This is a genomic window from Bacillus cereus group sp. N14, assembly GCF_016483555.1.
GTDB classification, from domain to species: Bacteria; Bacillota; Bacilli; order Bacillales; family Bacillaceae_G; genus Bacillus_A; species Bacillus_A wiedmannii.
This window is the reverse complement of the sequence record NZ_JAEHBQ010000018.1, coordinates 1-57671: the sequence shown is the minus strand read 5'-3', so window position 1 is coordinate 57671 and position 57671 is coordinate 1. Positions and strand designations below refer to the sequence as shown.

The following is a 57671-nucleotide window of genomic DNA, read 5'->3' as shown; positions in this document are numbered from 1 at the left end:
ACAGTCACGGAGAATCGGAGTATACGGCTATGAATCATAAAAAAGGAAACTTTTTTATATTTCATGGCCTTTTTATATTCTCTCTGACTTACAACATTTCGAATTCATTAGGGGAGGATTTTCATTTTATGTTTTTCACACAATTATTTAAGCCTGCGCCCCACGCGGAACGCTTACCAGCTGATCGCGTTGATAGCGAATACCGTAAATTACGTTTACAAGTATTCTTAGGTATCTTCATCGGCTACGCAGGTTACTACTTTGTTCGAAAAAACTTTTCACTAGCGATGCCATACTTAATCGAACAAGGCTTTAGTAAAGGGGAACTTGGGGTTATCCTTTCAGCAGTATCTATCGCTTACGGATTAAGTAAATTTCTTATGGGTATCGTATCCGACCGTTGTAATCCTCGCTACTTTTTAGCAGCTGGGCTATTTTTATCAGGTATCATTAATATTATTTTCGGCTCATTTTCTTTCATTACAACGAGCATTATACTTATGTTTGTCCTTCAGTTTTTAAATGGATGGGTACAAGGTATGGGATGGCCTCCTTGTGGTCGTACGATGGTTCACTGGTTCTCTATTAGTGAACGTGGTACAAAAATGTCTATTTGGAACGTTGCTCATAATGTCGGTGGCGCGCTTATGCCTTCTCTTGTGACATTAGGCTTATACTTCTTCGCAAATGACTGGAAGAGTATTTTTTACTTCCCAGGTATTCTTTCAATTTTAGTTGGTATTTATGTATTAATTACGATGAGAGATACACCTCAATCTTGTGGATTACCTTCTATCGAAGAACATACTGGAGAATATCCATCAGATGAAAAAGTAAAAGATCGAGAACGCGAACTTTCAGTAAAAGAAATTTTATTTAAATACGTACTAAACAATAAATTTTTATGGTACATCGCTATCGCGAACGTTTTCGTTTATTTCGTACGTTACGGCGTTGTAGACTGGGCTCCTACTTATTTAGTAGAGGAAAAAAGTTTCACTCATAGTAGCTCTCGTACAGCTTACGCTCTATATGAATGGGCTGGTATTCCAGGTACACTTCTTTGCGGATGGATGAGTGATAAACTATTTAAAGGGCGCCGCGCACCTGCTGGTATTTTATTTATGGTTGGTGTATTTATCGCCGTTCTTGTTTACTGGCTAAATCCTCCTGGTAATCCAATGGTTGATAGTATCGCACTTGTCGCGATTGGATTTTTAATTTACGGACCTGTTATGTTAATCGGCCTACACGCACTAGACTTAGCACCAAAAAAAGCTGCTGGAACTGCAGCTGGTTTAACTGGGTTCTTCGGTTACCTAGGTGGAGCTACTTTTGCTAGCGCAGCTATGGGCTTTATCGTTGATGCATTCGGATGGGATGGCGGATTCATCTTATTACTTGTATCTTGTGTACTTGCAATGTTCTTCCTTGCTCTTACTTTAAAAACAGGATCTGCAAAACAAAAACAAGCTTAAGTACTAATATTATTCTTATCAAAAAAAGAGAGACTGTTCTTTCCAGAACACCTCTCTTTTTTCTACATATAATACTTTTTTCTTACAAAAGATTTATTTCCCTCTCACATATATGTTAGCGTTTTCAACTAACTTCAATCCCTTATATAACAGCATTCAATCTCTGTATAAAAAGATTTTTGAATATTTTCTCAACTTATGCTTGTCAAACATTGTCAATTTATATTAAAATAACAACAACATACAAAATATTTAGTCTTTTCAGAAAAGATGGAGGGATAGCCATGAAGAATCCACTTCTTCGCATTGAAAACTTACAGACTTCCTTTCGCATACAAGATCACTATCATGCCGCAGTTGATGATGTTTCGTTAACTGTCCATGAAAATGAAATTGTCGCGATAGTTGGTGAATCAGGTTGCGGAAAAAGTGCACTTGCCCTTTCTATTATGCGACTGCATAATGAAGCAAATACAAAATTACAAGGGCAGCTTAACTATAGAGATAAGGATCTACTAACTATGTCAGCCGCAGAAATGAATAAAGTACGCGGATCAAACATCGGTATGATTTTCCAAGAACCTCTTACAGCACTCGATCCTCTTATGACAGTTGGAAAGCAAATCGAAGAAAACTTAGACTACCACACAAGCCTTTCAAAAGTTGAAAAAAAAGAACGCACCTTAGAACTACTTCATCAAGTTGGTATTCCAAAACCAGAACTTACATATAAACAATACCCACACGAATTATCTGGCGGAATGAGACAAAGAATTGTTATCGCAATTGCAATTGCTTGTAACCCAGCACTCATTATTGCGGATGAGCCAACAACGGCTCTTGACGTAACCATCCAAGCACAAATTTTAGACTTACTAAAATCTATTCAAGAACAAACGAAAATGGGCATCATTTTAATTACTCATGATTTAAGTGTTGTCGCAGAAACAGCCGATCGTATCGTCGTTATGTACGCCGGACAAGTTGTAGAGACAGGAAAAGTTGAAGAGATTTTTAACAACCCTCTTCACCCATATACTCGTTCTCTATTAAACTCCATTCCATCTGCGTATGGTGAAAAAGAAAAATTGCATGTAATTCAAGGGGTCGTTCCTTCGTTAGCGAAGCTTCCTCGCACAGGTTGTCGCTTCCAAGCTCGAATTCCATGGATTAGACCTGATCAACACGAGGAAAATCCAATTTTACATGAAGTAAAACCAGACCATTGGGTACGTTGTACTTGCTACAAGCATTTCAACTTCCAAGATAAGAAAGGAGATGACGTAGCTCATGGCACTGCTTAAAGTAGAAGATTTAAAAGTACATTTTCCAATTAAAGGTGGTTTCTTCGGCCGCACATTAGATTACGTGCGTGCTGTCGATGGTGTAAGTTTTGAATTACAGCCGGGTGAAACATACGGGATCGTTGGTGAATCAGGAAGTGGCAAATCAACAACGGGTAAAGCAATTATGCATTTAACGAAAGCAACAGAGGGTAGCATTCATTTTAATAATAGAGATTTAACAAAATTAAGTCGCTCTGAGCTACGTGAACAACGAAAAGATATTCAAATGATTTTCCAAGATCCTTATTCATCATTAAATCCGAAGAAACGTGTTCTCGACATTATTGCTGAGCCTCTTCGAAATTTTGAGAAGCTCTCACCTGATGAAGAACGTAGAGCGGTTCAAGAATATCTTGATAAAGTTGGTCTAAATCCAGAGTCAATTTATAAATATCCACATGAATTTTCTGGCGGGCAAAGGCAGCGGATTGGTATTGCACGCGCTCTTACATTAAAACCGAAGCTTATTATTGCTGATGAGCCAGTATCTGCGCTTGACGTCTCTGTACAAGCACAAGTATTAAACTTCTTACAAGATTTACAAGCTGAGCTCGGACTAACATACTTATTCATTAGTCATGATTTAGGTGTAATTCGTCATATGTGTGATCGTATCGGTGTTATGTATCGCGGACGCATTGTCGAAGAAGCAACTAGTGCAGAAATTTATAGTAATCCGCAACATATTTATACAAAGCGCCTAATATCAGCAATTCCTGATATTCGTCCTGAAAACAGAGAGAGACAGCGTAAGCTCCGTCAACAAGTAAGCTCTGAATACGAGAAATCATACGAAAATTATTTCAATGAAAACGGTCGTGCTTATGACTTAAAAGCAATCTCGCCAACGCACCGGGTGGCATTACCATAAGGGAGTGATAAAACATGTGGAAGTTTATATTACGGAGATTTTTAGTGATGATCCCGCAATTATTCGTGTTAAGTGTACTTGTCTTTCTATTAGCTAAGGCAATGCCAGGCGATGCCTTAACCGGCAGAGCAGTAAATAATCCGAAAGCAGATCCAAAAGTCATTGAAGAGCAACGCGAAAAATTAGGTTTAAATGATCCCGTTACAACACAATATGTTCGCTGGGTTAAAAATGCTGTGCAAGGTGACTTCGGTATTTCCTATGCACATAAAATGAAAGTAACTGATTTAATCGGTGAACGCCTTGGAAATACAATTTGGTTAGCAATTCTTGTCCTTGTTCTTACTTACGTGATTGCAATTCCACTCGGTGTCATAAGTGGACGTTGGACTGATACATGGGCAGATCGGCTCATTACACTCTATAACTATTTAGGACTTGCTACACCACTATTTATATTTGCATTAATCATGCTCTTCCTATTTGGATTTAAGCTTGCAATATTCCCAACTGGTGGTAGCGTAGATCCTCAAGTTGCAACAGGTACATTCGCTTACTATTTAAGTAAATTGAATCACATGATATTACCAGCCTTATCTGGTGCATTAATTGCAACAGTGGGTACAATCCAATATTTACGAAGTGAAATTATCGATACGAAACATAAAGATTTTGTACGCACAGTAAAAGCAAAAGGTGTTCCAGAATCAAAGGTTTATTCTAGACATATTTTACGTAATTCATTCTTACCAATCGCAGCGTTCTTAGGATATGAAATTACAAGCGTAGTCGCAGGATCAATTTTTCTAGAAAGCATCTTTAGTTATCCTGGTATTGGTCAATTATTTATGCAATCTATTTCTCAACGTGATTTTAGTGTCGTAACTGCACTTGTTTTATTTACTGGATTCGCAACGCTACTCGGGACTCTTCTTTCCGATATTATTCTAAGCATCGTTGATCCACGTATTCGTATTGATTAATGGAGGTGAAGAAACATTATGTTAGCAAATCCCGAAAAACAAACTGAAGTCGTTCATTACGAAAAAAGTCCTTCTGGCTTTTCTGTCATGTGGCGTGAATTTCGTAAAGATAAATTAGCAATGTTTTCACTTTTCTTATTAGCGATCATACTGATAGCCGTTTATACAACATCTTTCATTATGAAGCAGGAGGATATTGTAAAAGTTGATTTATTTTCTATCTACTCTCCACCATCTGGTGAACATTGGTTAGGAACAGATTACGGTGGTAGAGATATTTTTGGGCAACTGATTATTGGAACAAGGAATTCATTTACGATTGGACTTGTAATCACTATTCTCTCCTGTTTAATTGGTCTTTCTATCGGGCTAATCGCTGGTTACTTTGGTGGAACTGTTGATAACATCATTATGCGTATTATTGATTTCAAACTTATTTTACCTTTCCTAATGCTTGTTATCGTACTTATCACAATTGTTCCGGTCTTTAATGTTACTGTATTTATTTTGATCATGAGTATCTTCTTATGGACAGGAAAGGCCAGATTGATTCGTTCCAAAGTATTGACCGAAAAGGAATTGGACTATGTATCTGCATCAAAAACATTAGGTACACCAAACTGGAAGATTATGATGTTTCAAGTGCTACCTAACTTAAGCTCTATTATTATCGTAAGCGTTACATTAAACCTTGCTGGAAACATTGGCATAGAATCTGGGCTAACTTTCTTAGGTTTTGGTCTACCTGAGAGTACACCGAGCCTTGGAACACTTGTTAGTTATGCAACAAATCCTGATGTTTTACAAGAAAAATGGTGGATCTGGTTACCTGCATCACTCATGATTTTAGTGTTGATGCTGTGTATAAATTTTATCGGTCAAGCGCTACGTCGCTCAGCTGATGCGAGACAAAGAAAAGGTTAAGGGGTGGAGACAATGACAAACAAACCAAAATTTTTCAAAGTATTAAGTACACTTGCAGTTTCAACATTACTACTTTCAGCGTGTGGGGGCAGTGGAGGTAGTGAAAAAACGAGCAGCACAAAAAAGGTAGACACTAGCAAATTTAATGAAACTGTTAAAAATGATAAAAAAGAAATTAAAGATGGCTCATTAACATATGGGCTTGTTTCTAACACACCATTTGAAGGACTTTTAAATTTCGCTGTATATGAAGGTGATCCTGACAACCAAGTCATTACTTTCTTTGATGAATCCTTATTAGACAACGACAAAAACTGGGAATACAATAACGAAGGTGCTGCTACGTATGAAATATCAGCAGATAAAAAAACAATTACATTAAAAATTAAAGATAACGTAAAGTGGCATGATGGAAACCCTGTAACAGCTGAAGATTTAGAGTACTCTTACCTTGTAATCGGTAGTAAGCTATATGCTGGATCTCGCTATGACACTCAAATGCAAATGATTGAAGGAATGACTGATTATCACGATGGAAAAACTGATAAAATTTCCGGTGTAAAAGTAATTGATCAAAAAACAATTTCATTTACATTTAAAGAGCCAAATCCTTCTGTGAAAACTGGACTTTGGACATACCCTCTTCATAAAAAATACTTAGCAGATGTACCAATTGATAAATTAGCAGAATCTGATAAAATCCGTAAAAACCCAATTGGTTTCGGACCATTTAAAGTTAAGAAAATTGTTCCTGGAGAATCTGTTGAATTTGAACGTTTCGATGATTATTGGGGTGGAAAACCAAAACTTAAAAATGTAGTCTTAAAAGTTGTAAATCCATCTATCGTTAATGCTTCATTGAAAAATGGTGACATTGACATTGCAGAAGTAAGTGCAGATCAATATCCGAACGTAAGTAAATTAAAGAATGCACAACTAGTTGGAAGAACAGATTTATACTACAGCTACATCGGCTTTAAATTTGGACACATGGATAAAGAAAAACGTGAAATGGTAATGGATAAAGATACATTCAAAGATGTTCGTTTACGTCAAGCGATGGCTTATGCAATTGATCGAAAAGAAATCGGTGAAAAACTATATCACGGTTTACGTTATCCAGCTAACTCACCAATCTCACCAGCTTCACCTAAGTTCCACAATAATAAAGTAGGTGCTTATGATAAAGATGTTGAGAAAGCGAAAAAATTGTTAGACGAAGCTGGATATAAAGATAAAAACGGTGATGGTTTCCGTGAAGACCCTAATGGTAAAGAAGTTAAACTTAACTTCTTATCAATGAGTGGTAGTGATGTAAGTGAACCACTTGCAAAATTCTTTATTCAATCTTGGAAAGAAATTGGCATTAAAGTTGAACTTCTTGACGGTCGCTTACATGAATTTAACTCCTTCTATGATAAGCTGAAAAAAGATGATCCTGCAGTTGATCTATATGCTGGTGCTTTCGGTACTGGTTCTGATCCAGATCCATCTGGCCTTTGGGGACCTGATGCAAGCTTTAACTACCAAAGATGGTCAAATCCTAAAAATACTGAGTTATTAAAAGAAGGTCTTTCTCCAAAAGCTGCTGACGATAAATATCGTACAGAAGTATATGATAAATGGCAAAAACTAATCCATGATGAAGTACCAATGATTCCACTTCATTATAAGTTCGATCTAAAGGGTATCAATAACCGCGTAAAAGATTATAAATATACACCAGAAGATCAATACAAGTGGGGTAAAGTTAGCGTAACAAGCGATAAAGCAGAAACAGAGAAATAAGAAAATAGCTCCTAGCACTGAGGTACATGCTAGGAGCTATTTTTTATTTATAACCCTTCTCTTGCTATTAATAACAATCAATTCCTTCCCTACTCTAAGATTAAAAGATTTGATGAATCATCTTTATTACAACAGCTAACGTAACAGATGCCGCAAATCCTCCTAAACAAATTAAACTTACCCCTTGACTATACGATAAATTTTGCAATGATTTCATTACTTCCATCCTCCCAATCTCCCCTTTGATACTCTTATTTTACCAATGGGAAAAATTTCTTAACATCGATTTTTCTGACAACAAACTTACAAATTTGTAAGTTAACAAATTCTCTTTAAACTTATATATCTAGTATGTCCACGCCCTCTCACTTTATACGCAAAAAAAGACCTCGCATTATATCAAGGTCTTGCTTACACTACAAAATATCTCACTCAATTTATTTAATAATCATCACCGGACATTTCACACGCTTTGCTATTTTATGACTGACACTACCAAGCACCATCTCTTGCAGTGTATTTAGTCCTCTACTCCCAGCAATAACGAGATCTATATCTCCTGTATTTACATATTGCACAATCGTATCTCCTGGATCGCCATGTAATATCGTAATTTTATAAGAAATGTTCTCTTTCTTTAATAAAACTTCAATCTCTTTTAATTTATCTTTTCGACTAGCCGATATTGTTTCTAGATCTGTTTGACCTTGTATAATATCTGATTTTGCCGTTCTATTATCTACTACGTACACAACTTCAACATTTGTTTCTTTGCTACATTTCGCAATATATGTTGCATGTTCCGCTGCTCGAAGTGCATGTTCAGAACCGTCACATGCTAATATAATTTGTTTGTACATATGCTGAATCCCCTTTTCGTTATCCTACCCGTATTATATAATAAAGCCCCCTAAAAAGGAGGCTTCTAACTAGCAATTCTTTTATTATAAGTAGCTAAATTTGAAATAATCTTCGAGCTTCGTTCATTTAATCCCGTTATACTTACTTTCACACCACTTTGTTCATACTTCATGATAACTTTATCAATTGCTGCTACCGCTGAATCATCCCATACGTGTGCGTGAGTAAAATTCAACTCAATTTCTTTTACATCTTCCTCAAATGTAAAATTATTTATAAAGTCTGCTGTAGATGCAAAGAAAAGTTGACCATGAATTTCGTATATTTTCTTATTTTCAATATATAAATGTTTCACGTGAATCTTTGCCATATTGAATGCAAATAAAACCGCACTAATTACTGTTCCGATAATTACACCTAATGCTAAATTATGTGTAATTAAGACAATCACAACTGTTACGATCATAACAAATGCGTTTCCTTTTGGTACTTTATGAATCGTTGTTACAGAGTTCCAATCAAATGTTCCAATTGAAACCATAATCATAACTGCAACTAAAGCTGCCATCGGAATATGAACGACATAATCACCTAAAACGAATAGTAATACGATTAAAAACCCGCCTGCTACAAATGTCGATAAACGACCGCGTCCACCTGATTTAATATTAATAACAGATTGTCCAATCATTGCACAGCCTGCCATTCCTCCGAAGAAACCAGCGACAATATTTGCAAGACCTTGTCCACGTGCTTCTTTATGTTTATTACTTTCTGTATGCGTCATATCATCCAAAACTGAAGCTGTTAATAATGACTCTAGTAAACCGATAATTGCAAGCATAACTGCGTACGGTAAAATGATCCCTAATGTCTCAAGTGTAAAAGGCACGTCAGGCATGCTAAAGAACGGTAATTCTTTCGGTAAACTTCCCATATCCCCGACTGTTTTTAACTGTAATCCGCTCATAAGTGCAATACTTGTCACAATAATAATAGAAATAAGTGTAGACGGTACAGCCGTCGTAATACGTGGAAATACATATATAATTGCAAGTCCTAATGCGACAAGTGCATACATTTGCCAAGTTGCATTTTTAAAATGTGGCAATTGCGCTGTAAAAACTAAAATTCCAAGTGAATTTAAAAACCCACTCATAACAGATTTAGGTACAAACTTCATAAATGAGCTCAGTTTGAACACGCCAAAAATAATTTGGACAATACCGGTTAATATTGTTGTAGCAAATAAATACTGCAAACCGTGATCTTTCACGAGCGTCACCATTAATAATGCCATTGCACCTGTTGCAGCTGAAATCATCCCAGTTCTTCCGCCAACAAATGAAATGGTAACTGCAATACAAAAGGCTGCGTATAGTCCAACGGCCGGATCCACGCCTGCAATAACAGAGAAAGCGATCGCTTCAGGAATTAACGCTAAAGCAACGACAATTCCTGATAGCACATCCCCTTTCACGTTGGAGAACCAGTCATTTTTTATCGTTTGAAACAAAATACCACTCCTCTACTCTTTTATCCCGCATTAACGGGCAGTAAGACCCCCACCTCAAAATTCAGCGGAAGCAAAGAAGTTGGGTGGGGATCAACTGCCCATAAAAGCCCGATTGGTTCAACTAATAATCAGTGGGGGATGAACACCCCCCCACTGATTAAAGTTTCACTTTATCATTTGATTTTCTCCATAAGAAAATCTAAGCCGACTGCACGAAGGATATTATATAACGAGTAGAGATATTTTTGCTATGTAAAAGTTTCCTAAAGAAAAGACGCTACCTTCATAGCGTCTTCTCTCATTTTATTAATGTCCACCGTGACCTTGACCGCTTTCTTGCACAATCTCTAACCTCTCATCCAGTATACCTTGTGTTTCAAATGAAATATCACTCGTACTTCCTAATAAGAAGCCGTGGTTATACGGCCCAAGCGTTGGGTCATCTTTAAACTTCGGCTGAATACTAGCAAGGAATTCATACACTGGTTGTGAAGCTTTCCCTTCTTCTAACAATACAACAGGTGCGTGTTTACCCATATGTGAAAATGGTGCCCCTGCAACTGCTAAGTCTGGTGTTTTGCTTGAAACAAATGATAAACCGTGACCTGGTTTTGTAAACCCCCAGCCAAATTTCGTTTTTTCATCTTTAAACTTCGCAAATGCAACCGAATTTTCTGTTGGAGTCTCTCCACTAATACGCGTTACTTTTCCGTATTTACTTAACTCTTTTTCTACTGCTTTTGAAACAATTTTTTCTGGTCCTAATACATATATATTCGCTTTATCTTTTCTCATCTTTAATGCCTCTATTGTCGCTTCTGGCACTTTATTTTTTTCAGTATATAAAAGCGGTTCTGGCATGTGAGAAATCCAATTTACAGCTGGTGTTGTATATAAACGTCCTTCTTCTTCAGACGAACCGATAATAACACTATTCGGGTAGCTTCCTGTTATATCGGCATATTCTTTATCCACTTCTTTAGCAAATGTAGCTGGATCCGTTTCTTTTATTTGCTTTACTTTATATTCTTTTAATTGCTCAAGGGTAGATTCACCTATATCCCCCATCACCATAATTTGTGTTCCATCTTTCGTTCCGAGCGGATTTAATCGTTTTATTTCTTTTAACGTCACTTCGGGTACCTTTTCTTTTTCTATAAATAAAATCGGCCCGTTATTCGGATGGTGAATAAGATCCGCACTCGCAATACCTAATTGCCACTCGTTTACTGGTACTAAAATAATAGCGCCTGGCTGATTCTCTTTATGCGTTGCTGGCCATATCGTTTGCGAAGTTAATACTGCCATTTGCAGAGGATCGTTTGTGTTTAATCTCGTTACATTTTTTAAGCTTGTCGTTAATAAATCATTCGATGCACCTTCGTTCATTTCTTTAGGCGCAGTTACCTCCTGATTCATTTTCATTTCCTTTTGCTCTGTTTTCTTCTCTTTTGTAGATTCATGATTTTTATGATCTGTATTCGTTTGTCCACACGCCGCAAGACCAACCGCCGCAATTATTGTTATCCCAAAAATTCGGGTCATCTGTTTCACTATACCGCCTCCATTTGAATCGTTTTCGAGCCAATATGATTACCTAAAATGGAATTTCAACTTTACAATAACAAGCAATTCTGAAGAAATTATGCAGATGCATGATAATCTGCACCATTTCTTCATGATTTTGACTTACAATTTAAGTAATAACTACAAATGCGGAGGTACTCTATGGTCGATATACTACTCGTAGATGATGAGCCGAGAATGCTTGAATTATTAACGCTTTATCTTACTCCAATCGGATACAATTGCGTATGTGCAGTATCTGGGGAAGAAGCTATTTCACATATAGAAAATCGAAACTTCAAATTTGTTTTACTCGATATTATGATGCCAAAGATGGATGGGTGGGAAACGTGCAAAAGAATTCGATCCTTTAGTAACGTTCCTATCATTATGGTAACGGCCCGTGATCAAACGGTAGATGTCATCCAAGGGTTAAAACTTGGAGCGGATGATTATGTAACGAAACCTTTCCATGAAGAAGAGCTTTTCGCAAGAATTGAAGCTGTTTTAAGGCGAACGAATCAACACGCGCAAATCCAATATCACGGCATTTTATGGGATGAGGCAAAGCATTTCGTTTCTGTCTATAATGAAGAACTTCTTCTCACTCCAATCGAATTTTCCTTACTCGGGTTATTTTTACGTCATGTGAACTACGTGTTAAGCCGCGATCAGCTCATTGAACGAATTTGGGGATTAAATACAAATACAGAAGATAGAACAGTCGATTCACATATTCGTAATTTGCGTGATAAATTACGAAAATTAAATTTCCCTATTGATCACCATTTGAAAACTGTTTACGGAGTCGGCTATCGATGGGTTGATACTGTAGATTAAGGAGCAAAACGATGAAGCGAATATCTATTCAACTCGGATTTTATTTTTTAATTGTTACACTTTTAATCGAAAGTGTTCTATTTGTCTTGCTTTATTATAGCCTTGTCAACAATAGAGTAAACGAAGAAATGACAGCTTTATTAAAGCGCGGAAATAGTCACCGAGATGTCCTTGAAAAGTATTTTGATAAGCAAACAATCTCCCATGTTGCACTAATGGAATCCGAAGCCGAAACCACTGTCGTTATTACAAATGCAAATAAAGAAGTACTGGCTAAATCCAACGAAATAAATACTACTATAAAAAAGCATATTGAAAAAATGCAAACACGGACAGATCATGACGGAGCAATTATAGAAAATCATTGGAAAACATCTAATTATATATGTACAGTTAGCCCCATTATAGTAGCAGGAAAAACAGAAGGCTACGTATATATGTTTCTCGGAACAGAATCGATTGAGGAAATGGTTAACGGGCTAACAAGACAATTCATTATTGCCGGAGTCATTACGTTTCTATTAACAGCCATCACCATCTTTCTATTATCACGGTTGTTAACAAAACCATTGTTACACATGAAACATGCCACTGAAAAAATGAGTAAAGGCGATTTATCTGTTTCATTAACGACTACTCGAAATGATGAAATTGGTGAACTAACCTCATCCATTCAAACGCTCGCTAATGATTTACATTATATGAAAACAGAGCGAAGTGAATTTCTAGCAAGTGTTGCTCATGAATTACGAACACCGTTAACATACGTAAGAGGTTACGCTGACATTGCTTTAAAAGAAACCACATCTCCTGAGCAACGTTTGCGATATTTATCTATTATAAAAGATGAGTCTGATTATATTACGAACTTAGTTCAAGATTTATTTTCACTTGCACAAATGGAACAACATAACTTTTCTATTCAAGTAAAGGAAGTACACTTACACACCTTCCTTACTCGCATAGCCGAAAAAGTAAATACCATATATAAAGAAAGATACATTAAAGTCTCTTTCTCTTGTCCTCCTTCACTGCTAGTAAACTTAGATGAACAGCGATTTGAACAAGTTATAATAAACATTTTAAATAACGCTTATAGACATTCAAAAGAACATTCTCATATAAACATTTCTGTTACAGAAGAACATAAAAGTATCTCCATTACAATTGAAGATGAAGGCGAAGGTATTCCGCCTGAAGACCTCCCTCACATTTTCGACCGTTTTTATCGAGTTGATAAAGCAAGATCACGAGCTACAGGCGGAACTGGTTTAGGGCTATCTATCGTGAAAGAAATTGTAGAACTACACGGCGGGAATATTACTGTAACGAGCGAAGTCGATCATGGGTCTTGCTTTATCATTTCATTGCCATCTATATAGAAATACAACTATCATCAATTAACAAGTTCAGTTTTGATTTACAAAATCACATCATAATTAGCATATGAAAACGCCCAGAGTTCAAAAACTCTAGGCGTCTTTTATTTTCTTATTGAACTAAATTCTCCTTTAGCTTAAATCAAATTAAAGACAAAACTTAAATAAATTTCTAAACATATTCATTTCACACTCTTTATTCTAAAAAGAATCTTTAATTCTACTTAAAGTAACACACTTTATATTTGTAATGGTTTATAAGCCAATGCTTTATCTATAATTTCTCTGGCAGTTAATTCTTCATCACTCCAGAAAATATAATCACTTATTTTAGGGTCAATAACAGACGATTTAACCATGTCCAACCAAATTGCCAGCTCCCATTCTTCTCCTTCTGTATCCATAAGTTTTTGAACCAAGGTAACTAACTCTTCTCTATTTAACTCTCCTAACTTTATATTTTTATGATTAATAGCTCTTTTTACAATGTATTCTGCACCGTAGTCAGCAAAAAATAATTCTTTTGCACGTGGATAAGGAACACTCTTTTCAAATACAGTCAGTTTATGTTCAAAATCTTCTCCAAAATCTTGTAGCTCTTGAATTTCTAAAACTAATTTTAATAGTTTCTTTTCATCCAATTCCTCACTCCCTTTATTCAAGACAACCACCTCAGTAATCTAAGTACATTTCTTCATAATTTCCATATTCATTTCAACATAAAATTACAATTTCCCTTTTGAATTATCGAAATTAATATGTTATCCCTTATGTTAATTGATATGTTAAAGACAGATAAATATTGATATAACTAGGAATAAGAATAGACCAAATCAGATGTGATTTGGTCTATTCATTGGTAGGTTATTCACTTTACCTCATAATATAAATTTACAAATTGCCCAAAACGTTTCGTATCCGTTAAAGTTAAATTAATTTCCGGGTTCTTGTCTTGAAACAACGGAACTCCAGAACCTAATATATGCGGTGTAATCGTAACGATATATTCATCAATTAGATTATTCTTAAAGAATTCTCTCAGTAGCTCTCCTCCACCGACCATCCATATTTTAGATCCTTCTTGTGCTTTTAACCTTTTTGTAAACTCCACTACATCTTCATTTACAAACTCCACGTTTCCGTCTGAACCTTTTTCTGAACGAGAAAAAACATAACATGCTTTATCTAAGTACGGGAATGTTTCCGTATGCTCTACTACATAATCGTATGTTTTCTTTCCCATAATTATTGTATCAATCGTTTCGTACATTTCTGTATAACCGTTATCTCCCTCTCCTTCCGTTTCCATTAACCACTCTAAATCATCATTTTCTTTCGCAATATATCCATCTAAGCTCGCCGCAATAAATAAAACTATTTCACGTGACATATTTTTTCCTCCTTATATCTCATCTTGATAACATATGATGTAAACAATATACTAACAATAAAACATGACACTTTATGTCATGTTAAAAAGAAAAAGGTGATACATTTGTCAAAAGCTAAACGCTTATTAGATATTCTTATATTTGCTTCTGCCAAAAGGACATTTACAGCTCAAGAAATAGCTGATGAATTTAATATCTCCTTTCGTACTGTCCATAGATACATTTTAGATTTAAGTGATATGGGATTACCCATTTACGCAGAACAAGGTCGTAACGGAGGCTATAAAGTATTAACGAATAGAATCATTCCACCTATCTTATTTACGGAAGAAGAAGCAGTCTCCATCTTTTTTGCTTTTCAATCTTTAAGTTACTATCGAGACTTACCTTTTAACACAGAGATCAATTCCGTTACACATAAACTGTATAGCTCCCTACAACATGATGCGAAAGCGAAAGTTGATAAAATACATTCTTATATCGCCTTTTGGAATCCGAAGAGAACAATTGATACACCACTTTTAAACGAAGTGTTAACCGCGGCTATTGAAAATAAAAATTTACACTTTCAATACGAATCTAAATCGGGGATAAAAACAAAACATGTTCATCCTATCGGTGTATATGCTCATGACGGGTTATGGTACTTACCATCCTACGACTTTAGTAGAAAAAAAATATTACTGTATCGCGTCGATCGTATTCTCTCCATATTATCGATGGAAGAAAATGAAAGTACGTTCATGAATTTAGAAGAATGGTTTGACTCTAGCTCTAACGTAGTGCACATTCCTACCCAGTTACATGTCTCATTAACAGCAGAAGGCGTGCGCCAATGTAAAAGCGTTCCTTACCTTGAAGAATTCGTGGTAGTAAACGCAGACGGAACAGGATATATACATTCACCAATTGATAAAGGAGAAATCAATTTTATTACACCTTTATTTTATAGACTTGGAAAAGATGCACAAGTGTTAGAACCGAAAGAATTAATAGATGGTTTACGTATACGTGCGAAAGAAGTTTTACATATGTATGGAGACGAAAAAAGCTGCTAAACATAAGCAGCTTTTTGGTTCAGTTTTTCCTATTGTTTTTACTATTGACGAATATCAAACCACCAACGATGTTTCGCATTCATATTTTCAGTGTCACCAGTCCCTCTGTATTTGAAAGCATCCAAAAAGATTGAATCTAGTTTATCCTCATCTACAAAATAACCTAAATTAACCTTCACCGTTTGTCCTGGTCGGATACTGCCAATATTGTAAAAGCTTTTCCCGTCTCCGTGAGGTTCTAAATAATCAACTTCGCCCGTCATAATATTTTTCTCAGCAATTCCATCTTCTTTAGCGTAGTTCCATGCATTACCTTCAGATTTAAGCAGTTTTATAGATGGATGCATATAAATTTCTTCTGTCGCCTGCTTATCTATATTTTTCACTGTTGTTGTTAGATAAACAAATTTAGGATGAACTAATTTTGACTCTACTAATTGATCAATTGAATCTTTACCATTTCCAATTTTATATTTATCCCTTCTATATGGTATCAATTGACCAGCTTGATCCAAAGCCTGATTCCTGCTTAGTATTCCTAAGCCCATTTCATTAAAGTTCTCTTGTTTAAAATCTTTAATCGAATCAAAAACTTCAACTTTTTCTATCACATATTCAATTTGGCTGTTATCCATAGATATCGTTACTGAAACCTTTTGCCCTATATGAAATAGTCGTTTGCTATCTTTTTTCAAAGGAATTACCTTAGTTGTTTTACCTTCTTGGCTAAAATACTTTTTATCATAATCGCTTATATATGATGACTTTTCTTTTGACGTGGGCTCAAGTGAAATGCTCCCTAGCACATCTATCATTTGTTCTTCGTTTATATCGTTTCCAATATAACTTTGTAACATAATTCCCTCTTCCTCAAAATAGAGAAAAATCACTCTATTAAACATTAAATCTTTATTACCAGTTTCTCTATGGACAATTACTGCCTTCTTACCATTTATCTCTTTTTCTTCATAACTTTTCGAGTACAGAGTTGGAAAATCTGAATTCCCTCCTACTCTCCAAAGAGCAAATGAAAATCCCCCCATTGCGTCGTTATCTTTAAATGAATATTTCATAGCACTGTCATCAATTGCTTCCATATTTTCTGGCAATTTACCAATCTTCAACTTATACCACTTGTCACTCTTTTTCGAGTCATTGTTTGTTACTGAAACATTTACTTCGTAATTTTGTTTTTGGACAATCATATTATAGACTTTCACTGCCCCAAAAACGGTTGTCGGCATGCCAATCAATAAGCAAGCAGCAGCGATTAACATACGATGTTTTTTACGCTTTTTCTGCGGTTGTCCATCTTTCAGCTTCATTTCCTCCATCAACAATTTCTTTTTGTGCATATATGTATGTGAAAATTCATGCTGTTCTTCGAGTTTATCAAAATCATCTAAAGCAATTTTTTCTGCAAGTTCATATATTTCTTTGGAGTTCTTTGAATTCGTCATGTTGTATACCTCCTATCATATTTTGAACTCGTTTTCGAGCGCGTTCAAACTGCTTACGGACATTGGCCTCCGTTATCCCCATGACACTTGAAATTTCTTGATACGTTAAGTTATAGAAGACTTTGTACTTAAACACCTGTCTGTTCGATTCATTTAACTCTTTTAGCAATGTATCAATTTGAACCTCAGACATTTTACGTTTTTCCCAATCTTCAATATTTTCATCTACTGCTTCTGTTGATTCTCTTTCATATTCTTCTAAGAATGTTTCATGTCGTTTATTTTTCCGATAACTATCAATCGCCTTGTTTTTCGCGACCCTCAAAATGTAGCGTTTAAGCTCTTCAGTGCTCAAGCTATGGAGCTTTTCCAAGTTCTTATAAAGAGTAATAAACGTCTCTTGAACCGCATCTTCAGCCTGCTGAATATTATTTAAAATAGAATAAGCCACATAATAAATTTTTTGTTCGTACAACTCATATAGCTCTTCCATCTTTTCATAATCGTTGTTTGTAACTTTCATATAATTCCTCCTCTCACTCTATATAACGAATGAGCGCTATACTTTGTGACACTGCAAAATCTTTTTATAGATAAAATTTAATAATAGAATAAATAAAAGCCCAATTTCTCTATTGTAACTGAGAAATTGAGCTTTTTGTTTATTGTAATTTTCCTGACTGCCCCGTTAAAAACAACTCTCTTACGCCTTTTCAGTAAGCAGCATTTGCTCTATCGCTTCTTTTAACAAATTCTTTGTCTCTTCCAAGTTATAATTCTTCTTTTCTCCTAGCTGTACCGTATAAAACTCGGCAAACGAGCGCTCTTTATATCTTGGTATGACATGCATATGGTAATGTGTTAACTCGTTAAAGATTCCACCATTTTGGCAAATTGTAATTCCGTCAGGTTTATATAATGCCTTAATCGATTTTGTAATCAGCTTAGAAGCATCCATAATGGATTTTGCTACAACATCATCTAATTCGTCTACTTCTACAACATGTTGCTTTGGCACAATTAAAGTATGTCCTGGATAGAAAGGTTCATGATCTAAAAAACATGTTACATAGTCATCTTCATATATTTTATATATAATTTCTTCTTCGTTGGCTAATTTACACCCTAAACATTCCATCATATTTCCCCCTTTATTAAAAACATAAAAACGTGAGAGCCGTATTCTCACGTTTTTATGTTTCATTTTATTAGTTCAATTGTTTCCGTAACCTTTATACTATCTTTTACAGATTGAACAATCGTACAATTTTTCACTGCAAGTTGCAGCGCCTTGTCCAACTGCTCTTCTGTAATGTTTTGTGCTTTGATTTTATAGTGCAAATGAACACTTTCAACTGGTTTTGATACAGCTTCACTTCTACCAATTTCAGTCTCAATTGTAAACGTATCGTATGTAATACGTTTCTTTTCTAAAATTGTTCGGAAGACAATTGCACTACATCCTGCGATAGAAGAAATGAGTAATTGTAACGGTGAATACCCGTTTTCTTTTCCAATCGCTAATTGACCATACGATAAATCTGCTTCTATATCATCGTGTTTGATTGTTAGTTTCATTTGTTTTTTCCATCTCCACTTTCATCGGTTTCTTCCGTTTCTTACTCATATAATAATATATATAGCAGAAAATGATAAATGGAATACCACAGTATAACGCCATTCTTTGTTCAGGAATAAACGCTAAACTAATAACAACGATGCTATTTGTAATTAAAGCTAAAATTGGAACAATCGGGTATAGTGGTGTTCTATACTTTAAGTCCTCTAACTTTCCTCCGCCTTTTATATACTGACTTCTAAAGCGAAGTTGCGATAAAGCAATAATGATCCAACTTGAAACAGCCGATAAACCAGCTATCGATAATAAGTACATGTATACTGTATCTTCTGCAAGGAAACTTGTGAATAGAGATAATCCAGCTACCGCAATCGTTACGACTAACGCTGTAATTGGAATACCACGCTTATTTACTTTCTGGAAAGATGTTGGTGCCATTCCTTCATTTGCAAGTGACCATAATATACGAGTTGCCGCATATAAGCCTGAATTCGCTACAGATAGTAACGCTGTAATAATAACGAAGTTCATAATATCAGCTGCGTATGGAATACCGATTTTATCAAATACAACTACAAATGGACTTTCAATTACCCCTGCTTCTTTCCAAGAAATTAATCCTACTAAAATCGTCATTGTTAAAATGAAGAATAACATAATGCGCCATACTGTATTACGGATCGCACGTGGAATTGTTTTTTCTGGATTTTCACTTTCTCCCGCTGCAATCCCGATTAACTCTGTTCCTTGGAACGAGAAGTTAACTGTAATCATTGTAAGTAATACGGCAGCTAGTCCATTCGGGAATAACCCGCCATCGCTTACAAAGTTAGAGAAAAGAGGTGCTGCTTCTTTTCCATCGTATGGTAAAAACCCTAATAATGCACTACCACCAAGAACAACAAACGCAAGAATTGTAACTACTTTAATACTAGAGAACCAAAACTCTAATTCAGCATAACTCTTCGCTGAGATAGCGTTTGAAGCATATAAAATAACGCCGAATACGAGACACCATACCCAAACATCAACATTTGGAAACCATCTTTTCATCATTAAACCGATTGACGTTAACTCTAAACCTACTGTCACTGCCCAGCCAAGCCAATATAGCCAGCCGATCATAAAGCCCGTTCCTGGTCCAATAAACTTCGTCGCATACTTTTGGAAAGATCCTGAAACTGGCATTGCTACCGTTAACTCTCCAAGACAAAGCATTGTTAAATACATAATAAATCCGCCCACTAAATATGAAAGGATGGCTCCCCCTGGTCCAGCCTGATTAATGGTGTAACCTGAACCTAAGAAAAAACCAGTCCCGATTACACCACCTAGTGCGATCATAAATAAATGTCTACTCTTCATCGTACGATGTAATTTCTCATTCGTTGATTGCTGCATCTAAATCCTCCCCCTACCGATACCCCTATATCTTGTTAAAATTTTCTGATAATAAAAATATACACGAAAGCGATTACAATTTCTATATAAAATTAAAACTTTTCTGATAAAATAATATAAAAAATCTAATTATTGCAAGATTTAGATTCTATTTAGAGGAAAATAAGGATAAACAAGGAAAACCCTTACATATATTGTAAGAGTCAACGAAGTTCTAATCTTCTCGATAAAATTGATAAACTATAATTTACGATAAAGTACATACAAGCTACTACTATAAACGTTGGAATCGTATAATTTACATTCTGTCCGCTAATAATTTGGGCATTATGCATAAGCTCTGGCAGTGATATAACAACTGCTAATGATGTATCTTTCAGCAATGAAATAAACTGACTGACAAGCGGCGGGACCATTCTTCTTAATGCTTGTGGTAAAATAATATGCCACAACGCTTGAACATACGTTAATCCTGAAGATCTTGCGGCCTCAATCTGTCCTTTTTCAATAGATAATAAACCACTTCGAACAATTTCAGATATCATCGCTGCTTCAAATATTGTTAAAGCAACAATTACGGCCGTTATAATTTCTAATTTCAAGCCTACTTCTGGAAGTGCAAAATACGTGAAAAATATAATTAAAAGTAGTGGTAAGTTTCGAATCACTTCAACGATAATCCCTAATATTTGTGAGACGACAGGTATTTTCATGTAGCGCAATATCCCTATTACACTACCAATAATAAAACTAAGTACAATCGCGACGAGCGCTACCTCTAACGTTATAAGCAATCCTTTTAATAAAAATAGAATATGATCACCTGTTATGGCTCCCTTAAAATCCATTTACACCGCCTCCTTTGCCAAGCGTTTTTCTAAATAACGCACTAGCATACTGAGCGGAATTGTTAATATTAAATAAAACATCCCGACAAATATATAAACGTCGAACGTAACAAATGTCTTCGTTGAAATTAAATCTCCTTGATACATCAAATCGGTACCAGCGATAATTCCGAGTATGGAAGAGTTTTTTACTAAATTGAGAAATTGATTTCCTAGAGGAGGGATTACGATTTTCATCGCCTGGGGTAAAACAACATAATACATCGCCTGTACATACGTTAACCCTGAAGACCGTGCTGCTTCCATTTGTCCTTTCGCGACTGATAAAATGCCTGCCCGAATGACTTCCGCAATAAAAGCTGCAGTATACACAGTAAGCGTAACTGTTCCTGCTACAAAACCATTTAAAGTAATTCCTATTACAGGTAAAGCGAAATAAAATATAAATGCAATTAATACGAGTGGAATATTTCTTACAAACTCTACAAAAGCCGTTCCCAACCAATTTAAAATACGAATAGGCGCAATGCGCATTACAGCCAAAATTACTCCCAAAATAAAGCTGCCTATTAACGCAATTACACTAGACATAACTGTATACTTAAAGCCCTCTAAATACATATCAATGTTATTCGTCAATATAGAAAAATCAGGCACATATTCTCCCCTCTTTCTTTACAAGAAGAGGATGAGCATCCCTCATCCTCTTACTATTTATCAATGAGAATAAAGCTCCATTAATGAAACTATCACCTTACTTCTCCTGTTTTTGACCAATCCATTTTTCATACAATTTATCGTATTCCCCATTCGCTTTCATATCTTTTAGTAAGCTATTAATCTCTTTCGTCAAATCATCCGCACCTTTTTGCACCGCAATTCCGTACGGCTCATCCGTGAAAATTTTCCCTACAACTTCATAATTCGAATCTTGTTTTGCCATGCCGTAAAGAATTGCATTATCTGTCGTTAATACATCGCCTTTCCCTGCTTTTAACGCTGTAAATGCCTCACTGTAATTTTCAAATTCTAATACAGTCGATTCTGGTGATTTTTGACGAATATTATTTGTAGACGTTGAACCTTTTACCGCTAACACTTTCACACCCTTTTTCACATCATCAATACTTTTAATATCGCTTCCTTTTTTCACAAGTAACGATTGCCCTGCTTTAAAATATACATCTGAGAAATCAACCTCTTTTTTACGTTCTTCCGTAATTGTCATCGTCGCGATAATTGCATCAATATCACCATTTTTCAGTAGTGGAATACGCGTTTTAGACGTTACTTCTTTTAATTCTAATTTCTTTTCATCTCCAAGGATTTTTTTCGCAAGCGCCTTTGCGATATCAACATCAAACCCTTCTACCTGTCCTGTCGAAGGATTTTTCAAGCCAAATAAGTTCGTATCATTCTTCACCCCAACTACTAGTTTCCCGCGCTTTTTAATTTGCTCAACAGCCCCGCCTTGTTTCGTATTCGTTTCTTTCGTCTCATCTTTTTTACTTCCGCATCCAGCAAAAACAAGTACGAATAAACATGAAAATACGATTAACGTAAACAACTTTTTCATTTTAAGCATAAAACTCCCCCTTTAATGATTTAACACTCTTCTTAAAAATAGACGAGCTCTTTCTTGTTCAGGACTTGCAAAAAATTGCGTCGGTGTTGTATCTTCAATAATTTGACCATCATCCATAAACAAAATCCGATCTGCCACTTCTCGCGCAAATCCCATTTCATGCGTGACAACGACCATTGTCATTCCTTCTTTAGCTAGTGTTTTCATAACATCAAGTACTTCCCCAATCATCTCCGGATCAAGAGCAGACGTAGGCTCATCAAATAGCATAATTTCCGGCTGCATTGCGAGCCCCCTAGCAATTGCTACCCTTTGCTGTTGTCCTCCGGATAATTGATGGGGGTATACACTAGCCTTCTCCGGAATTCCTACTTTCTCTAAATAAAACATCGCTGTTTTCTCAGCTTCCTCTTTTGAAACTTTATTTACTTTAATCGGTGCTAGTGTAATATTTTGAAGAACCGTTTTATGTGGATATAAATAAAAATGTTGAAAGACCATTCCAATATTTCGGCGTAATTCATTCATATCTGTTTTTGCATTGTGTACTTCCGTATCTTGTACAATTAATGCTCCATCTGTAATTGTCTCTAACTGATTTATACACCGTAGCAACGTACTTTTTCCTGATCCGGACGGCCCAACAACTACTACCACTTCACCTTTTTTCACTTGTACATTAATATCTTTTAAAACTTGAAAGGTACCATAATATTTATTTACATTACGAAACTCTATCAACATACTCCCCCCTTCCCTTAACAAAGCATGTACATTCTTTTTATATTCAAAAATAGGCAAAAAAATAACTACCTGCCTCATTTTTCCCATAAAAAAAAGCAAAGGGATTTTCCCTTTGCTTTTTCATTTCTATTCCATTAAGATACTTCTTCTTTCTTATCTTTGCCGTATTCATGCTCCCAGAAATCAGCATTTTTAATTCCCAATGGCCCTGGATCGAATACCGGATCTTTTCCTTCTTTTTTCTGCTTTTCATAATCCTTTAATGCGACTAATGCAGGTTTTTGTAATAATAAAATCGCAATGATATTTACCCATGCCATAATTCCTACACCGATGTCACCTAAAGCCCAAGCTGTTGCTGCTGTTTTTATACAGCCGTAGAATACAGCTCCTAAAAATACAAACTTTAGTATCATAGACAGCCAAGGACGGTCTTTATCACGATTTAAGTACGCGATATTCGTTTCTGCAATGTAGTAATACGCCATAATTGTTGTAAATGCAAAGAATAGTAACGAGATTGCAACGAAACCGTTTCCAAATCCAGGAAAAACAGATTCTACCGCTGCCTGTGTATATCCCGGTCCTGGCTGAGCACCATTTAATTTATTTACGATAAAGCTTTTTCCGCTTGCATCAAATACGTTATACATGCCTGTAATAATCATCATAAATGCTGTTGCTGAACAAACAAATAATGTATCAATGTAAACGGAAAATGCTTGCACTAAACCTTGTTTAGCTGGATGTGATACTTCCGCAGCAGCTGCTGCATGTGGTCCAGTTCCTTGCCCTGCTTCATTGGAATAAATACCACGTTTTACTCCCCAAGAAATTGCTAAACCGATAATACCACCGAAAGCCGCTTCTAATGCAAAAGCACTCCTTATAATTAGCATAAATGCTTCTGGCAACTTTTCAATATTCATAGCAACAATAACGCAAGCTACTAAAATATAACCAACTGCCATAAACGGTACGACAACTTGTGCAACGTTAACGATTCGCTTTACCCCACCGAAGATGATAATAGCTAATACAACAACTAATAAAGCCCCTGATACGGTAGTGTTAATTCCAAAAGCTGTTTCTAAACTTACAGCAATACTATTTGCTTGCACACCTGGCAGTAAAAGCCCCGTTGCAAGAATTGTCGCTGCAACGAATACTAATGCATACCATTTCACACCTAAACCTTTTTCAATGTAATAAGCAGGTCCACCACGAAACTGCCCTTGATGTTTCGTCTTATATATTTGTGCTAATGTAGATTCTACATAAGCTGATCCTGCTCCTAAAAAGGCCACTGCCCACATCCAAAATACAGCTCCTGGTCCACCAAATGCAACCGCTGTTGCTACCCCAGCTATATTCCCTGTCCCAACGCGCCCTGATAACGAAAGTGCTAACGCTTGGAATGAAGAAACACCAGCCTCTGATTTTTCTCCTTGAAATGTCAGCTTCACCATTTCTCCTACATGCCTTACTTGTAAAAACCTCGTTCGAATGGAAAAATATAACCCTACTCCTAAACATAAATAAACAAGTGCTGGACTCCAAACAATATTATTTATCCAATTTACGATAGCTTCCAATATTCCCCCTCCTTCTTTATAAAGAATATTCTGAATATATATAAAATTATAAGTGTATACCGAATCTATAACAATATTATTTTAATAAAACAAACATATTTTTGTATAAAAAAACAAAGTATATATTGTTTTATATACTTTGTTTTGAACTGAATGTATTATATATTCACAATCGCTTCTTTTTTTATAATTCTTTCATGAAGTTGTTCAGCTAATTCTCTGAAATGATCTGGCATATCTTTCCCCTTAAACTTCTTTTGAAGTGTACCGTATAAACCAACATCACGTAGACGTAAAAACAACGGTAACGATTCATACCAACTATCCGCCAGTCTGTGCTCATGCTCATAGCCTTTTCGTAACACTTGTAGCTGTTTACGAGAAAAGTCTGTCTTCTCTTCCGCTGTCCACGGTGTAAATAGAACAGAGTAATAGAGAACCATCGCTAAATCATGTATAAAGTAATTATAAGCCGCATCATCAAAATCAAAGATTGTTAGCTCTTTACCATCATAATGAAAATTACCGGGATGGATATCACCGTGCATAAGGCCGAACGTTTCTCTTTCAATTGGAAGAGCCTTTATTTCATCCATTAATACCGCTGCAATCTTTTTCACTTGATCATCTTCTAATTCATTAACAATTCCACTTTCATCTTCTTCCCACGTATCACGATAGTCTGTTTTAGGATAGTTCATTGTTAGGCGATGCAGTTGGCCAATCGCTTTACCCCATGCTTCAAAGTAAGCATCTCCCCAATAAGGCGATCCTTCCCCTTTTACTTGCTCACCTTTTGCATATGTAAATAAAGAAGCGAAAAAGAAAGTTTCATCCTCTGCTCTAATTTCTTCTACAAGATTTTGAGACGCTGAATAAAGAGGCCCTGCTACCTTTGCCCCATTCTCCGCAACATATCGTAAAAAATCTAGTTCAGCTTCGACTTCTTTTTTAGAACGATGAGAAGAGTGTGTTAAACGTAATACGTAATCTTCACCACGATCACCCTTCGCCTTAAAAATATAATTTTCAAAATCTCCAAGCGGCTTCTCTTCCACTGTTACATGAAATGCCTTTGCTGCTCTTGCTAAAATTTCTTTCGTAAAAACTCGTTCTACTGCTATTTCCATCTGTATCCCTCCTATATATCTTCTTAATTCGACATAAATGTGAGAAGTACTGCTATAAAATTGAATAATGCGTGGGCAATCATAGCTGATAAAATAGAATTTGTTTTCTCATATAACCACGCAAATACTACTCCACTTAAAAAATTCACTGGTAATGTGTTATATGTTGGAATATGAACAACGGTAAATATTATGGAACTTATAATCACCCCGCCCCATATGCCATATTTATCACGAAAAAACGTATAAAAAACACCTCGATATAAAACTTCTTCATAGATTGGTGATATAACTGCTGCTCCAATTACCGCGATACAGAACGCGTATATTGATTTATCATTTTGAACTGTTTCCGTTTTACTATTTTCAAAAGAAATACCCATTTTCTCCATTATCATTAATACAGCAATACTAACTATAATTAAAAAAATTAGCGCTACAACTGTCCGTAGGAAATCTCTCCATGAAAGCTTCCGAATTCCAATGTCTTTCCACGACAATTTATATCTTTTTATACAAAAAAGATAAACTACAGTAGTAAATATCACTGCCATTATAAATCCCATTAATACTCCAGCATATAATGCGTTCCCTATTACTTTTAAAGCATAGTCATAAAAAAGAGATTCAACAGTTACTGGAACAATAATAAATACAAACACAAATAAATATAAAATTTCTTTCCATCCCCACATACTTTTCAAAATTATATACACCATCCCTCTACTCCGTGTTTCCTTAAGTATAAAAGATGACGTAACGTAACTTTCAAGCTTATTTTTTTCAAATAATCCAAGCATAATTTTCTCTCAAAACACAAAAAAGGTTGATTCACTAAATCAACCCTTACACTATTAAAAATTTTATTTCTCAATTCTTCATCAATTTATTCTTATATATAACATTTATCTTTATCTCTCTTCACCTTTTGTCTGCATTGAATTGAAAGTCCAATTTAATTTTAATGAATCTCCTTGAAATACATTTTGCTCTTCATTGCTATCTACAAATGTGAACATTACATAGAAAGTATCATCATCACCAGGAGCAAGTCCATTTCCTTCTCGGTCTACAACACCTTTTTGTACAAGATCAGGAATACTTCCGTTTTGCGTAGCTACCTTTAATTCAGATAATGTAGTAGACCAAATTGGAACCTCATTTTTATCCAAATTCCATAAGAAATCGACACGGATATGATCACCAAAATCAGCACTTCCATTATCTCCTTTAGCATCGATTACACTATAATCTGTAAAAAGTTTCACGTCTCCTATCGCTAAAGTTCCTTTGTTAACTAATTGAAAACCGCGTTCCATTTCATCACCTGGTTTAATATTGTCGACATTAATAACAACTTCAGGATTAACACTCAAATCTAAAGTACCCGCTGCAAACGTGTTTTGTGATACTTCCTTATCACTAAAATACGCATATGTCCCCCCGCCAATTAAAGATAAACCAAGCCCTGCAGTTACAACACCCATACCAAGTTTTTTCTTAATACCCATTTCACAAGTCCCCCTATTTTTAAAGTTCAAACTCCAAACCTTATTTCCATCCCACAAACAATACTAATTAACCAACTACCTTGTCCCATATCAAAAGCGAACTAACTTTAAACTAGTTGCTTCATGTACCCAAACAACTATTACTTTTAAAATAACCGGTAATGTTCCTGTAAATCATTACCGGTTATTTTTTAGCCAATCTCATTTCATTTACTATTCATTGTCTGATTGCTTTATTTACCCTAGAAGTTTGCCCACTTATTTTTTAGGTTCTAAACCAATAGAGCGTAAGATTTTATCTAACGTCACTGGCCCTACATTTTCTTTCGGTTTTTGATTTTCTTTAGCATCTGGACCCTTTTTCAAGAAGTTTTTCTCAATAAAACGAATATCCGTTTCATCTACAACACCATCTTGATTTATATCTCCATCTTTTACAGATACTTTTCCTTTTCCATATGACAGAGCTGCTATTCTAGCATCTTGAATATCCACCATTTTATCGCCGTTTACATCACCTGCAAGGTTATCATCCATGTCAGCTCTAAAGTTTTGTCCCACTAATTCTCCATCCTGCATTTTCCCTATTTTTGTTGTTAATTTACTATTTAAATGACCTGGCATTTCTACGAAAATATCATATTCTTTATCGCTTACAGGGACACTACGAATTTCAAATTGTCCGTTATCATCAATCGTTCCTGTATATTTCTTTCCCTCCTTACCAACTGCATACACTTTTGCTCCTAGCTTTGTATAGTCTTTCTTACCTAAATACCCCTCTTCATTTAAGAAAGCTTCCGGACCAATATATCCTGTAACCGTTGAATGTTTCGAGACAATAGCAAAAGATTTATCTTTAAACACAGGAATCTCAGTGCCTTCTGATGCACCAGCTTTTGTATAAGTGAACTTATCTGCTGCAAATGCAGTTAAATCATTAAAATATTCATCACTCGTCATCTCGAATGTAACATCTAAAAATGGTGTATCACCATCTAATCCTTTAAATTCTTTTCCTTCCAATGACGCGCCAACTTTCACTTTGTTTTCCCAAGCTCCTTCTTCACTTACCTTCGGATCTTCTAATTTAAGGTCCAGTCCATGTTGTTTTACATATTCTGCAAGTGCTGGATTTGGTTTCACATCTGTAAATTTAAACAACTGTTTACTATAAGGAATCTCAAATGTACCTGACATAAGTTTTTTCACATTATTAAGATTTAAAGTTAACGTAATTTTTTCTCCTAGTTTAATTTTATCCTTGTCATAGCTTGGGACAGCGTATTCCGTTCCCTCTTTAACAAAGACATAATCTTTAAATCCATTTGCCATATTCCCTGCAGTGGCAAGGTCATATCCAAATAATTTTAAATTTAACGGCTCATTTATTTCCTCTGGAAGTACTCCAAATTTAAAATCACCATTTGCTTGAATTGTATTCAACCAACCTGATGGAAAGGCTGAGTTTTGATAATATACAATTTGATTCGCTTTTTGATCATACTGCAAGCCTTTTGCCTTTAATGCATCTACTGTAGAATCATAAATATTACCATGCACCCATAATGCACGTTGGCCGTCTTCTTCTTTAAACATGGAATCATTGACTTCGTGTATACCAGGTTGTACATCCTTAAATTTCATTTCAGGTATTACATTATCAATGATAATGCTATCGCCTTTTGTATACGATTTTCCTTCTTTATCATATCCAACGAAGTCCAATTCGTAATCTCCATCAGGCAACATAACAGGCTTATCCCCAATTGGGTGAGCTGGATCTCCTGTGAATGGAAATACATACCCTCCCATACCAGAAAACATCATATATTCAACATTCGGTGTTAGACTACTTGCATTAAGTGTACCAACGACTCCTAATGCCTTCCCTGTCTTTCGGTCCTTCACAACTGCATCAATAGTTTCAAGAGGACTATTTAATTTAAATGCCAACGGCGAACTTGGTCTTTCCATAAATGGATGGAATTTAGATGTATCTGTTGCCATTGCATCTCTCAATAAATCTACAGACGCAATCCCTTTTTCTGTGAATTTAACTGCAAATGGTACTTGATATACTTCTTTTTCATTGTTTTTATTTGTAATATGAATATAGCCTTCATATCTACCAAATTCAGCGTTTTCTGGAATGATAATTTCAGGGCTAATTTCCTCTGATGTACCAGGAGCTACTTTAATAGAATCTGATACGTTTAGCTTCACACCATTCTTCGCTGCATCTTGCACACCTACACTTGTAGGTGAAAATTCTACTTCTAATTTAAACTCTTTCCCATCTGTTTTACTGCTGTTCTTAATTAAGACTTTTCGACTATCTTTAATAGGCCCACTTTCAAGTTGATTTTTATACCCAAATGCAATAGAACCTGTTTTTTCTTCAATTTCTACTTCTTCATCGTCTACAACGTTTGATGTTTTATCGATAACCTCAATAGATGTATCTGCATGAACTGCACGATATGCATCAATTCTTCCTGATCCCACCTCAAATACAGAACGCTCTTCTTTTAAATCAACTGCGGTATTCATAAGTGCCTCTTTTACTTCAAATGGACTATAATTTGGATGTTCTTGTAAAATCAGTGCCGCAACCCCTGCAGTATGAGGAGTTGCCATAGATGTACCTGACATACGTCCATACGCTAACGGATAATTTTCTCCATCCTTTGGATCATTAATATATTCAGGAACAGTTGAGAAGATAGACACACCTGGTGCTATAATATCTGGCTTAATATCATCTGTTTTAGTTGCAGGACCACGGGAGCTGAAATCAGCTAAGTGATCTCCCTCTGTTTTTATATTACTAAGTTCTCCAAACGCTAACGACACATCTCCTTGTACAGCTTTTGCTTGTAATTTCTCACCATCTACTTTTGTTAAGCGGAACGATGGAATAGATGAAGTACTTTCCCCAAGATAACTTGTAATTTCCCCATCTACATTGTTATATACAATTACTGCCTTTGCGCCTGCATCCTTAGCATTTTTAATTTTTTCATCAAATGTAATCTCACCTCGTTGGATAAGAACTAACTTCCCTTTTACATCTTTCCCTGTAAAATCACCTAATTTCCCAAGCCCCGCATATACAACCGATAAGGATTGTCCTTTCAAATCTTCAATCTTATCAGTAAAGCTTTTTCCAAGTAGCATCATCTTATCTACATGTACATCACCTGCATCGGCGGAAAACGTTGGAATAGTCATTGCAGCATCACTGGCTCCAACTGTAATGGGAAGTGCTGCTGCACTAGGTGATCCAATGGTACCTTCTTCCGGACCACTATTACCAGCTGCTACTACTGTAACAACACCTGCTAACATCGCATTATTCACTGCGACAGAAGTAGGATATAAAGGATCATTAATAGACGCTCCTAGTGATAAATTGATAACATCCATATCGTCTTTCACTGCTTTATCAATCGCAGCAAGAATACCGCTTGTTTGTCCACTTCCATATGGACCTAATACGCGATATGAATATAAGTCTACATCTGGAGCAACACCCTTCACTGCATAATCCACACTATTCTGTTTGTCTGCAGCAATTGTCCCAGCTACATGCGTACCATGGGATGTATAATATGCACTTCCCTCATAAATCTCAGGATATCCCCCAGAATTTTGCCAATCCTTATACGTTGTCTCCATTGGATCAGCATCATTATTAACAAAGTCCCATCCTTTTATTGAGTTCGGATCTATTTTGCTTGGATCCTCACCTTGTTTTGCACGATATCCTTTATATGCATCTTTCAAATCCGGGTGGTTGTAATCAATACCAGTGTCCAGTACACCTACCTTAATTCCTTTACCTGTTATTTTTTCATCATGCAGCTTGTCCACACCAATTTGCGGTACACTATCTGCCATTTTCGGTTCAACAGCAGTCTTAGCTGTTTCTTTCGGCAAATCAATTTTAACCTCATGATCTTCCCATACGCGCTTAACGATACCGGTACGAACTAAGTCCTCAATCATATTCGCTGGTAAAGAAATCGCTACACCATTAAAAGCATTCTTATATTCTCTTGTTATTTTTGCAGATTTTACATTTGTCCCTTTCTCTTTATTCTTTTGAAGCTGTTCAAGCTCTGCTTTAAATCCTTTATGTGATGCCTCTACCTTTTGTTCCGCATTTGAAAGAGCTACTTTTTTCCCTTTAGCCGCTTGTTTTAATACCTCAATTTTGCTAGGTGCTTGCTTAAATTCTATAATGACATTCACATTATTAGGACTTGCTGTATTGATACCTGGCGAAATAACAAAACCTGGTTTAGTATCTAACGTTTTTAAGGCATTACGTTGTTCCTTGGTAAGACCTTTTAAGATAGCATTTGCATCATCAATTCCAGTTAAAGTAGACGTATTTACCTCTTCCGCTAATACGTTATATGGAATTCCTTGAGACAATAACATTCCAACTGTTAACGTTCCAATAAGAATCTTTCCAAATTTCCCTCGTTTCATATTGCATCTCCCCATTATTCATATTATTTTTTGAAACAAATTGATTCTTACATTCCTACTTAGCGTTGGAAAATCTATCAATCTTAATCTTTTGTATCATGAAAGATTTCCAACACTACTACCATCCCCATACCTTATATAGCTAATCACTCACTTTACTCTTTCTATAGGAGCCCCCCATCATTTATTTCCAACAAAAGATTTTCACACAATGAATTATTAATAGGATTAAAATATAATTCTATTTTTATTATTTCACATTTTGATTATTCCGAAAATTAATCAAAAGGAGTATCTTTTCTCTAAGGATTCTATGCCTACATAGTACAAAAGAACTATCTTGTCATTTATTCTTTGTAATACAGAATAAAGCAACACGATAGTTCTTTGATAGATTTCTTATTTAATCCAACGGAACCAATTGATTTCGAACTGCATAAATCACTGCTTGCGATCGACTTTTCACATTTAGTTTTTTAAAAATTTTATTGATGTGGATTTTAACTGTTTTATCACTAATATATAGAACTTCAGCAATTTCTTTATTACTAAGTCCTTTTACTAGTTCAAATAGAATTTCCTTTTCCCGTTCCGTCAGTTCATTTTCATTTGATTCTACTTTCATCTTTTGCTGATGATATGTAATTAATTTTTTAGTCATACGCGGATGAATAACTGAATCGCCTCGATATAACATTCGAATTGCTGCTACTACCTGCTCTGATGAGGAATCCTTCAATAAATAACCATCAGCACCGGCCTGGAGTGCATCCATTAAATACTCATCATGTTCATACATTGTAAACACAAGTACTCTGCAACTTGGATATTTTTTTTTCACTAACTCTGTAGCTTCAATCCCATTTTTCCCTGGAAGATTAATATCCATCAAAATACAATCTGGTCGGCATTCTTCTACTTTTCCCAATACTCCATCCCCAGAGCTAGCTTCTCCAACCACTTTCATATCAGATTCATCCTCTAGTATGCTCCGAATTGCGTCCCGTAAAAAAGCATGATCATCTACTACTAATATTTTAATCATTTTACGCACCCCTTGTTTGTGAATCTGGAATTAACAGTGTAATTTCTGTCCCTTGCCCTACAGAACTATCAATCTGTAAAGTAGCCCCTAATTGTTCAGCTTGTTCATTCATATGTAATATACCATAATGTGGCTCATTCTTCGTTTTAACCATAGACTCAAATAGTGAAAAACCAACACCATTATCCTTGACCCTTAAAAGTACGTGCTCACTTTGATAGCTGAGTAAAACATCAGTCTTTTCTGCTTGTGCATGTTTTACGATGTTTTGCAAACTCTCTTGTAATGTATCAAAAATAACTCTTTCTTTTGAAAAACTAAGCGCACGTGCATGACCTCTTTCATGATATGTAATATCTAGTTCATATTCTTGTTTTAAAGATTTTATTTTACTTGCTATCGCCTGCTTAAGCCCTAATTGTTGTGTCGGATATGGTTTTAAAGCATAAATAGAATAGCGAACTTCTCCTAGGCTCCCTCTTAAATCTTTTATACTTTTCTCTACTACTTGCTGCATATCTATTGGTTTATCACGGTATTTTTTCTGCGCAGATTCTAGCTGGAATATCACCCCAGCTAATGTTTGTGCAATACCATCGTGAATTTCTCGTGCGATTCTATTTCTTTCTTCTAAGATCATTCTTTTTTTCTGTTCAGAAATCAATATCCTTGTTTTAACAACGTTAGCTAATTGGTTAGAAAATGTAGCTAACGACTGTACATCTTCCGGAAAGAAACCCGCATTTCTACTTTTCCCTGCAACAAACATTCCGACTAATTCACCATTTACTATAAGAGGAAAATATACAAGTGAGCGTATAACACTATCAAATATTTCATCTCCAGGAGCCGTACCAATTTTCCAATCATTAAATACAAGATTTTTAGAAAGTTCCTCAAATGCCCTAAACTTTTCTGAATCATCAGATATATCCGAGCGCACTTTCCCATCTTTTAATAGAATATTCCAGTTCCCATCATCTTTTGTCCATATTACATATGCTTGTATGCCAAAAAACCCTTTCAGTGCTTGTTTAATATGTTTCAAGTTTCCTCCGGTTAATCCTCGACTAATTTCGGTCGTAATAAGAAATAACTCATATAATCGTTCCTTCTCCATCCTTATCCGTACCGAAAAAGAACTAATAACGGAAGTTGCTACAAGTGGAAAAAAGAAAAACAGTACTGTAATCTCGTTTACTTCCACACTATATGTACTAATTAATACGTGCATCAGTGCCGCATAAGAGAAACCAAAAGTTTCGCAAAGAAATACCGTTACAGTTTTTTTATACCACTGATAGATTGAGTATGGCTGCGGAAGGAGTATCATTAATAAATCGTAAAAGCGGTTGTTTAAAAAACAAAAAAACACGCAAAATAATAACAAAGATATTAAATTTTCATACACAGCTGACATAACTATCTTATTAATTAATATGGACATACATTTGTTTGAAAACCATTCGGCCAAGATTAAACTAAGTGCATGCTGAGTACTATTAAATAACATCCTTTGTATCGGTGAACGACGATGCAGGTGAATAATTAGCGTTACGAGTACAATAGCAATAATAGTTATATGAATTCCAAACTGCCAACTCATAGCGTAAATGATCGGAAAGGTAAGCGAGCTAGTTCCTCTCCAAAATCGTACAGGAAAATACTCTGCAATCCCCATAAATAGTAACAACAATATTAGTATTGTTGGATGAGAAGGGATTTTAATTTCAAGTAAAGATATAGTTATAGTAACCAAACCAAGAAAAGAAATAAAATAAAGATAAGTACTAGCAATCTTTTCTCTCATAAAGATAGAATTTACCTCCTTCAAAACAACCCCTTCTTTCTTTATAAAACTTCATTTTCTCTATTATCCAATAAAAAACCGGCACTGGCAAAATGGAAGAACCTCCACTAGCCAATCACCGGCTGTGTACTGTACCTAAAAAGGCAAGACACAATACTAGTATTATAAATCGCTTTTCTTAAATTTCCTATTCATCGAATGATGTAATTATGCATACCGCTAGGTTTACCCCCTTATAGTACAAAAGATATATATTAATATCGCAAATATATACGTTCTTTCCATTCCCCTACTTTTCTAAATAATCCAAGCATAATTTTCTCACAAAAAGCAAAAATTAACAGAAGTAATTTTATTCTAAAAGAGGTGGAAATTATGACAGAGCACAAAGAACAACAAGAGAATAAGAACCAAAAGCATATGTTTCCATCACTTCCGGAGAACATTAATTACATTGAAAATAAACTTTCTCATTCTGATGATATAAAAAAATTAGATCTCCCTTTTCAAAACGGAAAAGGAACAATCTTATATATCGAATCTTTAGCCGACCCAAATTTAATCCACCAATTAGCTCTTGAGCCTTTATTAACTAGGTCGGATTTGTCTTTAGATAAAGCTTTTTCCACATTAAATATGAAAAAAGAAACAAATTTAAATTATGGTGTGCAGCTTTTATTACAAGGTAAATCCTTATATTTTCATGAACACGTCGACAGCTTTTGTATTTTCGAAACAGCTCTATCTTTAAAGAGAGATATAACAGAACCTGATAATGAAGGCATTGTACGTGGACCGCATACTGGTTTTGTAGAAGATTTAGCAACCAATTTAGCTTCTATTCGTAAACTCATAAAAAGTCCAAATGTCGTCGTTAAATATTTCACACTTGGGGAAGAAATGCACACGAAAGTGGCAATTACTTATATGCAAAATATAGCTAATGACGATTTAGTTGCAGAAGTAAAAAGAAGGTTAGAAATGATCAAGACAGATGCCCTTATGCCTCCAGGATACATACAAGAATTTATAGAGGATACGTCTTTCTCACCCTTTCCGCAACAATTAAATACAGAGCGTCCAGATAGAGTCGCAGCAAATTTAATGGAAGGACGAGTTGCTATTTTATCTGATGGAGATCCAACTGCACTTATCGTTCCAGTTACGTTATTTGCTTTCTATCAATCACCAGATGATTATAATAACCGCTGGATTGTCGGTTCTTTCATCCGAATGATTCGCTTAGTCAGTTTCTTGATTGCCTTTCTCTTGCCCGCTATATATATCGCAACAGTTGCTTTTCATCCTGATGTGTTGCCGCTCGAACTTGTTTATACGATTAAAGCTTCATTAGAAAAAGTGCCACTTCCTCCTATTTTTGAAGCTCTCTTAATGGAATTAATCTTTGAATTATTACGGGAAGCTGGTATTCGCTTGCCAAGCCGAGTTGGACAAACAATCGGTATTGTAGGTGGTTTAGTAATTGGTGATGCAATTGTAAAAGCCGGTCTCGTTTCTTATACAATGATTATCGTTGTAGCTTTAACTGCAATCTCATCTTTTCTTGTTCCATCAAACGATATGAGTTCAGCAGTTCGGATTCTTCGTTTTCCATTAATGCTCCTTGCTGCCATATTTGGATATGTAGGCATCTCATTCGGTCTAATTATAACTTTCGTTCATTTATGTCAACTACATTCATTTCATACACCATATCTTTCTCCCGTTGCCCCGATGCGGATAAAAGACATGAAAGATTCTTTCGTAAGACTACCAATTTGGTCGTTTTGGGAACGACCACATGATTCAAAACCGAAAAAAATGCAACGACAACATGTAACGAGAGAGGATGAGAACGGTGACAAACACGCAAAGTAAAATTTCACTTGTTCAATTTACCTTTTTCGTTATTCAATGCCAAATCGGAGTTGGTATATTTTCTCTACCAAACCGTCTTCACCCAATAGCGAAAGGTGGCGGATGGATTTCTGCTCTCATCGCTGGTCTTGCAATTCAACTTATTATTTTACTTATGTGGCTTTTCTTAAAACGATTTCCTGATGCAGATATGTATGAAAGTGTTTGTATGCTATTTGGGAATAAGTTTGGAAAACTATTAGGTTTTGCTTATGTTTTTTATTTTACCCTTATCGGTATGACGGTTATGTTAAATGCTTGTAATGTCATTAAAGTTTGGATATTACAAGCAACTCCTTGGTATGCCACCCTCATGCTATTTACAATAGCTTGTTGTTACATAGCTTATAATACGTTCAAAGTCATCGTACGGTTTTACGTCATGGCTTCTATTCTCATTTTACCAATGGCTCTTTTAATTGCCCTAGGGCTTACACGAGCTGATTTTTCTTACATTTTTCCAATTACAGAAGCCGGATGGTGGAATATTATTCGAGCATCAAAAGAAACCATTACAGCTATGTATGGTTTTGAGATTATTCTCATCGCTTTCCCAAAAGTAAACGGGAATTCTGTGGCAAAACTGAAAGCAATTTCTATCGCTAATGGATTTGTAACTCTTTTTTATACTTTTACTGTTTGGATTTGCTTTATCGTATTTAGTCCAAAACAAATTGAACTTATTCCAGAGCCAGTTGCTTACTTATTACGCTCCTTACATATCGGGATTATAGACCGGACTGATTTACTATTCATTCCAATATGGATGATAACAGTTGTGGCTTCTATTGCAAGTTATTATTGCGCTGCTTCAATCGGAATTGGACATATCTTCAATCTTGCTAATCATAAAAAAGCTGTTCCAATCGTTGGTATTATTGCTTTTAGTATAGCCTTATTTATAGATACACCTGAAGAATTAAAAGTAATTGCAACTTTCACTGATAAGTTCACCTATATTTTCATCGTTGTCCTCCCTCTTTTATTTCTACTTTATTCAGTAATAAGAAAGAAGAAAGGAGAACAGTATGTTCAAAAAAAGAGTTAAATTACTTTTTATATTATGTACTAGTTCCCTCCTTTCTGGCTGTTGGGATCAAGAACCATTAAGGGAGGCAAGGTTAGCTTATAGTATTGGATCTGATATTACGGAAGAGAATAAACTCCAGCAAACGATCGAGCTCGTAAAAAGTTCAAGCGGAGAGCAATCTTCATTCGAAAATGAAATACATTCAGCAACCGGGCATAACATAAGGGATACAAGCGATGCCCTAAAAAAAAATGTGACTGGGAATATTCGCTATTTCAAATATGGTGTTCAATTACTAGGAACCAAAATTCTAAAAAAAGGTATACTACCCTATTTAGATGTCAGCTTTCGTGACCCAACAAACCCAACTGCTTTAGTAAAACTTATTGCAGTAGATGGTGAAACATCCGAGATACTTGAAAAAAAGAAAGTAGGAAATTTACTAATTGGAGATTTTCTAAAGAAAAAAGTGAAAAGCTTAGAAGATATGAGTGTATTTCCAAAAGAAACTTTAGAAACAGCTGCTACAAAAATGCTAGATCCCGGTAAAGACTTTACCCTCCCCTCTATAAAAATAAAAGGAAAAGAAGTAATTACAAACGGGTTAGCTTTATTTAATAATGATAAATTAACTGGGCATTTACCTTTGAAACACTCTGTTTTATTCGTGTTATTAACCGGAAAAATGGGAACAAGTGCCCGTATAACCCAAAAACTTACTAGCGATGAATCAGAGAAGACATCTGATTATTTAACAATGGAAATTAGCAATCGAAAATTAAAACGAGATTTAAAAATAACAACGGATAAAAAAGGAAATGTTTATGCTCACATTAAGCTTCAATTAAAAGTTATAGCGCTTGAAGCTCCGAGAGATAATCTTTACAAAATGGATGAAAGAGCCAAACTAAACAAAGAATTGTCTAAACAGCTTACGAAAGAGGCTAAAAAGATAACGAAAAAGTTACAAAAAGCAAATTGTGATGCTTTCGGGATTGGCAGACATCTTATCGCTTATCATCCTGACTTATGGAAGAAAAAAAATTGGAATAAAGATTATGCAAAAGTAAAATTCAAACCTGAGGTAGAAGTAAGCATTTTGTATAGTGGTGTCTTAAAATAAAAGGTTGTATGCCCCATGGGCATACAACCTTTTTATTTCGTATATCGATATACAATTGATTCATAGGGTCTTAAGTCAAGGTTTGTAATATCGTTGCTTGAATCTTTATAGTTTGACAATAACACTTCTTGCTTCATTCCATCTACTTGAACATGGACTGGTACAGAATACGTTATTTCTTCTCCATAGAAGTTATTGATAACAAGTAATACCTCATCATTTACAATACGTGTATATGCCCAAATCTTAGGGTGATTTTCATCTAAAATAGCATATTCTCCTTCTGTAATTACATCATACGTTTTTCTAAGTTCTATTAACTTTTTATAATGATAAAATACAGACTCTTTATCTTCTAATGCCTTCTCTACGTTTATTTCTGTAAAGTTTTCAGCCACTGAAATCCAAGGTGTACTTGTTGTAAAACCGCTGTTTATCTCTTCATTCCACTGCATCGGAGTACGGGAATTGTCACGAGATTTTTGTTTTAAAATCCCGATAATCTCTTCTTTTGATAATCCTTCTTCTAGCTTTATATCGTATATATTTAACGATTCCACATCACGATATTGCTCAATGGACTCGAATTTAGGATTCGTCATACCGATTTCTTCGCCTTGATAAATGTAAGGTGTGCCTTGCAACATATGCATAGCTGTCGCTAACATTTTCGCAGATTCATTTCGGTACTTTCCATCATCACCGAAGCGTGACACTATGCGAGGTTGGTCATGATTACACCAGAACAACGCATTCCATCCTCCGCCCTTTTGCATTTCAATTTGCCAATTAGACATAATCTCTTTTAATTTAATGAAATCAAAATCAGCTTGCGTCCACTTATCTCCATTCGGATAATCTACTTTTAAATGATGGAAACTAAACGTCATACTTAATTCATTACGCTCAGGGTTTGAATATTTAATACAATTATCAATTGTCGTAGATGACATTTCTCCAACTGTAATTACATCTTTCCCTTCAAAAACATTTCGGTTCATCTCTTGTAAATATTCATGAACGCGCGGGCCATCTGTATAATATTTACGCCCATCGCTTGTCGCCGTACTTCCGTCATCATTTAAGAACTGTTGATCTTTTGAAATTAAATTAATAACATCTAATCGGAATCCCGTTACCCCTTTATCAAGCCAAAAACGCATCATATCATATACTTCTTCACGAAGTTTTTTATTTTCCCAATTTAAATCAGCTTGCGTCTCATCAAATAAATGTAAAAAATATTGCTCTGTCTTCTCATCATATTTCCAAGCAGACCCGCCAAACTTAGATTGCCAATTATTTTTTTCATCACGCCAAATATAGTAATTACGATATGGACTATTTTTATCTTCCTTCGCTTCCTTAAACCACTTATGCTCCGTCGAACTATGATTTACAACGATATCCAGCATAATTTCAATATTACGTGCCCTTGCTTCTTCTAAAAGCTCTTCAAACTCTTCCATCGTTCCATAAGATGGATCAATACTGTAGTAATCACTTACATCGTATCCATTATCATTTTGTGGTGATTGGTATATCGGTGTTAACCAAATATAATCTACTCCGAGTTCTTTTAAATAATCTAGTTTCTCTGTAACCCCTTTTATATCACCGGTTTCTTTATTGTAATAGCTATTAAAGCTCTTCGGATAAATTTGATAAACTACACTTTTATGCCAATCCTTCATGTTTAACTTCCTCCTACTTCTGTTTTACTCGTTTTGCAAATAACCATGTTAACGTAAATGGGATTACAACTGCGATAATCATTCCTACAATAAATATTGGAATCGATTTCGGAATGATAGAAATAAATGCTGGTAATCCGCCAATTCCGATAGCGGGTGCTAATACACCATTTAACGTAATAAATATAGCTGCAATAGCCGATCCTATAATTGCTGCATAGAATGGGAATTTATTTCGTAAGTTTACACCAAACATAGCTGGCTCTGTAATACCGAAATATGCTGAAATTGCTGATGTAGATGCCATGCTTTTATCATTTTGATTTTTAGAAATCCAGAACATCGCAAGTGCCGCACTACCTTGCGCAATGTTAGAAAGAGCAATCATTGGCCAAATGAATGTACCACCGTGCTGTGCAATTAATTGTAAGTCGATAGCAATAAACATATGATGCATACCTGTAATTACAAGCGGTGCATATAATGCTCCAAACAATACTGCTCCAACTACTGGTACTGTTTCATATACACCTACTAATCCAACTGTTAATAAATCTCCAATATGACGTGTAACCGGACCAATAATCCCTAATGCTAACACACCTGTTACGACAATCGTTGTAATTGGTACAACTAATAATTGAATTGCATTTGGTACATGTTTCTTTAAGAAGATTTCTACTTTACTTAGTACGAATGCTGCTACTAAAACCGGCAAGATTTGACCTTGATACCCTACCTTTTCAATTTGAAATAATCCTAAAATATCGAAGTACTCAATCTTTTGTCCATCTAAACCAGTTGCTGCTTTACCATAATCCCACGCGTTTAATAAGGCTGGATGCACAAGCATTAATCCCATAACAATCCCTAATATCGGACTACCACCAAAACGCTTCGTTGCTGACCAACCGACAAGTGCTGGTAAGAATACGAATGCTGTATTCGCCATCATATTAATTAAATCCCAAAGCCCACTTAAGTTTGGATATACATCTAATAAATTTTTACCTTCAAAAAATAAGTCCTTCGCTCCTAATAGATTGTTAATTCCCATTAGTAAACCAGCTGTTACGATCGCTGGTAATATCGGCATAAATACATCTGAAAATACTTTTACAAACTTTTGAACTGGGTTTAACTTTTGGTTTCCAGAGTCTTTCACGTCAGCTACTGTCGCTTCCTTCATACCTGCAAGCGTTATCAATTCTGCATATACTCGATCAACATCTCCTGGACCAATTACAATTTGAAATACTCCAGCGTTATGAAACGCTCCCTTCACTAATGAAACAGACTGCAATTTATCGTTATCTATTTTACTTTCATCTTTTAAAGCGATACGGAGCCTCGTTACACAGTGCGCAGCTTGTTCAATATTGTCTTTCCCACCAATATACTGCAACACTTCCTCTGCTGTTTGACGATAGTCTTTCCCCATATTCCCGTCCCTCTTTTCTTTTTTTGATACCGTTTACAATTACATATTAACTCGTATATATAAGTTAGTCAACACTCGTATATACGAGTTTGTGATTTTTTTATAAAAAAAGAGATGAAACGTTATTTCGTTCCATCTCCTTATTTTCTCCGCGCCACATCCGAAAAATGAAAAATATCTAAACGATGGCGTGATTCTGTATATTCGAACTGACTTCCATCATAAAAATGCGTAAAGTTTTTCACAACGACAACATAGTCTGTTCCATTTAAATCTAAATACTCTCTATCGTCCTCTGTACATGGCTGCACTTCAATTACCCTCTGTGAGTAACTAATATGAAGACCTAATTCTTTCTCAATGTATTTATAAATGGATTCCGCTGCAATTTTACTCGTTAATCCAGGAATATATTCCGATACAAAATGATTAATATCCAAAATTACTTTTTCTCCATCAATATTTCGTACTCGTTTAATATGATCTATTTCTGTTTTCTCTTTCACATTTAATAGCTTCGCAACTTCTTTTGTCGCTTTTACTTTCTCCATTTCCACGACTTCTGTAATACAATGGCGTCCTAAACGTTCATTTTCTTCTTGGAAACTTACAATACCACCAAAGTTGAATTCAATGTTTTTTCGCTTTAAAACAAAAACACCTTTTCCATGTATTTTTTGAACATATCCACGCTCTTGTAATAAATCTACAGCTTTTCTTACCGTACCGCGGCTTGCTTCATACTGCTTCATTAATTCAGTTTCGGATGGGATTTTGCATCCCTCTTTTAATTGCTTATTATCAATAGACTTACTGATTTCTGTATAAATTTGTTCATACTTACTCATCATCTACAATAGCCCCTTGTCACCTTCTAATTCTATATGTATTATACCATGCTACACTCTTCTGCCAATCTCTCACTTATTTTCCAGTATAGGAAAAATACAGGAAAATATTTAATCTCTAAAACGTATTTTTATAAAAATTTTTATATTTTTCTTTTCATTCAAAAAAACATGTAGTATACTAACTTCAAAATCAGAGGAGAAAGGGAGCAAAGAACTATGCTTACTTATACAACAATTGTAGTTACATTTGCACAAAAACATCATCATCATACGTAACCCTTGAAACCTAGCGGAAAAATTACGCGTAGGTACAAGGGTTATTCCCGTTGTACCTACGTTAGGCGAAGAGCCATGTAGGTATTTTTTATCTACATGGCTCTTTTTTTATTGCCAAAAAGCTAGTAAAAAATGATGTTTAAGCAAAACTTACTACAAAGGAGTTAACAAAAATGGAAACGAAAAAATGGGGATTATGGATTTTAACAGCTTTTGTAATCGGAAATATGGTTGGCGGTGGCGTATTTATGCTCCCAGCAAATTTAGCACACGTATCAGGTCCAATGGGTTCTACACTCGCATGGAGTATTACAGGCCTTGGCGTATTTATGATTGCACTCGTATTTGGAAATTTAGCAATCCGAAAACCAGAATTAAAAGCTGGACCACAAAGTTATGCTCAAGCGATGTTCCCTTCAAAAAAAGCGGGTAAAGTTGCAGGATATAGTATGGCATGGGGCTATTGGGCTGCGAACTGGGCTGCAACCGCATCTGTTATTATTTCCTTTGCTGGATATTTATCAACATTCTTTCCAGTGTTACAAAGTAAGCAAATTCTTTTTTCAACGAACGGATTTTCACTAGAACTCGGAAAAGGACTAACTTTCCTCGTATGTAGCCTTATGTTATGGGGAATTCAATATATTCTTTCTCAAAATATTGACCGAGCTGGAAATATGAATCTTCTTGCTACCATTGCAAAAATTATTGGATTTACAATGTTTATTGTAATCACATTATTCATTTTCAATGCCTCTAATTTCGGAGACGGTCAAACATTTATGAATGAAGCAGGACAATCAATTTCGTTAGGTGGACAAATCAATTCAGCTGCTATCGCAACACTTTGGGCATTTATCGGTATTGAATCTGCTGTAATGCTTTCTAACCGCGCAAAATCTCAGCGCGATGTAAAAAAAGCTACCATTTTCGGGTTGATTATCGCTCTTCTTATTTACATGTCAATTACTTTACTTACAATGGGAGCTCTCTCGCAAGATGCTTTAAAAGAATCTCAAAAACCATTAGTAGACGCATTAAATTTAGCAATTGGCAATAAAGGCGCCTATATAATGGCTTTACTTGCACTTGTATCTTTATTTGGATCTACAGTTGGCTGGATCGTTGTTAGTTCAGAAGTACCTTACCAAGCAGCAAAGAATGGACTTTTCCCTAAGTTTTTTGCGAAAACAAATAAAAAAGGTAGTCCTTCAAAATCATTATTTATTACAAATGTGATGACGCAAATTTTCTTATTCTCAACGATTTCTGGTACCGTGTCAGAAGCGTATAATTTCGCTATCGTTGTAGCAACATTAGCTTATTTAATTCCATACCTTGTTTCTACGCTGTACCAATTCAAATTGGTTATTACAGGAGAAACGTATGATATAATGCCTGGCTCTCGAATAAAGGATGGGATCATTACTACATTAGCATTTGTATACTCTATTTGGGTTATCAAAACCGGAACTGCTGATTTAAAAACGTTCTTCTTAGGAATTGGATTGTTCGTATTAGGTCTTATTCTTTATCCAGTACTAATGAAAAACTCACAAAAAACGAATTAAAAAAAGAGAAGCTACCAGCTTCTCTTTTTTATTAAAAATCTGTAATTAACTTTTCTTTTAACTCTCCTACAGATAAAGGTTTCGCATAATAAAATCCTTGGACGAAATCACAGCCCATAGATTGTAATAAACTTTCTTGCTCTACTGTTTCTACCCCTTCAGCAACTACTGCTAAATTTAAGCTATGGGCAATTTCAATAACAGATTTTACAATCGTTCGCTCTGGCTGTGCATGATCATAATGAAATTCACGAATAAAATTACGATCAATTTTTACTATATCCAGTGGTAATTGTTTTAAATAATATAAGGAAGAATAGCCCGTTCCGAAGTCATCTAAAGCAATTAAAATACCCATATTTCTTAATTCTTGTAATGTAGCAATAATATAATCAAAATGGCGAACAGCGATACTTTCCGTTACTTCCAAAATTAAACGATTCGGTGGAAAGCCAGTTCTCCTTAAAATGCTACGTACAGATAAAATAAAACGCTTTTGCATTAATTGTTGTATGGATAAATTAACAGATAACTTTAGTCCTTCTTCGTAATCTGGCAATGTTTTAAACAAGCGACATGACTTTTCTAATACCCAGTCTCCTAATTTTATAATAAGTCCAGATTCTTCAGCTACTGGAATAAATTCGCCTGGCGAAATAGACCCTTCTTCTGTCGAACAACGTGCTAAAGCCTCAATACCGGTATATTTCTTCGTTTTCAAATCAATAATAGGCTGCAGTACCACATCTAATTCTTCATCACGAATTGCCTTTTGCAAAGCGAATTCAATTTTCATTCTACGATTTATTTTCGCACGTAACTCATCTGTAAAGAAACACGCGGCATTTCTGCCTTGTTCTTTCGCACTATACATGGCTAAATCCGAATTTTTCAATAGAGTTTCTACATCTTGTCCGTCTTGCGGATATGAACACAGTCCTAGACTAGCTGAAATGTATACTTCATGACCTTCAAGCATAAATGGTGCCTGAAAACACGACAACACAGATGTCGCTAACTGCCTCATTTCATCTTGTTTATGATTTTTTGTTAACAGCACAAATTCGTCGCCACCCAGCCTAGCCAGAACGTCTTTCTCTCCTAGCACATAATGCAACCGTGAAGCAACTTCGCTTAAAAGTAAATCCCCTATCATATGACCTAGCGTATCGTTTACTAATTTAAAACGATCCAAATCAAAGTAAATCATACCAAATTCTTTTTTTCCTGCAATCATCTCGTTTACAGTCGTTATTAGCTGCAATCGGTTCGGTAAACTCGTTAAAGCATCATGATACGCAAGCTCCCTATAACGACTTTCACTTAACCGCAACCTCTGTTCTGCTTCTTTCCTACTACTAATATCATTTCGGATCGCGATAAATTGATACGGCTCTCCTTTTTCATTTAAAAACGGAACAATTGTTGTTTTAACCCAATAATACGTCCCATCTTTTGCTTGATTTCGAATCTCACCTCTCCATACTTTTCCGTTCAAAATACGCTTCCATAGAATTTGAAAAAATGTTTTCGGGTGATATCCTGAATTTAAAATACGATGATCTTTTCCTATTAACTCTTCTCGTGTATATTTGGAGATTTCACAAAACTTATCATTTACATATGTAATAAGACCATTTCGGTCTGTAATCGCAACAATTGAAGACTCATCTAATGCTAACTTTAAATCTCGCAATGAAGAGTCATATAATGCATGACCTCTTTGTTCTAGCATGCGCATCTCTCCTTGCTTCCTATCTGACTAAAACACAACTTGTTTCTCTTCATAGAAATAGAGATATTTCATTTCTTAATAATAGCTATTTGCATTCATCACATTTTGAAATATGCCGATTAAAATAACATAATATTATTTGTAATAAAAAGCAATATAATACCATTTCAATTATAAATAGTAGTTTCTTATCGCTATAATTAGCTTACTTTATTATAATTCATTCTCTTACATTCCTTTATAGCTAGCTCTATACAATGCTTATTCCCTATTAATCCCGCTCATATCTAACCTCTTTACTTTACTAGCGAAATAGAATTTCGAGCACACTATACAACTATTCACGGATAATAATATAAAAGTTAAAATTAGTATATATGTTTTTGAATTACAATAACAAAATATTAACATATTTTCACCTTTATTTTGGAAATATTTTATAAATAATTTATTAAACTAAAAAAAGAGGAAAGCCTCTTTTTTAGTTTAATACGGATATGGTATTTGCTGATACCCCGGATATGGAGTTGGATATGGTGCTGGGTATGGCGCTGGGTATGGCGCTGGATAAGTTACTGGGTACGGTGCTGGATAGTAGCCTCCACTTGCTGCACCCGTTAATGCGCCAGCTGTAAGTCCACCTAACACGCCTCCAGCAAAACTTCCTGGGAAAAATCCGCCGCCCCATGAGCCGCCACCCCAGCCCCATCCGCCTCCGTGATGGTGGTGATGATCATAGTGATTGTGCCCTCCATGATGGTGATGTCCGCCGTTATGGTTGTGCCCTCCATGAGGATGATGATTACGATAATACAATCCGTTATTTTCTATATAATTCATGTTTCCCCTCTCCTTTTCCATTTTCTCATCTTAATAGGTATTGTATGGATAGTACGGACCTTGTTAGTAACCTATATAATTAAGAAGAATCCGCGTAATAAAGATAACTATATCCTGGTCTTCATCATGCACCTGCTACAAATCCATGATATGGTTATCCCCTTTCCTATATAAAGGGCAAGGGTTTTGTCCCTCCTACACTGTTTATTAACCAGCAAATAGCTGGATAATAACGTCACAGTATAATGTATGTAGGACAAATGCGGAAAGCATGGGGAAAATGTCTATATTTTGTAAAAAAAACAAAACACTTTATAATAAGAATGTCGGATTATACCTTTTTATATAAGAAGTCTATACTTAAGAAAGATTAGAGGAATTTTATAGAAATGAAGAAGCCTATCGTTCAATTACTATCAATATTTGTAATTATATCTATCGTTCTTTTCCTATTAAATACATCATTTATTTCGTTATATACATTTGTCGGCGCTCTCTGGTCCATCACAATCATAGGAATTTCATTCGTTATTTTCATCGAAAATAGGTCTCCTCAAAGCACCTTAGCGTGGTTTTTAGTATTAGCACTTCTTCCCGTTATAGGGGTGCTTTTATACTCTATTTTCGGTCGTAGCCGTTGGAGAAGGAAAAAACATCTCCATCGTTCAGAAGAACAAAGAAAATTATTCCGTGAAATATTAGAAGGAAGACGACTAGAATTAGCACTCACAGTCCCCTTACATGAACGTTCTGTACATTTAACAGAAGTCGTACAAAAATTTGGAGGCGGGCCTGCCGCAGATAGAACGACGACAAAACTTTTAACAAATGGAGATCAAACATTCTCAGAAATTTTGCAAGCTATCGAGCAAGCAAAACATCACATACATATTCAATACTATATTTATAAATCTGATAAGATTGGTACGAAAGTTCGAGATGCTTTAATAAAAAAAGCAAAATCTGGTGTTATTGTACGCTTTCTTTATGATGGACTCGGAAGTAATACGTTAAGAAGACGCTTTTTAAAACCTATGAAAGAAGCTGGTATTGAAATTGTAGAATTTGACCCTATTTTTTCAGCTTGGTTACTTGAAACTGTCAATTATCGTAACCATCGAAAAATCGTTATTGTAGATGGAGAAATCGGTTTTACTGGTGGACTCAACGTCGGTGATGAATATCTTGGCCGTTCAAAAAAATTTCCCGTTTGGCGTGATAGTCATTTAAAAATAGAAGGAAAAGCGTTATATAAATTACAAGCAATTTTTCTAGAAGATTGGCTCTATGCCTCTAGTGGATTGAATACTTATTCTTGGGATCAATTTATGAATAGACAATACTTCCCAGGTAAAGAAATTTCAAGTGCAGAAGGTGCTGTGCAAATTGTAGCCAGCGGGCCTAGCTCAGATGATAAAAGCATTCGCAATACATTATTAGCTGTTATGGGATCTGCAAAAAAATCGATTTGGATCGCTACACCTTACTTTATTCCAGATCAAGAAACTTTAACATTATTACGTTTAAGTGCAATATCTGGCATAGATGTACGCATTTTATATCCTGGTAAAAGTGATAGTATTATTAGTGATCAAGCATCTCAGTCCTACTTCACTCCGCTTTTAAAAGCTGGTGCTTCCATTTATAGTTATAAAGATGGTTTTATGCATGCAAAAATTGTACTCGTTGATGATAAGATCGCGACAATTGGAACGGCAAATATGGACGTACGCAGCTTTGAGTTAAATTATGAACTTATTAGCGTACTATATGAATCAGAAACCGTTCATGATATTAAACATGATTTTGAAGACGACTTTAAGCATTCCACTGAAATTAAATGGAACGCATTCCAAAAAAGAAGTATCAAAAAACGAATATTAGAGTCTTTCATGCGACTCATTTCTCCTTTACTGTAAGCAATCAATGTAATATTGATTGCTTTTTCTTTTCCATTTCTCCTCTCTCCTTTTCTTTGCATACCATATTAAAACAAGTTATCATAAGATGTATTACTTTATGAAAATAATGTTAGGTGGGAAATACATGTTAGAACAATTTCATATACATGCTGATTTAAAACAACAGCTCTCAACCATTCACGAAAAAAATAAACAAGAAGCTGGTGAAAATGCACATTTAATTGGAAAGAAAATATATAAAGCATCTGATAACAGCATTATTGAAGATGCTATTACAGCGCTTCTTCTTGGCAAAAACATTCTATTAAAAGGGCCGACTGGTAGTGGTAAAACAGTACTAGCTGAAACTCTTTCTTCTTTATTCCAAAAACCAATGCATAGCATTAACTGTTCTGTTGACCTAGATGTAGAAGGTATTTTAGGATACAACACACTACAAACGAAAGATGGCGCATCTGAAGTTACATTCGTTAACGGCCCACTTATGAAAGCAATGAAGAACGGTCATTTCCTATATATTGATGAAATCAATATGGCAAAACCTGAAACGTTACCACTTCTTCACGGTGCATTAGATTACCGCAAAATGATTACAAATCCATTTACACAAGAGGTTGTATATGGCGATGACGAGTATCGTGTAATTGCAGCAATTAATGAAGGTTACGTTGGAACAAGTGAACTAAACGAAGCATTAAAAAACCGTTTCGTTATTATTGAAGTTCCATACATTCAAGGTGACACATTAAAAGAACTATTACTATCTGAATCAAAATTAAATGATGTTGCAACAATTGAAAAGTTCGTTGCATTTGCAAGCGACCTTATGCCATTAGCTCGTGATGGACGTGTAAGTGAAGAAGCAGCAAGTATTCGTGGCATTATCGACGCATGTGATTTAGGTGTATATATTCCTGTTATGCGTGCAATTGAACGTAGTATTATCGCAAAATTAAACGATGAAACAGAACAAATGACTGTCCGTGAATTAGCAGAAAGTTATTTCTTTGAGGGATAATTCATGAGACAAATTTTTAGTGACAAAAAAATTGATGCGTCGCTGTTTCTACAAATGGAAAACTTAATGTATGCTCTTCTAAAAGAAGACGATGCCTACCTTGAGTATGGCTATAAAGCATACTACGACGAAATTGAAAAAAAGGTTGTCATTAGTCACTTTTGGGATGATCGAAAAGAAGAGGATACAGTAATCGGATTAAAAAGCGAAGTGTTTTTAAAAGCACTTGGTAATAAACATTACTCGGACATGACTTTAATTCGTTCTTATGCGATTGAATTACAAGAATCACCCTTAAAAAAGTTTTTAACACAATTATTTGTTCTATTAGAAGATTTACGTGTTGAGGAAATCGTAAAAAACTTACGCCCTGGCACAAAGCATGTTTTTAAAAGAAGAAAAGAAATGTATCGCAATTACTTTGGTTCACAAAATGAAATCAATCGTGTTCGTAACTATCACGGTGATCGTCTATTTTGTCTCTGCTATCTTTCAATAACGAGCGATAAATATGAAATGTTTAATAATGAATATTTCGAGCAAATTGAAGCAATTTTGCATGAAACATTCCAAGCTCGTAATACAGAAGACATTATGTATATCGTTGAAAAAATTCGCTATCGTTTAGAAGGACTTCTTGAAAGTGATATGCTTAATAATTATTTCGGACATGCTCCGCTTTATTTATCTGTCATTGCAGACGAAAAGAACTGTCGCGTCGAAGATTTAGCAAATGATGATACGCAGCTCATAGATGACGATGAAAATAAGAACAAAATGGATGAAAGTTTCTCCACATGGCATCGTGAAAATAAAAATAACGAAAACGAGAACTTTTTACGCTTTGAATTAGAAAGCGGAACAAAAACAAACATGATGGGCGATACTGCTCGTGAATCAGAAGATGGCGACCAAGCACTTGGTTCTGTACAAGGTACTTCTCAAAAGAGTACACAATCCAACTTTGATGGCGCTGATACAGAAGAAGCAAGAGCTTCACACGCTTCTAGCCAAAACGAGGGTGCATACGGTAAGTATAACGTTGGTGCTTCTCATACATTTAAAGAAGCTCGCAAATCAAATCCTGATGAAAAAAAGGATTACCAAGCTATCAAATCAGTCGTTAATAAAGATGTAAAAGAATTAAAGAAAATTATCGAAAAAACGATTGAAAATAAAACGAATGCAAATAGTGATAAATATTACGGAAGACTTCGTAAGAAATTCCTTCGTATTTATACTGAAAAGCAGCCGCGCATGTTTTATAAAAAAGGACAAGAATCACAAGAACTTGACGTTGCATTCCAATTACTAGTGGACTGCTCTGGTTCTATGTATAACAAGATGGAAGAAACGAAAAAGAGTGTGGTCCTATTCCATGAAGCGTTGAAATCTTTAAAAATCCCGCACGCTATTAGCGGATTTTGGGAAGATGCTTCTAGTGCTAAGCCTGAAGATAAGCCGAACGTTATCCATGAAGTTGTAACGTATAAAAACTCAACGTTACCAAACGTCGGTCCAGAAATTATGCAGCTTCGCGAAGAAGAAGATAACCGCGACGGATATATTATTCGTATCGTTTCTGAAAAACTTGCAAAAAGACCAGAAAAACATAAATTCTTACTTGTCTTTACAGACGGTGAGCCTTCTGCGCTAGACTATCAACAAGACGGTATTTTAGATACGCATGAAGCTGTCAAACTTGCTCGTAAAAGTGGTATGGAAGTAATCGGAATCTTCATCGAAGAAGGCGAAGCGAAAGAAGCCACTTATCAATTAATGAAGAACATTTATAACCATCACTTCTTAGTTGCAAATCATGCTGAAGATTTACGTCTGAAGATTAAACCACTATTGAAAAAGTTACTACTGAAGACGATTGAATAGAAAAACAGGAGCGTTTTCGCTCCTGTTTTTTCTTTCAATCACTTTGTTTCTGATTGAAACTTATATGGAATGGCTACTTCTAATAATGCCTCGAATCCGCCATCGTAGAATGGGAATCGTTCATTTGCGATCGTTCGATTCACCCACTCTATTGCAGAAATTTCTTCTTCATCTCCCGCAATCAGTTCACCTTTTACTACATTTGCTCGGAATGTAAAAAGTATCGCATGATTCCCTGATTCTTCAAAGAATTTTTCATTGATCGCAACAAGTCCACTTGCCAGAACCGTTAAACCTGTCTCTTCTTTTACTTCCCTTACTAGAGCTTCCTCTAACGTTTCACCCTTTTCAACAGCCCCGCCTGGCAATGACCAAACGTTTTGTTCTACATTATGTACCATTAATATTTTATCTGTTTCTTCATCATGTATTAGTGCGTATACGACGTCAACTCTTTGCATGTTCCTTTTCTCCTTCAATTAACTCATCCATTGTAAATAAAGAATGTAGCTGTAAGCCATCTTTTAATAAGTTTACTTTTCCCTCTTTCGTTCGTTCAATCACGCCTAGAACATGATGGACTTTCGCACCTAATTCTCTTAAATCTTTCGTGCTTAATAATATTTGACCGCCTGTCGTAATAACATCTTCAACCACACAAACATTCTTCCCAGTAATATCAACACCCTCTGCCAACTTACATGTACCGTACTTTTTCGCTTCTTTTCTTACAAATACAACAGGTAGACCTGTTTGTAAAGATAATGCTGTCGCTACTGGAATTCCTCCCATCTCTAAACCTGCAAGTACTTCTGTCCCAGGAGGAATGAACTCTTTCAATTGTTTAGCAATTTCTAATAACAGTACTGGATTAGATTCAAATAAGTACTTATCAAAGTATTGATTTGATACTTGTCCTGATCGAAGCTTAAATGTTCCCGTTAAACGCGACGTATTGTAAATTCCCTTTGCTAACTCCCATTTCTCTATTCTCTGTCTCCCCTTTACACACAAATTAACTCATTCTATCATATTTGTATTTTTTTGCATATTCCTAAAATACGAATAAAAAAGGTCGATTCCTAAGAATCGACCCTTTCTATTAATTCATCACTAACTCAGCTGTGAGCTTTTTTTTTAACTTAGCCAACATGTCCGTTGTCATTTTGTCTAAATCGTATTCTGCTTTAAAGCCCCACTCTTTCATTGCTGCTGTTGCATCAATAGAGTTTGGCCAGCTATCAGCGATTGTTTGACGAGCAGGATCTACAGCGTAATCCATTGTAAACGTCGGAATGTGTTTACGAATTGATGCTGCGATTTGCTCTGGCTCAAAGCTCATTGCTGTAATATTGAACGCGTTTCTATGCACAAGTTTACTTGGATCAGCTTCCATTAATGAAATGATCGCTTGTAAAGCATCTGGCATATACATCATATCCATGTATGTTCCTTCTGCAATGTATGAGGTGTATGCGCCTTTTTTAATCGCCTCATAATAAATTTCAACTGCATAGTCAGTTGTTCCGCCTCCTGGAGGAGCTACGTAAGAAATTAAACCTGGGAAACGTACACCGCGCGTATCAACGCCAAACTTTTGATGATAATAATCACATAGTAATTCTCCTGCTACTTTGTTTACCCCATACATCGTAGTAGGACGCTGAATTGTATCTTGTGGCGTATTATCTTTCGGCGTTGATGGACCGAATGCACCGATAGAACTTGGCGTGAAAAACTTACAGTTTAATTCACGAGCTGCTTCTAATGCATTTACAAGTCCGCCCATATTTAAATTCCAAGCAAATAACGGATTTTTTTCTGCTGTTGCTGAAAGTAAAGCTGCTAAATGAATAATTGTATCTACTTCATTACGCTTTGCGATATCATGTAGTTTTTGTCCATCTGTTACATCTAACGTTTCAAATGGACCAGACGTTACTACTTCACTATCTGTTTCACGAATATCTGTTGCAATAACATTTGATGCGCCGTATACATCACGAAGTTTCATTACTAGTTCAGAACCAATCTGCCCTAAAGAACCGGTTACTAGAATTTTTTTCATTTTCCCCACTCCTCATTTGCAAGCTATTCAAAAGATGTCGTTACTTAAATGATGCCCATTTCTTTCCCTACTTTTTCATACTTACGAATTGCTTCATCTAACATTTCTTTCGTATGAGCTGCTGTAGGCATATTACGAACGCGTCCTGTTCCTTTAGCTACAGTTGGGAACACGATAGATTTTGCATATACGCCTTCTTCATTTAGACGTCTACTAAATTCTTGTGTTAGTACTTCATCCCCAATAATACAAGGGGTAATTGGCGTTTCACTTTCTCCAATGTTAAAGCCAAGTTCTTTTAACCCTTGTTTTAAATAGCGGCCATTTTCCCATAAACGATCATGTAACTCTGTGCTTTCCATTAAAATTTCAATTGATCGCATACATGCAGCTGCATCAGCTGGTGTTAATGCTGTAGAGAATAAGAATGGACGTGAACGAACTTTTAACCAGTCAATTAAGTTTTGTTTCCCTGCTACATATCCACCAATTACCCCAATTGCTTTTGATAATGTACCAATTTGGAAATCAACTTTATCAGATAGACCGAAATGCTTTACAGTTCCTGCACCTTTTCCAAGTACACCTGAACCGTGTGCATCATCTACATATGTCATTAAATCTAATTCTTCTGCAATCTCAACAATCTCTGGTAATTTTGCAACATCTCCATCCATTGAGAAGACACCGTCTGTAATTACCATTAATTTATTGTAAAGACCTGATTCTTTCGCCGCGATTGCTTTTTGGCGTAAATCTTCCATATCAGAATGTTTGTAAACAATAATTTTTGCCTTTGATAGACGACTACCATCAATGATAGAAGCATGGTTTAATTCGTCTGAAAGAATCGCATCATTTTTATCCATAACGGCTGAAATCGCTGCCATATTACAGTTAAATCCTGATTGGTAAGCAATTGCTGCTTCTGTATGTTTAAACTTTGCAATTGTCTCTTCTAATTTAATATGCAAATCTAAAGTACCGTTAATTGTACGAACAGCTCCTGCTCCAACACCGTACTTATGAATTGCACCAATTGCTGCTTCTTGCAAACGGCTATCTGTTGCTAACCCAAGATAGTTGTTTGAAGATAAGTTAATATATTCTTTTCCGCCAATTGTAATGATCGGTCCATTTGAACTCTCAAGCGGATCAATTACGTTATAAAGCCCCTTTGCTTTTAAATCCTCTAAATTTTCTTCTAAAAATTTCGCAAGTGTTTTACTAGACATTGTGAAGCCTCCCATCGTTCATGTAAGCGGATTATTGTCTTAATAGTTCTAATAATCCCTCTACTAGCTTAACACGTTTTCAGAATTTATTATAGAAAAATAGTTTAAAGTAACCGCTTACAATTCTAGATTATATATGATTCATTACAAGAAATCTATCATTTACTTTTCATATTTGGTAGAATAAAAAAAATATTTAAGGGGGCTTCAATCATGGTATTTACTGAATCTGATGTATATAATAACAAAGCATTTTTGGAACAATATATGAAACGAAGATACCAAGAAAATAGCCCAAATGAATCACTTGAAAAACCAGCTTTCTTTCAACTCATTGGTGATGTAAAAGGAAAACAAATTCTCGATTTAGGATGCGGTGACGCCAAGTTTGGCGAAGAATTATTAGACAATGGCTGCCACTCTTACACTGGTATCGAAGGCTCCGAGCTTATGTACGAAAAAGCTACAAAACAACTAGAAAATAAAAATGGAACCGTCCATTGTTTAAACCTCAAAGACTACACATACCCTCCTTCTACTTTTGATTTAGTAACGTCTAGACTCGCTTTACATTATATTGAACATCTTGATATCATTTTTCAAAATGTGTTTCAAACTTTAAAAACAAATGGAACCTTTACCTTTAGCGTTCAACATCCCGTTATTACCTCTTCATTTGAAAGCTTACAAATGAGTGGTAAAAGAACTAGCTGGCTCGTCGATGATTATTTTAAACTAGGCAAACGGGTTGAACCATGGATTGACCAGGATGTTATTAAATATCATCGCACAACAGAAGAGTATTTCACATTGTTACAACAAGCCGGATTTACAATTACATCCTTAAAAGAAGCTACACCCAATCAAACTTATTTTCAGAGCGAAGAAGAATATGAACGACGTTTACGAATTCCCCTCTTCCTCTTATTCTCTTGCGAAAAATAAAAAAGACGATGAATGGTCTTATCCCTGTCAAGTAGACAGTATTAAAAAGACTAAGCAGCCATCGAGATTCGATATTCTACCGGAGCTCGATGGTTGAGTCGTTTTTGGAAACGTTTATAGTTATAAAAGTAAATATATTCTTCAATTGCTTGTATTAAATCCGCTTCTGTTTTAAAATGATTCAAATACAACATCTCCGATTTAAAATGGGAGAAAAATGACTCGATACAGGCATTATCATGGCAGTTTCCTTTGCGAGAGTGGCTGCCAATGATACCTAAATCGAAAAGTCGTTTGTTGTAGGCATGAGATGTGTACTGGAACCCTTGATCTGAATGGAGAATGGTTCCACGCACATCTCTTTTTTGTGCCAACATTTCAATTGTATCTAATACAAGTTCATTATCATTACGCTTGGATATTTTCCAAGAAACAACTTCGTTATTATAAATATCTTGTACAACGGAAAGATAGCGGAAGCCCTCTTGAAATCGTAGGTAGGTAATGTCTGTAACAAGCGCTTCATTTTGTTGGCGATCTTTGAATTCACGGTTTAAAACATTTGGAAAAGTATTAGAATAATTCCCTTTAAAGAAGCGACGCTTCTTCCGAATAATAGACTGAATGTTAAGCTCACTCATTAATCGATATACCTTTTTGTGATTTATAAAATAACCCTCTTCTTCTAAAGCAATTTTCATACGTGGATAACCATATTCTTTGTGCTTTAGGTGAATAGATTGAATTACCTTTTTTAATCGTTTATCGGATTCTAGTCGTATGTTGTTCATACTTTTTGTATGAACCCACTTATAGTAACTTGAGCGATGTACACCCGCAAAATTAGTAAGCCATATAACGGGATATTTTCTTTTTAGTAATTCAATGATATGATATCGTTCTTTATAT

Annotated in this window: 49 protein-coding genes; 17 read left to right on the top strand and 32 right to left on the bottom strand. The window is 35.5% G+C overall.

Annotated elements, in window-relative coordinates:
* Positions 1-128 precede the first annotated feature (128 nt).
* The 6 genes from glpT to opp4A all read left to right on the top strand — a co-directional run bounded on the left by glpT (position 129) and on the right by opp4A (position 7390).
* Positions 129-1478 (top strand): glycerol-3-phosphate transporter, encoded by a 1350-nt coding sequence (gene glpT, locus JDS82_RS21810; protein WP_000466390.1) that lies wholly within the window; start codon positions 129-131, stop codon positions 1476-1478.
* A gap of 284 nt (positions 1479-1762) precedes the next feature.
* Positions 1763-2782 carry an ABC transporter ATP-binding protein gene (locus tag JDS82_RS21805; RefSeq protein ID WP_000795363.1) on the top strand — a complete coding sequence of 340 codons (1020 nt, stop codon included), beginning with the start codon at positions 1763-1765 and terminating at the stop codon, positions 2780-2782.
* A complete protein-coding gene (locus JDS82_RS21800) occupies positions 2769-3695 on the top strand; it encodes an ABC transporter ATP-binding protein (protein WP_001196372.1) in 927 nt (308 codons plus the stop codon). Before JDS82_RS21805 ends, JDS82_RS21800 begins: the two co-directional genes overlap by 14 nt.
* A gap of 14 nt (positions 3696-3709) precedes the next feature.
* Positions 3710-4678 (top strand): oligopeptide ABC transporter permease, encoded by a 969-nt coding sequence (gene opp4B / locus JDS82_RS21795; RefSeq protein WP_098264666.1) that lies wholly within the window; start codon positions 3710-3712, stop codon positions 4676-4678.
* 18 nt (positions 4679-4696) lie between these two features.
* A complete protein-coding gene (locus JDS82_RS21790; RefSeq protein WP_140972103.1) occupies positions 4697-5602 on the top strand; it encodes an ABC transporter permease in 906 nt (301 codons plus the stop codon).
* 12 nt (positions 5603-5614) lie between these two features.
* Positions 5615-7390 carry an oligopeptide ABC transporter substrate-binding protein gene (gene opp4A / locus JDS82_RS21785; protein ID WP_199713939.1) on the top strand — a complete coding sequence of 592 codons (1776 nt, stop codon included), beginning with the start codon at positions 5615-5617 and terminating at the stop codon, positions 7388-7390.
* A gap of 100 nt (positions 7391-7490) precedes the next feature.
* Here opp4A and JDS82_RS21780 read toward each other — a convergent pair whose 3' ends face one another.
* The 4 genes from JDS82_RS21780 to JDS82_RS21765 all read right to left on the bottom strand — a co-directional run bounded on the left by JDS82_RS21780 (position 7491) and on the right by JDS82_RS21765 (position 11321).
* On the bottom strand, positions 7491-7616 hold the full coding sequence (locus tag JDS82_RS21780; RefSeq protein WP_000453510.1) for a DUF4027 family protein: 126 nt from the start codon (positions 7614-7616) through the stop codon (positions 7491-7493).
* Between the two features lie 211 nt (positions 7617-7827).
* Positions 7828-8250, bottom strand: a complete 423-nt coding sequence (locus JDS82_RS21775; protein ID WP_199713938.1) for a universal stress protein — start codon at positions 8248-8250, stop codon at positions 7828-7830.
* 65 nt (positions 8251-8315) lie between these two features.
* Positions 8316-9767 carry a SulP family inorganic anion transporter gene (locus tag JDS82_RS21770; protein WP_199713937.1) on the bottom strand — a complete coding sequence of 484 codons (1452 nt, stop codon included), beginning with the start codon at positions 9765-9767 and terminating at the stop codon, positions 8316-8318.
* Between the two features lie 306 nt (positions 9768-10073).
* Positions 10074-11321 carry a cell wall-binding repeat-containing protein gene (locus JDS82_RS21765; RefSeq protein ID WP_199713936.1) on the bottom strand — a complete coding sequence of 416 codons (1248 nt, stop codon included), beginning with the start codon at positions 11319-11321 and terminating at the stop codon, positions 10074-10076.
* 174 nt (positions 11322-11495) lie between these two features.
* Between JDS82_RS21765 and JDS82_RS21760 the strand changes: the two genes are divergently transcribed.
* Both JDS82_RS21760 and JDS82_RS21755 read left to right on the top strand, forming a co-directional pair.
* Positions 11496-12173, top strand: coding sequence for a response regulator transcription factor (locus JDS82_RS21760; RefSeq protein ID WP_000227656.1), 678 nt, complete (start codon positions 11496-11498; stop codon positions 12171-12173).
* 11 nt (positions 12174-12184) lie between these two features.
* Positions 12185-13555 (top strand): sensor histidine kinase, encoded by a 1371-nt coding sequence (locus tag JDS82_RS21755; RefSeq protein WP_061673495.1) that lies wholly within the window; start codon positions 12185-12187, stop codon positions 13553-13555.
* A gap of 236 nt (positions 13556-13791) precedes the next feature.
* Here JDS82_RS21755 and JDS82_RS21750 read toward each other — a convergent pair whose 3' ends face one another.
* Positions 13792-14214 (bottom strand): hypothetical protein, encoded by a 423-nt coding sequence (locus tag JDS82_RS21750; RefSeq protein WP_001032608.1) that lies wholly within the window; start codon positions 14212-14214, stop codon positions 13792-13794.
* A 206-nt stretch (positions 14215-14420) separates the two neighbouring features.
* Positions 14421-14942, bottom strand: a complete 522-nt coding sequence (locus tag JDS82_RS21745) for a dihydrofolate reductase family protein (protein ID WP_048567099.1) — start codon at positions 14940-14942, stop codon at positions 14421-14423.
* 105 nt (positions 14943-15047) lie between these two features.
* Here JDS82_RS21745 and JDS82_RS21740 point away from each other — a divergent pair, with 105 nt between their 5' ends.
* The gene (locus tag JDS82_RS21740) at positions 15048-16001 is read left to right on the top strand and encodes a helix-turn-helix transcriptional regulator (RefSeq protein WP_242474923.1); all 954 of its coding nucleotides are present in this window, start codon (positions 15048-15050) and stop codon (positions 15999-16001) included.
* 41 nt (positions 16002-16042) lie between these two features.
* Here JDS82_RS21740 and JDS82_RS21735 read toward each other — a convergent pair whose 3' ends face one another.
* The 16 genes from JDS82_RS21735 to JDS82_RS21660 all read right to left on the bottom strand — a co-directional run bounded on the left by JDS82_RS21735 (position 16043) and on the right by JDS82_RS21660 (position 35233).
* Entirely contained in the window at positions 16043-17461 is a 1419-nt protein-coding gene (locus tag JDS82_RS21735; protein ID WP_199713935.1) for an anti-sigma factor, read from the bottom strand.
* Positions 17427-17984: an RNA polymerase sigma factor gene (locus tag JDS82_RS21730; protein ID WP_000869278.1), complete on the bottom strand. Its 558-nt coding sequence runs from the start codon at positions 17982-17984 to the stop codon at positions 17427-17429. Before JDS82_RS21730 ends, JDS82_RS21735 begins: the two co-directional genes overlap by 35 nt.
* 180 nt (positions 17985-18164) lie before the next feature.
* Positions 18165-18599, bottom strand: a complete 435-nt coding sequence (locus JDS82_RS21725; RefSeq protein WP_000388966.1) for an HIT family protein — start codon at positions 18597-18599, stop codon at positions 18165-18167.
* Between the two features lie 62 nt (positions 18600-18661).
* Positions 18662-19039: an OsmC family protein gene (locus tag JDS82_RS21720; RefSeq protein WP_000778833.1), complete on the bottom strand. Its 378-nt coding sequence runs from the start codon at positions 19037-19039 to the stop codon at positions 18662-18664.
* Complete coding sequence (locus JDS82_RS21715; RefSeq protein WP_199713934.1) at positions 19014-20441, bottom strand: amino acid permease; 1428 nt, start codon at positions 20439-20441, stop codon at positions 19014-19016. Before JDS82_RS21715 ends, JDS82_RS21720 begins: the two co-directional genes overlap by 26 nt.
* Positions 20442-20644: 203 nt before the next feature.
* Positions 20645-21289 (bottom strand): amino acid ABC transporter permease, encoded by a 645-nt coding sequence (locus JDS82_RS21710; RefSeq protein WP_199713933.1) that lies wholly within the window; start codon positions 21287-21289, stop codon positions 20645-20647.
* The gene (locus JDS82_RS21705; protein WP_001112679.1) at positions 21290-21946 is read right to left on the bottom strand and encodes an amino acid ABC transporter permease; all 657 of its coding nucleotides are present in this window, start codon (positions 21944-21946) and stop codon (positions 21290-21292) included.
* Between the two features lie 97 nt (positions 21947-22043).
* Positions 22044-22874, bottom strand: a complete 831-nt coding sequence (glnH, locus tag JDS82_RS21700) for a glutamine ABC transporter substrate-binding protein GlnH (RefSeq protein WP_199713932.1) — start codon at positions 22872-22874, stop codon at positions 22044-22046.
* Positions 22875-22886: 12 nt separating this feature from the next.
* On the bottom strand, positions 22887-23705 hold the full coding sequence (locus JDS82_RS21695; RefSeq protein ID WP_346011120.1) for an amino acid ABC transporter ATP-binding protein: 819 nt from the start codon (positions 23703-23705) through the stop codon (positions 22887-22889).
* A 47-nt stretch (positions 23706-23752) separates the two neighbouring features.
* Positions 23753-25213 carry an alanine/glycine:cation symporter family protein gene (locus tag JDS82_RS21690; RefSeq protein WP_000387483.1) on the bottom strand — a complete coding sequence of 487 codons (1461 nt, stop codon included), beginning with the start codon at positions 25211-25213 and terminating at the stop codon, positions 23753-23755.
* A 158-nt stretch (positions 25214-25371) separates the two neighbouring features.
* The gene (locus JDS82_RS21685) at positions 25372-26343 is read right to left on the bottom strand and encodes a phosphotransferase enzyme family protein (protein ID WP_199713931.1); all 972 of its coding nucleotides are present in this window, start codon (positions 26341-26343) and stop codon (positions 25372-25374) included.
* A gap of 23 nt (positions 26344-26366) precedes the next feature.
* The gene (locus JDS82_RS21680) at positions 26367-27053 is read right to left on the bottom strand and encodes a CPBP family glutamic-type intramembrane protease (RefSeq protein WP_199713957.1); all 687 of its coding nucleotides are present in this window, start codon (positions 27051-27053) and stop codon (positions 26367-26369) included.
* 201 nt (positions 27054-27254) lie between these two features.
* Positions 27255-27854, bottom strand: coding sequence for a TasA family protein (locus JDS82_RS21675; RefSeq protein ID WP_000511544.1), 600 nt, complete (start codon positions 27852-27854; stop codon positions 27255-27257).
* Between the two features lie 258 nt (positions 27855-28112).
* Positions 28113-32354 (bottom strand): S8 family serine peptidase, encoded by a 4242-nt coding sequence (locus tag JDS82_RS21670; protein ID WP_199713930.1) that lies wholly within the window; start codon positions 32352-32354, stop codon positions 28113-28115.
* A 403-nt stretch (positions 32355-32757) separates the two neighbouring features.
* The gene (locus JDS82_RS21665) at positions 32758-33399 is read right to left on the bottom strand and encodes a response regulator (RefSeq protein WP_000590676.1); all 642 of its coding nucleotides are present in this window, start codon (positions 33397-33399) and stop codon (positions 32758-32760) included.
* Between the two features lies 1 nt (position 33400).
* Positions 33401-35233 carry a GAF domain-containing sensor histidine kinase gene (locus tag JDS82_RS21660; RefSeq protein ID WP_199713929.1) on the bottom strand — a complete coding sequence of 611 codons (1833 nt, stop codon included), beginning with the start codon at positions 35231-35233 and terminating at the stop codon, positions 33401-33403.
* Positions 35234-35584: 351 nt separating this feature from the next.
* Here JDS82_RS21660 and gerKA point away from each other — a divergent pair, with 351 nt between their 5' ends.
* From gerKA to gerKC, 3 genes are read left to right on the top strand one after another with little or no spacing between them, the layout of a single operon-like run.
* Complete coding sequence (gerKA, locus tag JDS82_RS21655) at positions 35585-37087, top strand: spore germination protein GerKA (protein ID WP_199713928.1); 1503 nt, start codon at positions 35585-35587, stop codon at positions 37085-37087.
* A complete protein-coding gene (locus JDS82_RS21650; RefSeq protein ID WP_199713927.1) occupies positions 37068-38174 on the top strand; it encodes a GerAB/ArcD/ProY family transporter in 1107 nt (368 codons plus the stop codon). The genes gerKA and JDS82_RS21650 overlap by 20 nt, the downstream gene beginning before the upstream one ends.
* Entirely contained in the window at positions 38155-39279 is a 1125-nt protein-coding gene (gene gerKC / locus JDS82_RS21645) for a spore germination protein GerKC (RefSeq protein WP_000474032.1), read from the top strand. Before JDS82_RS21650 ends, gerKC begins: the two co-directional genes overlap by 20 nt.
* A gap of 32 nt (positions 39280-39311) precedes the next feature.
* Here gerKC and treC read toward each other — a convergent pair whose 3' ends face one another.
* From treC to treR, 3 genes are all read right to left on the bottom strand, one after another.
* A complete protein-coding gene (gene treC, locus JDS82_RS21640) occupies positions 39312-40973 on the bottom strand; it encodes an alpha,alpha-phosphotrehalase (RefSeq protein WP_199713926.1) in 1662 nt (553 codons plus the stop codon).
* 13 nt (positions 40974-40986) lie between these two features.
* The gene (gene treP / locus JDS82_RS21635) at positions 40987-42414 is read right to left on the bottom strand and encodes a PTS system trehalose-specific EIIBC component (RefSeq protein WP_000513961.1); all 1428 of its coding nucleotides are present in this window, start codon (positions 42412-42414) and stop codon (positions 40987-40989) included.
* Positions 42415-42554: 140 nt separating this feature from the next.
* Entirely contained in the window at positions 42555-43265 is a 711-nt protein-coding gene (gene treR, locus JDS82_RS21630) for a trehalose operon repressor (RefSeq protein WP_000987246.1), read from the bottom strand.
* A 449-nt stretch (positions 43266-43714) separates the two neighbouring features.
* Between treR and JDS82_RS21625 the strand changes: the two genes are divergently transcribed.
* Complete coding sequence (locus tag JDS82_RS21625; RefSeq protein WP_000448430.1) at positions 43715-45112, top strand: amino acid permease; 1398 nt, start codon at positions 43715-43717, stop codon at positions 45110-45112.
* Positions 45113-45143: 31 nt separating this feature from the next.
* On the opposite strand, the gene JDS82_RS21620 is transcribed toward JDS82_RS21625, so the two are convergent.
* Positions 45144-46847, bottom strand: coding sequence for a putative bifunctional diguanylate cyclase/phosphodiesterase (locus tag JDS82_RS21620; RefSeq protein ID WP_199713925.1), 1704 nt, complete (start codon positions 46845-46847; stop codon positions 45144-45146).
* Positions 46848-47333: 486 nt separating this feature from the next.
* Entirely contained in the window at positions 47334-47708 is a 375-nt protein-coding gene (locus JDS82_RS21615; RefSeq protein ID WP_141555367.1) for a cobalt transporter, read from the bottom strand.
* Positions 47709-48076: 368 nt separating this feature from the next.
* Between JDS82_RS21615 and JDS82_RS21610 the strand changes: the two genes are divergently transcribed.
* The 3 genes from JDS82_RS21610 to JDS82_RS21600 all read left to right on the top strand — a co-directional run bounded on the left by JDS82_RS21610 (position 48077) and on the right by JDS82_RS21600 (position 52514).
* Complete coding sequence (locus tag JDS82_RS21610) at positions 48077-49606, top strand: cardiolipin synthase (RefSeq protein ID WP_199713924.1); 1530 nt, start codon at positions 48077-48079, stop codon at positions 49604-49606.
* A gap of 127 nt (positions 49607-49733) precedes the next feature.
* Positions 49734-50627 carry an ATP-binding protein gene (locus tag JDS82_RS21605; protein ID WP_000892965.1) on the top strand — a complete coding sequence of 298 codons (894 nt, stop codon included), beginning with the start codon at positions 49734-49736 and terminating at the stop codon, positions 50625-50627.
* A 3-nt stretch (positions 50628-50630) separates the two neighbouring features.
* Positions 50631-52514: a vWA domain-containing protein gene (locus tag JDS82_RS21600; RefSeq protein ID WP_064057367.1), complete on the top strand. Its 1884-nt coding sequence runs from the start codon at positions 50631-50633 to the stop codon at positions 52512-52514.
* Between the two features lie 38 nt (positions 52515-52552).
* On the opposite strand, the gene JDS82_RS21595 is transcribed toward JDS82_RS21600, so the two are convergent.
* From JDS82_RS21595 to JDS82_RS21580, 4 genes are all read right to left on the bottom strand, one after another.
* Positions 52553-52975 (bottom strand): NUDIX hydrolase, encoded by a 423-nt coding sequence (locus tag JDS82_RS21595; protein ID WP_001189955.1) that lies wholly within the window; start codon positions 52973-52975, stop codon positions 52553-52555.
* A complete protein-coding gene (gene pyrE / locus JDS82_RS21590) occupies positions 52962-53504 on the bottom strand; it encodes an orotate phosphoribosyltransferase (protein ID WP_199713956.1) in 543 nt (180 codons plus the stop codon). The genes JDS82_RS21595 and pyrE overlap by 14 nt, the downstream gene beginning before the upstream one ends.
* A 112-nt stretch (positions 53505-53616) precedes the next feature.
* On the bottom strand, positions 53617-54582 hold the full coding sequence (locus JDS82_RS21585) for an L-threonine 3-dehydrogenase (protein WP_000723125.1): 966 nt from the start codon (positions 54580-54582) through the stop codon (positions 53617-53619).
* A gap of 44 nt (positions 54583-54626) precedes the next feature.
* Positions 54627-55817 carry a glycine C-acetyltransferase gene (locus tag JDS82_RS21580; protein ID WP_199713923.1) on the bottom strand — a complete coding sequence of 397 codons (1191 nt, stop codon included), beginning with the start codon at positions 55815-55817 and terminating at the stop codon, positions 54627-54629.
* A 213-nt stretch (positions 55818-56030) separates the two neighbouring features.
* On the opposite strand from JDS82_RS21580, the gene JDS82_RS21575 reads away from it, so the two are divergent.
* Positions 56031-56762, top strand: coding sequence for a class I SAM-dependent methyltransferase (locus JDS82_RS21575; protein ID WP_199713922.1), 732 nt, complete (start codon positions 56031-56033; stop codon positions 56760-56762).
* A gap of 50 nt (positions 56763-56812) precedes the next feature.
* Here JDS82_RS21575 and JDS82_RS21570 read toward each other — a convergent pair.
* Positions 56813-57671: IS3 family transposase (locus JDS82_RS21570; RefSeq protein WP_199713921.1), on the bottom strand; the 859-nt coding region annotated here is incomplete at its 5' end.

What these genes read in the sequence shown, in the direction of transcription:
- glpT (WP_000466390.1), top strand. Translation starts at nt 129, where the DNA reads ATGTTTTTCACACAATTATTTAAGCCTGCGCCCCACGCGGAACGCTTA.
- JDS82_RS21805 (WP_000795363.1), top strand. Translation starts at nt 1,763, where the DNA reads ATGAAGAATCCACTTCTTCGCATTGAAAACTTACAGACTTCCTTTCGC.
- JDS82_RS21800 (WP_001196372.1), top strand. Translation starts at nt 2,769, where the DNA reads ATGGCACTGCTTAAAGTAGAAGATTTAAAAGTACATTTTCCAATTAAA.
- opp4B (WP_098264666.1), top strand. Translation starts at nt 3,710, where the DNA reads ATGTGGAAGTTTATATTACGGAGATTTTTAGTGATGATCCCGCAATTA.
- JDS82_RS21790 (WP_140972103.1), top strand. Translation starts at nt 4,697, where the DNA reads ATGTTAGCAAATCCCGAAAAACAAACTGAAGTCGTTCATTACGAAAAA.
- opp4A (WP_199713939.1), top strand. Translation starts at nt 5,615, where the DNA reads ATGACAAACAAACCAAAATTTTTCAAAGTATTAAGTACACTTGCAGTT.
- JDS82_RS21780 (WP_000453510.1), bottom strand. Translation starts at nt 7,616, where the DNA reads ATGGAAGTAATGAAATCATTGCAAAATTTATCGTATAGTCAAGGGGTA.
- JDS82_RS21775 (WP_199713938.1), bottom strand. Translation starts at nt 8,250, where the DNA reads ATGTACAAACAAATTATATTAGCATGTGACGGTTCTGAACATGCACTT.
- JDS82_RS21760 (WP_000227656.1), top strand. Translation starts at nt 11,496, where the DNA reads ATGGTCGATATACTACTCGTAGATGATGAGCCGAGAATGCTTGAATTA.
- JDS82_RS21755 (WP_061673495.1), top strand. Translation starts at nt 12,185, where the DNA reads ATGAAGCGAATATCTATTCAACTCGGATTTTATTTTTTAATTGTTACA.
- JDS82_RS21745 (WP_048567099.1), bottom strand. Translation starts at nt 14,942, where the DNA reads ATGTCACGTGAAATAGTTTTATTTATTGCGGCGAGCTTAGATGGATAT.
- JDS82_RS21735 (WP_199713935.1), bottom strand. Translation starts at nt 17,461, where the DNA reads ATGACGAATTCAAAGAACTCCAAAGAAATATATGAACTTGCAGAAAAA.
- JDS82_RS21730 (WP_000869278.1), bottom strand. Translation starts at nt 17,984, where the DNA reads ATGAAAGTTACAAACAACGATTATGAAAAGATGGAAGAGCTATATGAG.
- JDS82_RS21725 (WP_000388966.1), bottom strand. Translation starts at nt 18,599, where the DNA reads ATGGAATGTTTAGGGTGTAAATTAGCCAACGAAGAAGAAATTATATAT.
- JDS82_RS21720 (WP_000778833.1), bottom strand. Translation starts at nt 19,039, where the DNA reads ATGAAACTAACAATCAAACACGATGATATAGAAGCAGATTTATCGTAT.
- JDS82_RS21715 (WP_199713934.1), bottom strand. Translation starts at nt 20,441, where the DNA reads ATGCAGCAATCAACGAATGAGAAATTACATCGTACGATGAAGAGTAGA.
- JDS82_RS21710 (WP_199713933.1), bottom strand. Translation starts at nt 21,289, where the DNA reads ATGGATTTTAAGGGAGCCATAACAGGTGATCATATTCTATTTTTATTA.
- glnH (WP_199713932.1), bottom strand. Translation starts at nt 22,874, where the DNA reads ATGCTTAAAATGAAAAAGTTGTTTACGTTAATCGTATTTTCATGTTTA.
- JDS82_RS21695 (WP_346011120.1), bottom strand. Translation starts at nt 23,705, where the DNA reads ATGGGAAAAATGAGGCAGGTAGTTATTTTTTTGCCTATTTTTGAATAT.
- JDS82_RS21685 (WP_199713931.1), bottom strand. Translation starts at nt 26,343, where the DNA reads ATGGAAATAGCAGTAGAACGAGTTTTTACGAAAGAAATTTTAGCAAGA.
- JDS82_RS21675 (WP_000511544.1), bottom strand. Translation starts at nt 27,854, where the DNA reads ATGGGTATTAAGAAAAAACTTGGTATGGGTGTTGTAACTGCAGGGCTT.
- JDS82_RS21670 (WP_199713930.1), bottom strand. Translation starts at nt 32,354, where the DNA reads ATGAAACGAGGGAAATTTGGAAAGATTCTTATTGGAACGTTAACAGTT.
- JDS82_RS21665 (WP_000590676.1), bottom strand. Translation starts at nt 33,399, where the DNA reads ATGATTAAAATATTAGTAGTAGATGATCATGCTTTTTTACGGGACGCA.
- gerKA (WP_199713928.1), top strand. Translation starts at nt 35,585, where the DNA reads ATGACAGAGCACAAAGAACAACAAGAGAATAAGAACCAAAAGCATATG.
- gerKC (WP_000474032.1), top strand. Translation starts at nt 38,155, where the DNA reads ATGTTCAAAAAAAGAGTTAAATTACTTTTTATATTATGTACTAGTTCC.
- treC (WP_199713926.1), bottom strand. Translation starts at nt 40,973, where the DNA reads ATGAAGGATTGGCATAAAAGTGTAGTTTATCAAATTTATCCGAAGAGC.
- treP (WP_000513961.1), bottom strand. Translation starts at nt 42,414, where the DNA reads ATGGGGAAAGACTATCGTCAAACAGCAGAGGAAGTGTTGCAGTATATT.
- treR (WP_000987246.1), bottom strand. Translation starts at nt 43,265, where the DNA reads ATGATGAGTAAGTATGAACAAATTTATACAGAAATCAGTAAGTCTATT.
- JDS82_RS21625 (WP_000448430.1), top strand. Translation starts at nt 43,715, where the DNA reads ATGGAAACGAAAAAATGGGGATTATGGATTTTAACAGCTTTTGTAATC.
- JDS82_RS21620 (WP_199713925.1), bottom strand. Translation starts at nt 46,847, where the DNA reads ATGCTAGAACAAAGAGGTCATGCATTATATGACTCTTCATTGCGAGAT.
- JDS82_RS21615 (WP_141555367.1), bottom strand. Translation starts at nt 47,708, where the DNA reads ATGGAAAAGGAGAGGGGAAACATGAATTATATAGAAAATAACGGATTG.
- JDS82_RS21610 (WP_199713924.1), top strand. Translation starts at nt 48,077, where the DNA reads ATGAAGAAGCCTATCGTTCAATTACTATCAATATTTGTAATTATATCT.
- JDS82_RS21605 (WP_000892965.1), top strand. Translation starts at nt 49,734, where the DNA reads ATGTTAGAACAATTTCATATACATGCTGATTTAAAACAACAGCTCTCA.
- JDS82_RS21600 (WP_064057367.1), top strand. Translation starts at nt 50,631, where the DNA reads ATGAGACAAATTTTTAGTGACAAAAAAATTGATGCGTCGCTGTTTCTA.
- JDS82_RS21595 (WP_001189955.1), bottom strand. Translation starts at nt 52,975, where the DNA reads ATGCAAAGAGTTGACGTCGTATACGCACTAATACATGATGAAGAAACA.
- JDS82_RS21585 (WP_000723125.1), bottom strand. Translation starts at nt 54,582, where the DNA reads ATGAAAAAAATTCTAGTAACCGGTTCTTTAGGGCAGATTGGTTCTGAA.
- JDS82_RS21580 (WP_199713923.1), bottom strand. Translation starts at nt 55,817, where the DNA reads ATGTCTAGTAAAACACTTGCGAAATTTTTAGAAGAAAATTTAGAGGAT.
- JDS82_RS21575 (WP_199713922.1), top strand. Translation starts at nt 56,031, where the DNA reads ATGGTATTTACTGAATCTGATGTATATAATAACAAAGCATTTTTGGAA.